This is a genomic window from Pseudomonas sp. NPDC077186 (genome assembly GCF_044543505.1).
GTDB lineage: Bacteria > Pseudomonadota > Gammaproteobacteria > Pseudomonadales > Pseudomonadaceae > Aquipseudomonas.
This window is the reverse complement of sequence record NZ_JBITWE010000007.1, coordinates 110,672-168,342: the sequence shown is the minus strand read 5'-3', so window position 1 is coordinate 168,342 and position 57,671 is coordinate 110,672. Positions and strand designations below refer to the sequence as shown.

General features: G+C 59.7%; 48 protein-coding genes and 8 pseudogenes (2 of these 56 running past the window's edge). 40 read left to right on the top strand and 16 right to left on the bottom strand.

Annotation, left to right across the window (positions count from 1 at the left end):
* From uppS to ispD, 19 genes are all read left to right on the top strand, one after another.
* Nucleotides 1–709, top strand: the 3' portion of a protein-coding gene (gene uppS, locus ACIGKL_RS22750) for a polyprenyl diphosphate synthase (protein WP_021444635.1). 38 nt of this gene lie to the left of the window's left edge; 709 of the gene's 747 nt are visible here — the last part of the coding sequence; the start codon falls outside the window, past its left edge; the stop codon is at nt 707–709.
* Nucleotides 709–1,524 (top strand): phosphatidate cytidylyltransferase, encoded by an 816-nt coding sequence (locus ACIGKL_RS22745; RefSeq protein ID WP_397488660.1) that lies wholly within the window; start codon nt 709–711, stop codon nt 1,522–1,524. The genes uppS and ACIGKL_RS22745 overlap by 1 nt, the downstream gene beginning before the upstream one ends.
* Nucleotides 1,521–2,705, top strand: a complete 1,185-nt coding sequence (gene ispC / locus ACIGKL_RS22740) for a 1-deoxy-D-xylulose-5-phosphate reductoisomerase (protein WP_397488659.1) — start codon at nt 1,521–1,523, stop codon at nt 2,703–2,705. Before ACIGKL_RS22745 ends, ispC begins: the two co-directional genes overlap by 4 nt.
* A gap of 17 nt (nt 2,706–2,722) precedes the next feature.
* A complete protein-coding gene (gene rseP / locus ACIGKL_RS22735; protein ID WP_397488658.1) occupies nt 2,723–4,075 on the top strand; it encodes a sigma E protease regulator RseP in 1,353 nt (450 codons plus the stop codon).
* 89 nt (nt 4,076–4,164) lie between these two features.
* On the top strand, nt 4,165–6,525 hold the full coding sequence (gene bamA, locus ACIGKL_RS22730; RefSeq protein WP_397488657.1) for an outer membrane protein assembly factor BamA: 2,361 nt from the start codon (nt 4,165–4,167) through the stop codon (nt 6,523–6,525).
* A 43-nt stretch (nt 6,526–6,568) separates the two neighbouring features.
* Complete coding sequence (locus ACIGKL_RS22725) at nt 6,569–7,072, top strand: OmpH family outer membrane protein (protein ID WP_397488656.1); 504 nt, start codon at nt 6,569–6,571, stop codon at nt 7,070–7,072.
* A 2-nt stretch (nt 7,073–7,074) separates the two neighbouring features.
* On the top strand, nt 7,075–8,133 hold the full coding sequence (gene lpxD / locus ACIGKL_RS22720; protein WP_397488655.1) for a UDP-3-O-(3-hydroxymyristoyl)glucosamine N-acyltransferase: 1,059 nt from the start codon (nt 7,075–7,077) through the stop codon (nt 8,131–8,133).
* 46 nt (nt 8,134–8,179) lie between these two features.
* The gene (gene fabZ / locus ACIGKL_RS22715) at nt 8,180–8,620 is read left to right on the top strand and encodes a 3-hydroxyacyl-ACP dehydratase FabZ (protein WP_021444642.1); all 441 of its coding nucleotides are present in this window, start codon (nt 8,180–8,182) and stop codon (nt 8,618–8,620) included.
* Nucleotides 8,617–9,393, top strand: coding sequence for an acyl-ACP--UDP-N-acetylglucosamine O-acyltransferase (gene lpxA / locus ACIGKL_RS22710; RefSeq protein ID WP_397488654.1), 777 nt, complete (start codon nt 8,617–8,619; stop codon nt 9,391–9,393). Before fabZ ends, lpxA begins: the two co-directional genes overlap by 4 nt.
* On the top strand, nt 9,393–10,523 hold the full coding sequence (gene lpxB / locus ACIGKL_RS22705; protein WP_397488653.1) for a lipid-A-disaccharide synthase: 1,131 nt from the start codon (nt 9,393–9,395) through the stop codon (nt 10,521–10,523). Before lpxA ends, lpxB begins: the two co-directional genes overlap by 1 nt.
* A complete protein-coding gene (gene rnhB, locus ACIGKL_RS22700; RefSeq protein WP_397488652.1) occupies nt 10,523–11,122 on the top strand; it encodes a ribonuclease HII in 600 nt (199 codons plus the stop codon). Before lpxB ends, rnhB begins: the two co-directional genes overlap by 1 nt.
* A 114-nt stretch (nt 11,123–11,236) precedes the next feature.
* Complete coding sequence (dnaE, locus tag ACIGKL_RS22695; protein WP_397488651.1) at nt 11,237–14,767, top strand: DNA polymerase III subunit alpha; 3,531 nt, start codon at nt 11,237–11,239, stop codon at nt 14,765–14,767.
* A gap of 294 nt (nt 14,768–15,061) precedes the next feature.
* On the top strand, nt 15,062–16,012 hold the full coding sequence (locus ACIGKL_RS22690; protein ID WP_397488650.1) for an acetyl-CoA carboxylase carboxyltransferase subunit alpha: 951 nt from the start codon (nt 15,062–15,064) through the stop codon (nt 16,010–16,012).
* Nucleotides 16,013–16,070: 58 nt separating this feature from the next.
* Nucleotides 16,071–17,393, top strand: a complete 1,323-nt coding sequence (tilS, locus tag ACIGKL_RS22685) for a tRNA lysidine(34) synthetase TilS (protein ID WP_397488649.1) — start codon at nt 16,071–16,073, stop codon at nt 17,391–17,393.
* 151 nt (nt 17,394–17,544) lie between these two features.
* Complete coding sequence (locus tag ACIGKL_RS22680; protein ID WP_397488648.1) at nt 17,545–19,176, top strand: CTP synthase; 1,632 nt, start codon at nt 17,545–17,547, stop codon at nt 19,174–19,176.
* 3 nt (nt 19,177–19,179) lie between these two features.
* The gene (gene kdsA / locus ACIGKL_RS22675; protein ID WP_397488647.1) at nt 19,180–20,025 is read left to right on the top strand and encodes a 3-deoxy-8-phosphooctulonate synthase; all 846 of its coding nucleotides are present in this window, start codon (nt 19,180–19,182) and stop codon (nt 20,023–20,025) included.
* Nucleotides 20,026–20,175: 150 nt separating this feature from the next.
* The gene (gene eno / locus ACIGKL_RS22670; RefSeq protein ID WP_397488646.1) at nt 20,176–21,465 is read left to right on the top strand and encodes a phosphopyruvate hydratase; all 1,290 of its coding nucleotides are present in this window, start codon (nt 20,176–20,178) and stop codon (nt 21,463–21,465) included.
* A 288-nt stretch (nt 21,466–21,753) separates the two neighbouring features.
* Complete coding sequence (ftsB, locus tag ACIGKL_RS22665) at nt 21,754–22,032, top strand: cell division protein FtsB (RefSeq protein WP_122109804.1); 279 nt, start codon at nt 21,754–21,756, stop codon at nt 22,030–22,032.
* Nucleotides 22,029–22,730, top strand: coding sequence for a 2-C-methyl-D-erythritol 4-phosphate cytidylyltransferase (ispD, locus tag ACIGKL_RS22660; protein ID WP_397488645.1), 702 nt, complete (start codon nt 22,029–22,031; stop codon nt 22,728–22,730). Before ftsB ends, ispD begins: the two co-directional genes overlap by 4 nt.
* A 9-nt stretch (nt 22,731–22,739) precedes the next feature.
* Here the strand turns inward: ispD and ACIGKL_RS22655 are convergent, their stop codons facing one another.
* Nucleotides 22,740–23,054: an HPF/RaiA family ribosome-associated protein gene (locus ACIGKL_RS22655; protein WP_397488644.1), complete on the bottom strand. Its 315-nt coding sequence runs from the start codon at nt 23,052–23,054 to the stop codon at nt 22,740–22,742.
* A gap of 113 nt (nt 23,055–23,167) precedes the next feature.
* Nucleotides 23,168–24,115, bottom strand: a complete 948-nt coding sequence (locus ACIGKL_RS22650) for a LysR substrate-binding domain-containing protein (RefSeq protein ID WP_397488643.1) — start codon at nt 24,113–24,115, stop codon at nt 23,168–23,170.
* A 205-nt stretch (nt 24,116–24,320) separates the two neighbouring features.
* On the opposite strand from ACIGKL_RS22650, the gene ACIGKL_RS22645 reads away from it, so the two are divergent.
* The 9 genes from ACIGKL_RS22645 to rpoS all read left to right on the top strand — a co-directional run bounded on the left by ACIGKL_RS22645 (nt 24,321) and on the right by rpoS (nt 32,405).
* A complete protein-coding gene (locus tag ACIGKL_RS22645; RefSeq protein WP_397488642.1) occupies nt 24,321–25,433 on the top strand; it encodes an S-(hydroxymethyl)glutathione dehydrogenase/class III alcohol dehydrogenase in 1,113 nt (370 codons plus the stop codon).
* Nucleotides 25,434–25,515: 82 nt separating this feature from the next.
* Nucleotides 25,516–26,358 carry an S-formylglutathione hydrolase gene (gene fghA / locus ACIGKL_RS22640; RefSeq protein ID WP_397488641.1) on the top strand — a complete coding sequence of 281 codons (843 nt, stop codon included), beginning with the start codon at nt 25,516–25,518 and terminating at the stop codon, nt 26,356–26,358.
* A gap of 110 nt (nt 26,359–26,468) precedes the next feature.
* A complete protein-coding gene (ispF, locus tag ACIGKL_RS22635; RefSeq protein WP_397488640.1) occupies nt 26,469–26,942 on the top strand; it encodes a 2-C-methyl-D-erythritol 2,4-cyclodiphosphate synthase in 474 nt (157 codons plus the stop codon).
* Entirely contained in the window at nt 26,939–27,997 is a 1,059-nt protein-coding gene (gene truD, locus ACIGKL_RS22630; protein WP_397488639.1) for a tRNA pseudouridine(13) synthase TruD, read from the top strand. The genes ispF and truD overlap by 4 nt, the downstream gene beginning before the upstream one ends.
* The gene (gene surE / locus ACIGKL_RS22625; protein ID WP_397488638.1) at nt 27,985–28,734 is read left to right on the top strand and encodes a 5'/3'-nucleotidase SurE; all 750 of its coding nucleotides are present in this window, start codon (nt 27,985–27,987) and stop codon (nt 28,732–28,734) included. The genes truD and surE overlap by 13 nt, the downstream gene beginning before the upstream one ends.
* Before the next feature lie 38 nt (nt 28,735–28,772).
* The gene (locus ACIGKL_RS22620) at nt 28,773–29,408 is read left to right on the top strand and encodes a protein-L-isoaspartate(D-aspartate) O-methyltransferase (protein WP_177342884.1); all 636 of its coding nucleotides are present in this window, start codon (nt 28,773–28,775) and stop codon (nt 29,406–29,408) included.
* A gap of 25 nt (nt 29,409–29,433) precedes the next feature.
* Nucleotides 29,434–30,375, top strand: coding sequence for a DUF368 domain-containing protein (locus ACIGKL_RS22615; protein ID WP_397488637.1), 942 nt, complete (start codon nt 29,434–29,436; stop codon nt 30,373–30,375).
* A gap of 47 nt (nt 30,376–30,422) precedes the next feature.
* A complete protein-coding gene (locus ACIGKL_RS22610) occupies nt 30,423–31,295 on the top strand; it encodes a peptidoglycan DD-metalloendopeptidase family protein (protein ID WP_397488636.1) in 873 nt (290 codons plus the stop codon).
* 102 nt (nt 31,296–31,397) lie between these two features.
* Nucleotides 31,398–32,405: an RNA polymerase sigma factor RpoS gene (gene rpoS, locus ACIGKL_RS22605; RefSeq protein ID WP_397488635.1), complete on the top strand. Its 1,008-nt coding sequence runs from the start codon at nt 31,398–31,400 to the stop codon at nt 32,403–32,405.
* A gap of 435 nt (nt 32,406–32,840) precedes the next feature.
* On the opposite strand, the gene fdxA is transcribed toward rpoS, so the two are convergent.
* Nucleotides 32,841–33,164, bottom strand: a complete 324-nt coding sequence (fdxA, locus tag ACIGKL_RS22600) for a ferredoxin FdxA (RefSeq protein ID WP_021441853.1) — start codon at nt 33,162–33,164, stop codon at nt 32,841–32,843.
* Nucleotides 33,165–33,448: 284 nt separating this feature from the next.
* A complete protein-coding gene (mutS, locus tag ACIGKL_RS22595; protein ID WP_397488634.1) occupies nt 33,449–36,016 on the bottom strand; it encodes a DNA mismatch repair protein MutS in 2,568 nt (855 codons plus the stop codon).
* 78 nt (nt 36,017–36,094) lie between these two features.
* On the opposite strand from mutS, the gene ACIGKL_RS22590 reads away from it, so the two are divergent.
* The 3 genes from ACIGKL_RS22590 (at nt 36,095) to recA (ending at nt 38,351) form a co-directional block, all read left to right on the top strand.
* Nucleotides 36,095–36,595 carry a CinA family protein gene (locus ACIGKL_RS22590; protein WP_397488633.1) on the top strand — a complete coding sequence of 167 codons (501 nt, stop codon included), beginning with the start codon at nt 36,095–36,097 and terminating at the stop codon, nt 36,593–36,595.
* An 87-nt stretch (nt 36,596–36,682) separates the two neighbouring features.
* The gene (locus tag ACIGKL_RS22585; RefSeq protein ID WP_397488632.1) at nt 36,683–37,207 is read left to right on the top strand and encodes an ATPase domain-containing protein; all 525 of its coding nucleotides are present in this window, start codon (nt 36,683–36,685) and stop codon (nt 37,205–37,207) included.
* Between the two features lie 97 nt (nt 37,208–37,304).
* Nucleotides 37,305–38,351: a recombinase RecA gene (gene recA / locus ACIGKL_RS22580; RefSeq protein ID WP_019395734.1), complete on the top strand. Its 1,047-nt coding sequence runs from the start codon at nt 37,305–37,307 to the stop codon at nt 38,349–38,351.
* 53 nt (nt 38,352–38,404) lie between these two features.
* Here recA and ACIGKL_RS22575 read toward each other — a convergent pair.
* Nucleotides 38,405–38,544 (bottom strand): annotated as a pseudogene (locus ACIGKL_RS22575) (IS5/IS1182 family transposase); the annotation flags it as partial.
* A gap of 176 nt (nt 38,545–38,720) precedes the next feature.
* Here ACIGKL_RS22575 and ACIGKL_RS22570 point away from each other — a divergent pair.
* The 6 genes and pseudogenes from ACIGKL_RS22570 to ACIGKL_RS22545 all read left to right on the top strand — a co-directional run.
* Nucleotides 38,721–39,317, top strand: a pseudogene (locus tag ACIGKL_RS22570) (IS1182 family transposase); the annotation flags it as partial.
* Nucleotides 39,318–39,700: 383 nt separating this feature from the next.
* Nucleotides 39,701–40,159: pseudogene (locus tag ACIGKL_RS22565) on the top strand (transposase); the annotation flags it as partial.
* Nucleotides 40,160–40,643: 484 nt separating this feature from the next.
* Nucleotides 40,644–43,067: a LuxR C-terminal-related transcriptional regulator gene (locus ACIGKL_RS22560; protein ID WP_239060849.1), complete on the top strand. Its 2,424-nt coding sequence runs from the start codon at nt 40,644–40,646 to the stop codon at nt 43,065–43,067.
* A 49-nt stretch (nt 43,068–43,116) separates the two neighbouring features.
* Nucleotides 43,117–44,274, top strand: coding sequence for an NAD(P)/FAD-dependent oxidoreductase (locus ACIGKL_RS22555; RefSeq protein WP_033864462.1), 1,158 nt, complete (start codon nt 43,117–43,119; stop codon nt 44,272–44,274).
* Between the two features lie 348 nt (nt 44,275–44,622).
* Complete coding sequence (gene tnpB, locus ACIGKL_RS22550) at nt 44,623–44,961, top strand: IS66 family insertion sequence element accessory protein TnpB (protein ID WP_011920682.1); 339 nt, start codon at nt 44,623–44,625, stop codon at nt 44,959–44,961.
* 112 nt (nt 44,962–45,073) lie between these two features.
* Nucleotides 45,074–45,337 (top strand): annotated as a pseudogene (locus ACIGKL_RS22545) (ATP-binding protein); the annotation flags it as partial.
* A gap of 241 nt (nt 45,338–45,578) precedes the next feature.
* Here ACIGKL_RS22545 and ACIGKL_RS22540 read toward each other — a convergent pair.
* The 10 genes and pseudogenes from ACIGKL_RS22540 to ACIGKL_RS22495 all read right to left on the bottom strand — a co-directional run bounded on the left by ACIGKL_RS22540 (nt 45,579) and on the right by ACIGKL_RS22495 (nt 56,132).
* A complete protein-coding gene (locus ACIGKL_RS22540; RefSeq protein WP_373558234.1) occupies nt 45,579–46,445 on the bottom strand; it encodes a methyl-accepting chemotaxis protein in 867 nt (288 codons plus the stop codon).
* A gap of 6 nt (nt 46,446–46,451) precedes the next feature.
* Nucleotides 46,452–46,574, bottom strand: a pseudogene (locus ACIGKL_RS22535) (HAMP domain-containing protein); the annotation flags it as partial.
* A gap of 1,195 nt (nt 46,575–47,769) precedes the next feature.
* Nucleotides 47,770–48,033, bottom strand: a pseudogene (locus ACIGKL_RS22530) (hypothetical protein); the annotation flags it as partial.
* A 3-nt stretch (nt 48,034–48,036) separates the two neighbouring features.
* On the bottom strand, nt 48,037–48,729 hold the full coding sequence (gene alkL, locus ACIGKL_RS22525) for an OmpW family protein AlkL (RefSeq protein ID WP_032489564.1): 693 nt from the start codon (nt 48,727–48,729) through the stop codon (nt 48,037–48,039).
* A 101-nt stretch (nt 48,730–48,830) separates the two neighbouring features.
* Nucleotides 48,831–50,471, bottom strand: coding sequence for a long-chain fatty acid--CoA ligase (locus ACIGKL_RS22520; protein WP_058134802.1), 1,641 nt, complete (start codon nt 50,469–50,471; stop codon nt 48,831–48,833).
* A 76-nt stretch (nt 50,472–50,547) separates the two neighbouring features.
* The gene (locus ACIGKL_RS22515) at nt 50,548–52,206 is read right to left on the bottom strand and encodes a GMC family oxidoreductase (protein WP_058134801.1); all 1,659 of its coding nucleotides are present in this window, start codon (nt 52,204–52,206) and stop codon (nt 50,548–50,550) included.
* A 38-nt stretch (nt 52,207–52,244) separates the two neighbouring features.
* Complete coding sequence (locus tag ACIGKL_RS22510; RefSeq protein WP_011920685.1) at nt 52,245–53,696, bottom strand: aldehyde dehydrogenase family protein; 1,452 nt, start codon at nt 53,694–53,696, stop codon at nt 52,245–52,247.
* 46 nt (nt 53,697–53,742) lie between these two features.
* Nucleotides 53,743–54,264 carry a rubredoxin gene (locus ACIGKL_RS22505; protein WP_032489561.1) on the bottom strand — a complete coding sequence of 174 codons (522 nt, stop codon included), beginning with the start codon at nt 54,262–54,264 and terminating at the stop codon, nt 53,743–53,745.
* 47 nt (nt 54,265–54,311) lie between these two features.
* Nucleotides 54,312–54,710 (bottom strand): rubredoxin, encoded by a 399-nt coding sequence (locus ACIGKL_RS22500; protein WP_011920687.1) that lies wholly within the window; start codon nt 54,708–54,710, stop codon nt 54,312–54,314.
* Between the two features lie 216 nt (nt 54,711–54,926).
* Nucleotides 54,927–56,132: an alkane 1-monooxygenase gene (locus tag ACIGKL_RS22495; RefSeq protein ID WP_011920688.1), complete on the bottom strand. Its 1,206-nt coding sequence runs from the start codon at nt 56,130–56,132 to the stop codon at nt 54,927–54,929.
* Nucleotides 56,133–56,291: 159 nt separating this feature from the next.
* Here ACIGKL_RS22495 and ACIGKL_RS22490 point away from each other — a divergent pair.
* Nucleotides 56,292–56,390 (top strand): annotated as a pseudogene (locus tag ACIGKL_RS22490) (IS5/IS1182 family transposase); the annotation flags it as partial.
* 162 nt (nt 56,391–56,552) lie between these two features.
* Nucleotides 56,553–57,131, top strand: a pseudogene (istA, locus tag ACIGKL_RS22485) (IS21 family transposase); the annotation flags it as partial.
* Nucleotides 57,132–57,240: 109 nt separating this feature from the next.
* Here istA and ACIGKL_RS22480 read toward each other — a convergent pair.
* A complete protein-coding gene (locus ACIGKL_RS22480) occupies nt 57,241–57,459 on the bottom strand; it encodes a hypothetical protein (RefSeq protein WP_071533810.1) in 219 nt (72 codons plus the stop codon).
* Between the two features lie 52 nt (nt 57,460–57,511).
* Between ACIGKL_RS22480 and ACIGKL_RS22475 the strand changes: the two genes are divergently transcribed.
* Nucleotides 57,512–57,671 carry the 5' portion of an integrase gene (locus ACIGKL_RS22475; protein WP_025986894.1) on the top strand. It continues 41 nt past the right edge of the window, so only the first 160 of its 201 coding nucleotides appear in the window; its start codon is at nt 57,512–57,514; the stop codon falls past the right edge of the window.

Sequence of the window (57,671 nt, the reverse complement as noted above, 5' to 3'; positions counted from 1 at the left end):
CGCCATCATCATGGATGGCAACAACCGTTGGGCCAAGAAGCGCCTGTTGCCGGGGGTGGCCGGGCACAAGGCCGGGGTCGACGCGGTGCGCGCAGTGATCGAGGTGTGTGCCGAGGCCGGGGTCGAGGTGCTGACCCTGTTCGCCTTCTCCAGCGAGAACTGGCAGCGCCCGGCCGAGGAGGTCGGCGCGCTGATGGAGCTGTTCCTCGGTGCGCTGCGCCGCGAGGCGAAGAAGCTGCTGGACAACGACATCGGCCTGCGCATCATCGGCGACCGTTCGCGCTTTCATCCCGAGCTGCAGGCTGCCATGCGCGAGGCCGAGGCGCTGACCGCCGGCAACCGGCGCTTCACCCTGCAGATCGCCGCCAACTACGGCGGCCAGTGGGACATCGCCCAGGCTGCCCAGCGCCTGGCGCGCGAGGTACAGGCCGGTCACCTGCAGCCGGAGGACATCACCCCCGGGCTGCTGCAGACCTGCCTGGCCACCGGCGACCTGCCGCTGCCGGACCTGTGCATCCGCACCGGCGGCGAGCACCGCATCAGCAACTTCCTGCTCTGGCAGTTGGCATACAGCGAACTGTACTTCTCCGACCTTTATTGGCCGGACTTCAAGCACGAGGCCATGCGCAAGGCGCTGGCCGATTTCGCTACCCGCCAGCGTCGCTTCGGCAAGACCAGCGAGCAGGTGGAAGCCGAGGCGCGTTCCTAATGTTGAAACAGCGAATCATCACCGCGTTGGTGCTGCTGCCCATCGCCCTGGGCGGGTTTTTCCTGCTCGACGGGGCGGCATTCGCGCTGTTTATCGGCGCGGTGGTCGTGCTTGGTGGCTGGGAGTGGGCGCGTCTGGCCGGGTTTGCCGCGCAACCCCTGCGCGTTGCCTATGCCACGCTGGTCGCCGCGCTGCTTTATGGTCTGCATCTCGTTCCGGCTCTGGCGCCTTGGTTGCTGGCTGCTGCCGTGTTGTGGTGGGCGCTGGCCACCCTGCTGGTGCTGGGCTACCCCGCCAGCAGCCGTTACTGGGGCGGTCTGCCCGGCAAACTGCTGATCGGCCTGCTGATCCTGCTGCCGGCCTGGCAGGGGTTGGTGCTGCTCAAGCAGTGGCCGCAGGCCAATGGCCTGATCGTCGCGGTGATGGTGCTGGTGTGGGGGGCGGATATCGGTGCCTATTTCGCCGGCAAGACCTTCGGCAAGCGCAAGCTGGCGCCCAGGGTGAGTCCTGGCAAGAGTTGGGAAGGGTTGTATGGCGGTCTCGCCGCCAGCTTGCTGATCACTCTGGCGGTGGGCTTGCAGCAGGGTTGGAGCGCAGGTGGCCTGCTGCTGGCGCTGGCCGGTGCGGCGCTGGTGGTGCTGATCTCGGTGGTCGGCGACCTGACCGAAAGCATGTTCAAGCGCCAGTCCGGGATCAAGGACAGCAGCAATCTGTTGCCCGGTCACGGCGGCGTGCTGGATCGCATCGACAGCCTGACCGCGGCCATTCCGCTGTTCGCCGCGCTGCTCTGGCTGGCGGGTTGGGGTTCGCTGTGAGTGCGCCGCAGCGGATCACCGTGCTGGGTGCGACCGGCTCCATCGGCCTGAGTACCCTGGATGTGATCGCCCGTCATCCCGAGCGTTACCGGGTATTCGCCCTGAGCGGCTTTTCCCGCCTGGCCGAGCTGCAGGCCCTGTGCCTGCTGCATCGCCCGGATTATGCGGTGGTGCCCGATGCCGGCGCGGCGCACGAGCTGCAGAGCGGCCTGCGCGGCGCCGGCCTGGCGACCGAGGTGCTGGTGGGCGAGGAGAGCTTGTGTGTCGTGGCCGCCGCTGCCGAGGTCGATTGCGTGATGGCGGCCATCGTCGGCGCCGCGGGGCTCAAGCCGACCCTGGCCGCGGTGCGCGCGGGCAAGAAGGTGCTGCTGGCCAACAAGGAGGCGCTGGTGATGTCCGGCGCCCTGTTTATGCAGGCGGTGCGCGAGAGCGGCGCCACCCTGCTGCCGATCGACAGCGAACACAACGCCATCTTCCAGTGCCTGCCCGGCGACTATGCGCGCGGGCTGCAGCCGGTCGGCGTGCGGCGCATCCTGCTCACCGCCTCCGGCGGGCCGTTTCGCGAAACGCCGCTGGCCGAGCTGGAGCGGGTCACCCCGGAACAGGCCTGCGCCCATCCCAACTGGTCGATGGGGCGCAAGATCTCGGTCGACTCGGCGAGCATGATGAACAAGGGCCTGGAGCTGATCGAGGCCTGCTGGCTGTTCGATGCGCGGCCCGAGCAGGTCGAGGTGGTGATCCACCGGCAGAGCGTGATCCATTCGCTGGTCGATTACGTCGACGGCTCGGTGCTGGCGCAGCTGGGCAACCCCGACATGCGCACGCCGATCGCCCATGCCTTGGCCTGGCCCGAGCGGATCGACTCGGGAGTGGCGCCGCTGGATCTGTTCGCCGTCGGCCGGATGGACTTTGAACGCCCCGATCTGCAGCGTTTCCCCTGCCTGCGCCTGGCTCGCGAGGCGGCGCAGGCCGGCGGCAGCGCGCCGGCCATGCTCAATGCGCTCAACGAAGTGGCGGTGGACGCCTTCCTGCAGCGACGCATTCGCTTCAGCGATATCGCGCGTATGATTGAAGCGGTGTTGAACGCGCAGCCGGTGCAGGCGGTCGAAGCGCTCGATGCGGTGTTCGAGGTCGATCGTCGCGCCCGCGCGCTGGCGGCCGAGTGGCTCGCCCGTCGTTGACGGGCCGGAGAGAATAGATGAGCGGGCTGTATATGTTGGTCGGCACCCTGATCGCCCTGGGTGTACTGGTGACCTTCCACGAGTACGGGCATTTCTGGGTCGCCCGGCGCTGTGGGGTCAAGGTGCTGCGCTTCTCCGTGGGCTTCGGCACGCCGCTGCTGCGCTGGCACGACCGCCAGGGCACCGAATTCGTCATCGCCGCCATTCCCCTGGGTGGCTACGTCAAGATGCTCGACGAGCGCGAGGGCGAGGTGCCGCCGACGCTGCTCGAGCAATCCTTCAATCGCAAGAGCGTGCGCCAGCGTATCGCCATAGTCGCGGCCGGCCCGCTGGCCAACTTCCTCCTGGCGCTGCTGTTCTTCTGGTTCGTCGCCATGCTCGGCAGCCAGCAGGTGCGCCCGGTGATCGGCGCGGTGCAGGAGGGCAGCCTGGCGGCGGCGGCCGGTCTGCAGACCGGCCAGGAAATCGTCGCGGTCAACGGCGAGCCCACCAGCGGCTGGGCGGCGGTGAATCTACAGCTGGTGCGTCGTCTGGGCGAAAGCGGCGCGCTGGAGGTGCGGGTGCTCGAACCCGGCTCCACCGCCGAATCGCCCAAGCAGCTGCAGCTGGACAACTGGCTGCGCGGCGTCGACGAGCCGGACCCGATCGGCTCGCTGGGCATTCGCCCCTGGCGCCCGGCGCTGGAGCCGGTGCTCGCCGAGCTCGATCCCAAGGGGCCGGCGCAGGCGGCCGGACTGCAGGCTGGCGACCGTCTGCTGGCGCTCGACGAGCAGCCCCTGGCCGATTGGCAGCAACTGGTTGACCGCGTGCGCGCCCTGCCGGGCGAGACGGTCAGGCTGCGCATCGAGCGTGCCGGGCAGGCCCTGGATGTCGAGCTGACCCTGGCCGCGCGCGGCGAGGGCGAGGCGCGCAGCGGTTATCTGGGCGCCGGTGTGGCGGGCGTCGAATGGCCGCCGGAGATGCTCCGCGAAGTGCGTTACGGGCCGCTCGAAGGGGTGGCCGAAGGGCTGCGGCAGACCTGGGCGATGAGCCTGTTGACCCTGGATTCGCTGAAGAAAATGCTGTTCGGGGAGCTCTCGGTAAAAAACTTGAGCGGGCCGATAACCATTGCTAAAGTGGCGGGCGCTTCGGCTGAGTCAGGGCTCGGGGATTTCCTGAAATTCCTTGCATATCTGAGCATTAGCCTGGGGGTTCTCAATCTGCTGCCCATCCCCGTGCTGGACGGTGGGCATCTGCTGTTTTACCTGGTCGAGTGGGTGCGTGGTCGTCCCTTGTCCGAGCGGGTTCAGGGGTGGGGGATGCAGATCGGCATCAGTCTGGTCATCGGCGTGATGCTGCTGGCCTTGGTCAACGACCTGAGCCGTCTGTAAACATCGTTGAATCACGCTCTCGGTACTTGCAAAAAAGTGTCGCCTTGGGCGACAGATTTTTATCGTCAGTTGGAATAAGAAAGGACTTCATGAAACGTCTGCTGCTACCTGCGGTACTGTCCGCATTGATGATCGCCGAAGTTCACGCCGAGTCCTTCACCATCTCCGATATCCGCGTCAATGGCCTGCAGCGGGTTTCCGCCGGCAGCGTGTTCGGCGCACTGCCGCTGAACGTCGGCGAGCAGGTCGACGACCGCCAACTGGTCGACGCCACCCGCTCGCTGTTCAAGACAGGTTTCTTCCAGGACATCCAGCTCGGTCGCGATGGCGACGTGCTGGTCATCACCGTGGTCGAGCGCCCCTCCATCTCCGGCATCGAGATCGAGGGCAACAAGGCCATCACCACCGAAGACCTGCTCAAGGGCCTGAACCAATCGGGTCTGGCCGAGGGCGAAATCTTCCAGCGCGCCACCCTCGAAGGCGTGCGTAACGAGCTGCAGCGCCAGTACGTGGCCCAGGGCCGCTACTCGGCCGAGATCGAAGCCGAAGTGATTCCCCAGCCGCGCAACCGCGTGGCGCTGAAGATCACCATCAACGAAGGCACGGTCGCCGCCATCCAGCACATCAACGTGGTCGGCAACACCGTGTTCTCCGACGAGGACCTAGTCGACCTGTTCGAGCTGAAGACCACCAACTGGCTGTCCTTCTTCAAGAACGACGACAAGTACGCCCGCGAGAAGCTGTCCGGCGACCTCGAACGCCTGCGCTCCTACTACCTGGACCGCGGCTACATCAACATGGACATCAGCTCCACCCAGGTGTCCATCACCCCGGACAAGAAGCACGTCTACATCACCGTCAACGTCGACGAGGGCGAGAAGTACAGCGTGCGCGAAGTGAAGCTGTCCGGCGACCTCAAGGTGCCGGAAGAGGACGTGCGTGCGCTGCTGCTGGTCAAGGAAGGGCAGGTCTTCTCGCGCAAGATCATGACCACCACCAGCGAGCTGATCACCCGCCGCCTGGGCAACGAGGGCTACACCTTCGCCAACGTCAACGGCGTGCCGGAAGCGCACGACGAGGACAACAGCGTCTCGATCACCTTCTTCGTCGACCCGGGCAAGCGCGCCTACGTCAACCGCATCAACTTCCGCGGCAACACCAAGTCCGAGGACGAGGTGCTGCGCCGCGAAATGCGCCAGATGGAAGGCGGCTGGGCCTCGACCTACCTGATCGACCAGTCCAAGACCCGCCTCGAGCGCCTGGGCTTCTTCAAGGAAGTCAACGTCGAGACCCCGCAGGTGCCGGGCACCGACGACCAGATCGACGTCAACTACAGCGTCGAGGAGCAGCCCTCCGGCTCCATCACTGCCAGCGTCGGCTTCGCCCAGAACGCCGGTCTGATCCTCGGCGGCTCGATCAGCCAGAACAACTTCCTCGGGACCGGCAACAAGGTCAGCGTCGGCCTGACCCGCAGCGAATACCAGACCCGCTACAGCTTCGGCTTCGTCGACCCCTACTGGACGGTGGACGGCGTCAGCCTGGGCTATAACGCCTTCTACCGTACCACCGACTACGACGAACTCGACGTCGACGTCTCCAGCTACTCGGTCGACAGCATGGGCGCCGGCCTGAGCATCGGCTACCCGATCAGCGAGACCTCGCGCCTGACCTACGGCCTGACCGTGCAGCAGGACAGCATCGACACCGGCCTCTATACCGTCGACGAGATCTTCGACTTCATCGACGCCGAAGGCGATGACTACCTGAACTTCAAGGGGTCCATCGGCTGGTCCGAGTCGACCCTGAACCGTGGCGTGCTGGCCAACCGTGGCCATTCGCAGAGTCTGGTGCTGGAAACCACCCTGCCGGGCAGCGACCTGTCGTTCTACAAGCTCGACTACCGCGGTCAGATCTTCACCCCGCTGACCGACAACTACACCATGCGCTTCCATACCCAGCTGGGCTATGGCGACAGCTACGGCTCCACCGCCGAGCTGCCGTTCTACGAGCACTACTACGCCGGTGGTTTCAACTCGGTGCGCGGCTTCGAGGACAGCAGCCTGGGCCCACGCAGTACGCCGAGTTCGGGTACCCGTCCCGGTACCGTGGCCGACCCTGATCAAGACCCGCTGCCGTTCGGCGGCAACGTGCTGGTGCAGGGCGGCGTCGAACTGCTGTTCCCCATGCCCTTCGTCAAGGATCAGCGCTCGCTGCGCACCGCACTATTCTGGGACGTGGGCAACGTCTTCGACACCAACTGCTCTTCCAGCCAGAAGAAGCTCAGCGATAGCTGCGATATCGACTTCGGCAATATGGCCAGCTCCGTCGGCGTCGGCCTGACCTGGATTACCGCGCTGGGTCCCTTGAGCTTCAGCCTGGCCATGCCGGTGATGAAACCCGATGATGCCGATACCCAGGTGTTCCAGTTCTCCCTGGGCCAGACTTTCTAAACCTATTCACCGAAAGCCAACAGTTTTGTTGCAGGAGTGCATTGTGCGTAAGTTGACTCAACTGGTTCTGTTCACCGCTGCCCTGATCGCCACTCCGGCGTTCGCCGAGATGAAGGTGGCCGTGCTGAACTATCAGATGGCCCTGCTCGAGTCCGACGCGGCCAAGCGCTACGCGGTCGATGCCGAGAAGAAGTTCGGTCCGCAGCTGAACAAGCTCAAGACCCTGGAAAGCGATGCCAAGCGCATTCAGGATCGTATGGTCAAGGAAGGCGACAAGATGCAGCAGGCCGAGCGCGAGCGTCTCGAACTCGAATTCAAGCAGAAGGCCCGCGACTTCCAGTTCCAGTCCAAGGAGCTGAACGAAGCCAAGGCCATCGCCGACCGCGAGATGCTGGCCAAGCTCAAGCCGAACCTGGACAAGGCGGTGGAAGAGGTGATCAAGAAGGGCAACTTCGACCTGGTGCTCGAGCGTGGCGCGGTGATCGATGTCAAACCCCAGTTCGACATCACTCGCCAGGTCATCGAGCGCATGAACCAGCTGCGCTGATCATGACGGTTGCAGTCTATACCCTCGGCCAGCTGGCCGAGCGCCTCGGCGCCACCCTGCGCGGCGCCGAAGGCAAGCTCATCGCGGGCCTGGCCACCTTGCAGGAGGCCGGGCCCGAGCAGTTGAGCTTCCTGGCCAATGCCCAGTACCGCAAGTACCTGGCGCAGACCCGCGCCGGCGCGCTGCTGCTCACTGCCGCCGATGCCGAGGGCTACGCCGGCGATGCGCTGATCGTCGCCAACCCCTATCTGGCCTATGCCCAGCTCTCGCACCTGTTCGACCGCAAGCCGCAGGCCGCGGCCGGCGTGCATGCGACGGCCGTGGTGGCGGCGGATGCCCAGGTCGATCCGACGGCCAGCGTCGGCGCCTATGCGGTGATCGAGGCTGGCGCGCAGATCGGTGCCGGCGTCAGTATCGGCGCGCACTGCGTGATCGGCGCCCGTTCGGTGATCGGTGAAGGCGGCTGGCTGGCGCCGCGGGTGACCCTGTACCACGACGTGCGCATCGGCAAGCGTGTGGTGATCCAGTCCGGGGCGGTGATCGGCGGCGAGGGCTTCGGTTTCGCCAACGACAAGGGCGTGTGGCAGAAGATCGCGCAGATCGGCGGGGTGAGCATCGGCGACGACGTCGAGATCGGCGCCAACACCACGGTCGACCGCGGTGCGCTGTCGGACACCCTGATCGGCAATGGGGTCAAGCTGGATAACCAGATCATGATCGCGCACAACGTGCAGATCGGCGACAACACCGCCATGGCCGGCTGCGTGGGGATTTCCGGCAGCACCAAGATCGGTCGCAACTGCATGATCGCCGGCGGCGTCGGCATGGTTGGCCATATCGAGGTGTGCGACAACGTGTTCGTCACCGGCATGACCATGGTCACCCGTTCCATTACCGAGCCGGGCGCCTATTCTTCAGGCACCGCCATGCAGCCGGCGGCGGAATGGAAGAAGAGTGCGGCGCGCATTCGCCAGCTGGACGACATGGCCAAGCGCCTGCGCGAGCTGGAAAAACAGCTGGCCGCCGTGACCCCGAGCGCGAACGCCTCATCTGATGCCTGAGCCGGCCAGGCCGCGCTCCTCTTTTTTCTTACAGGCTTATCCGGACATGATGGACATCAACGAAATTCGTGAATACTTGCCGCACCGCTATCCCTTCCTCCTGGTGGATCGCGTGGTGGACCTGGACGTCGAGGGCAAGTGCATTCGCGCCTATAAGAATGTCAGCATCAACGAGCCGTTCTTCAACGGTCACTTCCCCGAACACCCGATCATGCCGGGCGTGCTGATCATCGAGGCGATGGCCCAGGCCGCCGGTATCCTCGGCTTCAAGATGATGGGCGTGAAGCCGGCCGATGGCACCCTCTACTATTTCGTCGGCTCGGACAAACTGCGTTTCCGTTCGCCGGTGCTGCCGGGCGACCAACTGGTGCTGGAAGCCAAGTACCTGAGCGATCGCCGCAGCATCTGGAAGTTCGAGTGCCGCGCCAGCGTCGATGGCAAGGAAGTCTGCTCGGCCGAGATCATCTGTGCGGAACGCAAACTATGAGTTTGATTGACCCTCGCGCCATTATCGATCCGTCGGCGAAGCTGGCGGATGGCGTTCAGGTCGGCCCCTGGTCGATCGTTGGACCCGATGTGGAAATCGGCGAGGGTTCGGTGATCGGCCCCCATGTGATCCTCAAGGGGCCGACCGTGATCGGCAAGCACAATCGCATCTACCAGTTTTCCTCGGTAGGCGAGGACACCCCCGATCTGAAGTACAAGGGCGAACCGACCCGCCTGGTGATCGGCGACCACAACGTCATTCGCGAGGGCGTCACCATTCACCGCGGCACCGTGCAGGACCGTGGCGAGACCACCCTCGGCGATCACAACCTGATCATGGCCTACGCCCATATCGGCCACGACAGCGTGATCGGCAACCACTGCATCCTGGTCAACAACACCGCGTTGGCCGGGCATGTCTGGGTCGACGACTGGGCGATCCTCTCCGGTTACACCCTGGTGCATCAGTTCTGCCGCATCGGCGCGCACAGCTTCTCCGGCATGGGCACCGCCATCGGCAAGGACGTGCCGGCCTACGTCACCGTGTTCGGCAACCCGGCCGAGGCGCGCAGCATGAACTTCGAGGGCATGCGCCGCCGCGGCTTCTCCAGCGATGCCATCGCCGCCCTGCGCAAAGCCTACAAACTGGTCTATCGCCAGGGCATGACCGTCGAGCAGGCGCTGGTCGAGTTGGCCGAGCTGTCTGCGCAGTTCCCGGAAGTCGCGGTGTTTCGCGACTCCATCCAGGCGTCCACCCGCGGCATCACCCGCTGATGGACAGGCCGTTGCGTATTGCGCTGGTCGCTGGCGAGGCGTCCGGCGATATCCTCGGCGCCGGGCTGATACAGGCGCTCAAGGCCAGGCACCCGGATGCCGAGTTCATCGGCGTCGGCGGCGCGCGCATGGAGGCCGAGGGGCTGCGCTCCTCCTTCCCCATGGAGCGCCTGGCGGTGATGGGCCTGGTCGAGGTGCTCGGCCGCCTGTTCGAGCTGCTCGGCCGCCGTCGTCAGCTGGCGCGCGAGCTGATCGCCGCCAAGCCGGATCTGTTCATCGGCATCGATGCGCCGGATTTCAACCTCGGTCTGGAGCTCAAGCTGCGTCGCGCCGGGATCAAGACCGTGCACTATGTCAGCCCCTCGGTCTGGGCCTGGCGGCAGAAACGCGTGCTGAAGATTCGCGACGCCTGCGACCTGATGCTGACGTTGTTCCCCTTCGAGGCGCAGTTCTACGACGCCCATCAGGTGCCGGTGCGCTTCGTCGGTCACCCGCTGGCCGACGCCATCCCGCCGCAGGCCGACCGCGCCGCGGCGCGCGAGGCGCTGGACCTGCCGCAGGACGAGACGGTGGTGGCCTTGATGCCGGGTAGCCGCGGTGGGGAAGTCGCGCGCCTCGGCGAGCTGTTCCTCGATGCGGCGATTCGCCTGCGCGCGCTGCGCCCCGGCATTCGTTTCCTGCTGCCCTGCGCCACGCCGGAACGCCGCGCGCAACTGGAGCAGATGCTGGCCAGCCGCGACCTGCCGCTGACCCTGCTCGACGGCCGCTCGCACGAGGCCCTGGCCGCCTGCGACGCGGTGCTGATCGCCTCCGGCACCGCGACCCTGGAAGCGCTGCTGTACAAGCGGCCGATGGTGGTGGCCTATCGCGTGGCGCCGCTGACCTACCGTATTCTCAAGCGCCTGGTGAAGAGTCCGTATATTTCCCTGCCCAACCTGCTGGCCGAACGCCTGCTGGTGCCGGAGCTGATTCAGGACGCGGCCAGCGCCGATGCCCTGGCGCAATCGCTGGCGCCGCTGATCGACGGCGGCGAGGTGCAGACCGAGGGGTTCGACGTGATCCACCGTGCCCTGCGCCGCGACGCCTCGGCGCAGGCGGCCGAGGCCGTGCTCAAGCTGGTCGGTCGCTGATGCAGCTCGGGCTCGACTTTACCCTGGTCGAGGACCTGGTGGCCGGGGTCGACGAGGTCGGTCGCGGTCCGCTGTGCGGCGCGGTGGTCACCGCCGCGGTGATCCTCGATCCGGCGCGGCCGATCCAGGGCCTCAACGACTCCAAGAAGCTGTCCGAGGCGCGCCGCGACAAGCTGTTCGACGAGATTCGCGAGAAGGCCCTGGCCTGGTGCATCGCCCGCGCCGAGGTGGAGGAGATCGACCGCCTGAATATCCTCCACGCCACCATGCTGGCCATGCAGCGCGCGGTCGAGGGCTTGAGCGTGACGCCGAAGCTGGCGCTGATCGACGGCAACCGCTGCCCCAAGCTGGCGGTGCCCAGCGCGCCGGTGGTCGGCGGCGACGCCAAGGTGCCGGCCATCGCCGCCGCGTCCATCCTGGCCAAGGTCAGCCGCGACCGCGAGATGGCCGAGCTGGATCTGCTCTATCCCGGCTACGGCATCGCCGGGCACAAGGGCTATCCGACGCCCACCCACCTCGAAGCGCTGCGCCGCCTCGGGCCGACGCCGATCCATCGGCGCTCCTTCGCCCCGGTGCGTGCCTTGCTGGAAGGCGTGTAGCTGCGTAGCCCGGATGCAATCCGGGAAATGCCACACCTGTTGAACCTCTGGCCCTCAGCCAGACCCTCTTAGGCTACAATCCGCGCTTTGTCGTTTTCACCTGCAAGGCCGCCCATGACTCAAGCGTTCGTCCACCTGCGTCTGCACACCGAATACTCCCTGGTCGACGGCCTGGTGCGGGTCAAACCGCTGATCAAGGCGGTGGCCGGGGCCGGCATGCCGGCGGTGGCGGTCACCGACATGAGCAACATGTGCGCGCTGGTGAAGTTCTACAAGACCGCCATGGGCGCCGGCATCAAGCCGATCTGCGGCGCCGACATCTGGCTGGCCAGCGCCGACGAGGATGGCCCGCTGTCGCGCCTGACCCTGCTGGCGATGAACGCCAAGGGCTATCGCAACCTCACCGAGCTGGTCTCGCGCGGCTGGGCCGAAGGGCAGAGCAACGACCTGGTGATCATCCAGCGCGACTGGGTCAAGGACGCCGCCGAGGGCCTGATCGCCCTGTCCGGCGCGCGCGAGGGCGAAGTGGGCCAGGCCCTGCTGGCCGGCGACGAGGCCACCGCCGAAGCGCGCCTGCGCGAATGGATGGCGGTGTTTCCGGAGCGTTTCTACCTGGAGGTGCAGCGCACCAGCCGGGTCGGCGACGAGGAGTACCTGCACGCCGCGGTGGCCCTGGCCGACCGCGTCGAGGCGCCGCTGGTGGCGACCAACGACGTGCGCTTCATCAAGCAGGACGACTTCGAGGCCCACGAGACCCGCGTGTGCATCGGCGAGGGGCGCTCGCTGGACGACCCGCGCCGGCCGCGCAACTATTCCGACCAGCAGTACCTGAAAACCCCGGCGGAAATGTGCGAGCTGTTCGCCGACCTGCCCGAGGCGCTGGAGAACACGGTCGAGATCGCCAAGCGCTGCAATATCGAGGTGCAGCTGGGCAAGTACTTCCTCCCCGACTTCCCCACGCCCAACGGCATGGGCATCGACGACTACCTGCGCCACGCCTCCTTCGAGGGCCTGGAAGAGCGCCTGACCGTGTTGCTGCCGCCGGACACGCCCGACTACCAGGCGAAGAAGCAGGTCTATATCGACCGCCTCAATTTCGAGCTGGATATCATCATCCAGATGGGCTTCCCCGGTTACTTCCTGATCGTGATGGACTTCATCCAGTGGGCCAAGAGCAACGGCGTGCCGGTCGGCCCGGGCCGGGGCTCGGGTGCGGGTTCGCTGGTGGCCTACGTGCTGAAGATCACCGATCTCGACCCGTTGGCCTACGACCTGCTGTTCGAGCGTTTCCTCAACCCCGAGCGGGTATCGATGCCCGACTTCGACGTCGACTTCTGCATGGACGGTCGCGACCGGGTGATCGACTACGTGGCCGACAAGTACGGGCGCAACGCGGTGAGCCAGATCATCACCTTCGGCTCGATGGCGGCCAAGGCGGTGGTGCGCGACGTGGCACGCGCCCAGGGCAAGTCCTACGGCCTGGCCGACCGTCTGTCGAAGATGATTCCCTTCGAAGTGGGCATGACCCTGGAGAAGGCCTACGAGATGGAGGAACCGCTGCGCGACTTCCTCAAGAACGACGAGGACGCCCGGGAAATCTGGGACATGTCGCTCAAGCTCGAAGGCGTGGTGCGCGGCACCGGCAAGCACGCCGGCGGTGTGGTGATCGCGCCGACCAAGCTCACCGACTTCTCGCCGATCGCCTGCGACGAGGAGGGCGGCGGCCTGGTGACCCAGTTCGACAAGGACGACGTCGAGCAGGCCGGCCTGGTCAAGTTCGACTTCCTCGGCCTGCGCACCCTGACCATCATCAAGTGGGCGATGGAGACCATCCACCGCATCCAGAAGCGCGACGGCGCCGCGGACGAGGAGCTGGTCAATATCGACTTCATCCCGCTGGATGACAAGAAGACCTACGACATGCTGCAGAAGGCGGAGACCACCGCGGTCTTCCAGCTCGAATCGCGCGGCATGAAGGAGCTGATCAAGAAGCTCAAGCCCGACTGCCTGGAAGACATGATCGCCCTGGTGGCGCTGTTCCGCCCCGGGCCGCTGCAGTCGGGCATGGTGGACGACTTCATCAACCGCAAGCACGGCCGCGCCGAGCTGTCCTACCCGCACCCGGACTACCAGTACGCCGGCCTGGAGCCGGTGCTCAAGCCTACCTATGGCGTCATCCTGTACCAGGAACAGGTGATGCAGATCGCCCAGGTGATGGCCGGCTACACCCTCGGCGGTGCGGACATGCTGCGCCGCGCCATGGGCAAGAAGAAGCCCGAGGAGATGGCCAAGCAGCGCGGCGGCTTTATCGAAGGTTGCGCGGGCAATAACATCTCGGCGGATCTGGCCGGCAATATCTTCGACCTGGTGGAAAAGTTCGCCGGTTATGGCTTCAACAAGTCGCACTCGGCCGCCTACGGCCTGGTCTCCTACCAGACCGCCTGGCTCAAGGCGCATTACCCGGCGCCGTTCATGGCCGCGGTGCTGTCGGCGGATATGCACAACACCGACAAGGTGGTGATCCTGGTGGAAGAGTGCCGCAACATGAAGTTGCGCATCGATCCGCCGGACGTCAACGTCTCCGAGTTCAAGTTCACCGTCAACGACGACGGCCGTATCGTCTACGGTCTGGGCGCGGTCAAGGGCGTGGGCGAGGGGCCGGTGGAGGCCATCGTCGAATGCCGCGCCGAGGGTGGGCCATTCAAGGACCTGTTCGACTTCTGCAACCGCGTCGACCTCAAGCGCATCAACAAGCGCACCCTGGAAGCGCTGATCCGCAGCGGCGCGCTGGATCGCCTCGGCCCCTACTACCAGGACGAGCTCAAGGCTTACCAGGCCAGCGTGGACAAGAACCGCGCCGTGCTGCTGGCCTCGATGGAGGAGGCCGTGCAGTCCGCCGAGCAGACCGCGCGCAGCGCCGAGAGCGGCCATATGGACCTGTTCGGCGGCCTGTTCGCCGAGCCCGAGGCGGACGTCTACGCCAACCACCGCAAGGCCCGCGAGCTGCCGATCAAGGAGCGCCTGAAAGGCGAGAAGGACACCCTGGGCATCTACCTGTCCGGTCACCCCATCGACGAGTACGAAGGCGAGATCCGCCGCTTCGCCCGCCAGCGCATCGTCGAGCTGAAGCCGGCACGCGACACCCAGACCATCGCCGGGATGATCGTCAACCTGCGGGTGATGAAGAACAAGAAGGGCGACAAGATGGGCTTCATCACCCTCGACGACCGCTCCGGACGCATCGAGGCGTCCTTGTTCGCCGATGCCTTCGCCAGCAACCAGGCGCTGTTGCAGAACGATGCGCTGGTGGTGGTCGAGGGCGAAGTCAGCAACGACGACTTCTCCGGTGGTCTGCGTCTGCGCGCCAAGCGCGTGATGAGCCTGGAAGAGGCGCGTACTGGTCTCGCTGACAGCCTGCGGGTGAAGGTCGCCAGTGAGGCATTGAAGGGTGATCGACTGCGCTGGCTGGCCGAGTTGTGCAGCAAGCACAAGGGCGCCTGTCCGGTGACCCTGGACTACAGCAGCGAGGAGGCACGCGCCTTGCTTCAGTTTGGCGACGCCTGGCGTATCGACCCGGCCGACACATTGATTCAGGCATTGCGTGACCAGTTCGGGCGCGACAACGTCTTTTTGCACTACCGCTGACGCGAGAGGGGAAATACCCCTTTGCATTGGCATCGACACCTACAGGTGTCGACCCGTTGCGGCCTATCCCTTAAGGTAGGGCGCCTAGAAAACCGCTGAAAAACTACCTGCGTTGCCGCTGCTGCGTTAAAAACAGGCTCAGAATGCTCATTTACAGCTCGTAAAGTCGAGCGCGACTCCGACCGTTCTTCGCCTGTTTTTGCCTTGCATCGGCTGCCTCGCCTACGTTTTTAAGCGGTTCCCTTATGGATACAGCTCCCCGGCCACTTGGCCGTCGACGCAAGACGGATGACTATGAACCCGAATTTTCTCGATTTCGAACAGCCGATCGCCGACCTGCAAGCCAAGATCGAAGAGCTACGCCTGGTCGGTAACGACAACGCGCTGAACATCGGCGACGAGATTGCCCGCCTGCAGGACAAGAGCAGCGCGCTGACCGAAAGCATCTTCGGCAACCTCTCCAGCTGGCAGATCGCCCAGCTGGCGCGCCATCCGCGCCGCCCCTACACCCTGGACTACATCCAGCACATCTTCACCGAGTTCGACGAGCTGCACGGCGACCGCCACTTCTCCGACGACGCCGCCATAGTCGGTGGCGTAGCCCGCCTCGGCGAGCAGCCGGTGATGGTCATCGGTCACCAGAAGGGCCGCGAAGTGCGCGAGAAGGTGCGCCGCAACTTCGGCATGCCGCGTCCGGAGGGCTACCGCAAGGCCTGCCGCCTGATGGAAATGGCCGAGCGCTTCAAGATGCCGATCCTCACCTTTATCGACACCCCCGGTGCCTACCCGGGTATCGATGCCGAGGAACGCGGGCAGAGCGAGGCCATCGCCTGGAACCTGCGGGTGATGGCGCGGCTGAAGACCCCGATCATCGCCACCGTGATCGGCGAGGGCGGTTCCGGCGGTGCGCTGGCCATCGGCGTCTGCGACCAGCTGAACATGCTGCAGTACTCCACCTACTCGGTGATCTCGCCGGAAGGCTGCGCCTCGATTCTCTGGCGTACCGCCGAGAAGGCGCCGGATGCCGCCGAGGCCATGGGTATCACCGCCGAGCGCCTGAAGGATCTGGGCATCGTCGATCAGGTGATCGCCGAGCCGCTGGGCGGCGCCCACCGCGACCCGGCTGCGGCATCCGAGTCGATCCGCCAGGAGCTGACCAAACAACTGGCCAGTCTGCAGCAGCACGACACCGACGCCCTGCTCAAGCGTCGTTACGATCGCCTGATGAGCTACGGCATCGCCTGAGCTCGTTCTGCGCACATCTCAACGGGCCTTCGGGCCCGTTGTTGTTTAAGCTTGGCCGATGACTGCTCTCGATCTCCGTCTGCGCGCCGCGTTGCAGCCCTGGCGGCAGGCGCCGGCCTGGCGTATCGCCTTCTCCGGCGGCCTCGACTCCAGCGTGCTGCTGCACCTGCTGGCCGGTCTCGCCCGGCGCGAGGCGCTGCCGCCGCTGGCCGCCATCCATGTCCACCACGGCCTGCAGCCGGCGGCCGAGGCCTGGCCCGAGCATTGCGCGCGCATCTGCGCGCAGCTGGATATTCCCCTGGAAATCGTTGCGGTGCAGGTTGCGCCGGGGGCCAGCCTGGAGCAGGCGGCGCGCCAGGCGCGCTACGCCGCCTTCGCCGAACGCCTGGGGCTGGGCGAGGTGCTGCTCGGTGCCCAGCATCGCGACGATCAGGCCGAGACCTTGCTGTTTCGCCTGCTGCGCGGCGCCGGCGTGCGCGGCCTGGCGGCCATGCCGGCAAGCCGGCCGCTGGGTCGCGGCACTCTGGTTCGGCCGCTGCTGGACGTTCCGCGTGCCGAGCTGCAGGCCTATGCCGAGGCCCATGGCCTGAGCTGGGTGGAAGACCCGAGCAATGCCGACGAGCGCTTCAGTCGCAATTTCCTGCGCCGCCGTGTGCTGCCGTTGCTCGCCGAGCGTTGGCCGCAGGCGGCCGCCAGCCTGGCACGCAGCGCCGCCCATCTGGGCGAGGCGCAGCAGCTGCTGGGCGAGTTGGCCGAGCTGGATCTGCTCGCCGCGCGGGGCCAGGCGCCGTTGTCCTGGCTGGCGCTGCCGTCGCTGGACGTGCAGGCGGTGGCCGGGCTGAACGAGGCGCGTCAGCGCAATCTGCTGCGTCATTGGCTGGCGCCACTGACCCGCCTGCCGGACAGCGATCACTGGGCCGGCTGGTATGACCTGCGTGACGCCGGCGTGGCTGCCACGCCGATCTGGAAACTGGCCGATGGCGAGTTGCATAGGGCAGATGGGCGGCTGTGGTGGCTCAGCGGCGACTGGTTGCAGCCACTCACGGTTGTCGATCTGCCTTGCGGTGCGGCGCAAGGGGCCATCGCCTTGCCCGGCAACGGCGCTGTGCAAGTTATCGGCGAGCTGCCGGCGGGGCGTTGGCACCTGCGCTATCGCCGCGGCGGCGAGTCGCTGCAGCTGCCGGGACGAGGCCGGCGCGACCTCAAGCGCCTGCTCAACGAGCTGCGCGTGCCGGCGTTCGTGCGCCTGCGGCTGCCCTTGCTGTTCGACGGCGACGAGCTGGTAGCGGTGGCCAATTTGGCGCAGGCGCCGCGTCCGGGGCAGGGCGATCTGCGCTTGCGCTGGTCGCCGCCGATCGGTGATCAAGGTTTGAGCTGGTAAGGCCTTTCCGGTAGACTACGCTCCCGTCTTACTACAGCTTTTGCCGACTCCCTCAGGGTGCTTGGCGGGCTTGCCATTGTTGCTACCGATGGCGCTCCTTCGCTTTCCCCGGCGGCACTGACCGCTTAAACGCAGACTTCTAGGGTTTTTCATGACGCGCTACATCTTCGTCACGGGTGGTGTTGTTTCTTCTTTGGGGAAAGGCATCGCCTCGGCTTCACTGGCGGCCATCCTGGAGGCGCGGGGCCTGAAGGTCACCATGCTCAAGCTGGACCCTTACATCAACGTCGATCCGGGCACCATGAGCCCGTTCCAGCACGGCGAGGTGTTCGTCACCCACGACGGCGCCGAGACCGACCTCGACCTGGGTCACTACGAGCGGTTCATCCGCACCACCATGACCAAGAGCAACAACTTCACCACCGGTCGCGTGTACGAAGACGTGCTGCGCAAGGAGCGCCGTGGTGACTACCTGGGTGCGACCATCCAGGTCATTCCGCACATCACCGACGAGATCAAGCGGCGCATCATCAAGGGCGCCGGCGATGCCGACGTGGCCCTGGTGGAAATCGGCGGCACCGTCGGCGACATCGAGTCGCAGCCGTTCCTCGAAGCCATTCGCCAGCTGCGCGTGGAAGTGGGCGCCAAGCGCGCCATGCTGATGCACCTGACCCTGGTGCCGTATATCGCCACCGCCGGCGAGACCAAGACCAAGCCGACCCAGCACTCGGTCAAGGAGCTGCGCTCCATCGGCCTGCAGCCGGACGTGCTGGTATGCCGTTCCGACCACCCGATCGACGTGTCCTCGCGGCGCAAGATCGCCCTGTTCACCAACGTCGAAGAACGTGCGGTGATCAGCCTGGAAGACGTCGACACCATCTACAAGATTCCGGGCGTGCTGCATGCCCAGGGTCTGGACGACTTCGTCGTCGAGCGTTTCGGCCTGGAGTGCGGCGGCGCCGACCTGTCCGAGTGGGATCGCGTGGTCGATGCCAAGCTCAACCCGGAACAGGAAGTCACCATCGCCATGGTCGGCAAGTACATGGAGCTGCTCGATGCGTACAAGTCGCTGATCGAGGCGATGAGCCACGCCGGCATCCAGAACCGCACCAAGGTCAACCTGCGCTATATCGACTCCGAAGACATCGAGAATCAGGGCACCGCGCTGCTCGAGGGCGTCGATGCCATCCTGGTACCGGGCGGCTTCGGTCTGCGTGGCGTGGAAGGCAAGATCAAGACCGTGCAGTACGCGCGCGAGAACAAGATTCCCTACCTGGGCATCTGCCTCGGCATGCAGGTGGCAGTGATCGAATACGCACGCAATGTGGTGGGCTGGAGCGATGCCAACTCCACCGAGTTCGACCTGGCCAGCCAGCATCCGGTGGTCGGCCTGATCACCGAGTGGCAGGACGCCGCAGGCAGCGTCGAACAGCGCAGCGAGAGCTCCGACCTGGGCGGCACCATGCGCCTGGGCGCGCAGGACTGCCAGCTGCAGGCCGGCTCCAAGGTGCACGACTGCTACGGCAAGGACGTCATCGTCGAGCGCCACCGTCACCGTTACGAGGTGAACAACAACCTGCTGCCGCAGCTGACCGAGGCTGGTCTGAAAGTCACCGGCCGCTCCGGCGACGGCGCCCTGGTCGAAGTGGTCGAGGCGCCGGATCATCCGTGGTTCGTCGCCTGCCAGTTCCACCCGGAATTCACCTCCACGCCGCGTGACGGTCATCCGCTGTTCAGCGGTTTCGTCAACGCCGCGCTGGCGCAGCAAGCGAAGAAGGCCTAAGGCATGGCGCAGAAGATCATCAAGGTCGGCAACATCGAGATCGCCAACGACAAGCCCTTCGTGCTGTTCGGCGGCATCAACGTGCTCGAGTCGCGCGACCTGGCCATGCAGGCCTGCGAGGAGTACGTGCGGGTGACCGAGAAACTCGGCATCCCCTACGTGTTCAAGGCCAGCTTCGACAAGGCCAACCGTTCCTCCGTCACCTCCTTCCGCGGCCCGGGCCTGGAAGAGGGCATGAAGATCTTCGAGGAAGTGAAGCAGACCTTCGGCGTGCCGGTGATCACCGACGTTCACGAGCCGCACCAGGCGGCCCCGGTGGCCGCGGTGTGCGACATCATCCAGCTGCCGGCCTTCCTCTCGCGGCAGACCGACCTGGTGGTGGCCATGGCCAAGACCGGCGCGGTGATCAACATCAAGAAGGCGCAATTCCTCGCCCCGCAGGAGATGAAGCACATCCTGCGCAAGTGCGAGGAGGCCGGCAACGATCAGCTGATCCTCTGCGAGCGCGGCTCTTCCTTCGGTTACAACAACCTGGTGGTGGACATGCTCGGCTTCGGCATCATGAAGCAGTTCGACTACCCGGTGTTCTTCGACGTGACCCACGCCCTGCAGATGCCGGGCGGTCGCGCTGATTCCGCCGGCGGCCGCCGCGCCCAGGTCACCGACCTGGCCAAGGCCGGCATGAGCCAGGGCCTGGCAGGCCTGTTCCTCGAAGCCCATCCGGATCCGGAAAACGCCAAGTGCGACGGCCCCTGCGCCTTGCGCCTGGACAAGCTGGAACCCTTCCTCGCCCAGCTCAAGCAGCTCGACGACCTGATCAAGAGTTTTCCGCCGATCGAGACTGCCTGAACCGCACGCAATCCGGTAAAGTGCCGCCCCAGAAAAGATCCCCCTGACCCGTGAGTCAGACTGTGTCGCCGGCCCGCCCCTCGGGGCGACGGCGGCCCCGCGCAGCCCGCTGCTGCAGTCTTATCGTCAAACCTTGGAGTGCAAACAACAATGGCAAAGATCGTCGACATCAAGGGTCGTGAGGTTCTCGACTCCCGCGGCAACCCCACCGTGGAAGCCGATGTAATTCTGGAAGGCGGCATCAAAGGCAGCGCCTGCGCGCCGTCCGGTGCCTCCACCGGCTCGCGCGAAGCGCTGGAGCTGCGTGACGGCGACAAGAGCCGTTATCTGGGTAAGGGCGTGCTCAAGGCCGTCGCCAACATCAACGGCCCGATCCGCGAGCTGCTGCTGGGCAAGGACGCTACCGATCAGCAGGCCCTGGACCGCGCGATGATCGAACTCGACGGCACCGAGAACAAGGCCAAGCTGGGCGCCAACGCCATCCTCGCCGTGTCCCTGGCTGCCGCCAAGGCCGCCGCCCAGGCCAAGGGCGTGCCGCTGTACGCGCACATCGCCGACCTCAACGGCACCCCGGGCGTCTACTCCATGCCGGTGCCGATGATGAACATCATCAACGGCGGCGAGCACGCCGATAACAACGTCGACATCCAGGAGTTCATGGTCCAGCCGGTCGGCGCCAAGACCTTCTCCGATGCCCTGCGCATGGGTACCGAGATCTTCCATCACCTCAAGGCCGTACTGAAGGCCCGTGGCCTGAACACCGCCGTGGGCGACGAAGGCGGCTTCGCGCCGAACCTGGCCTCCAACGAAGACGCCCTGGCCGCCATCGCCGAAGCCGTGGCCAATGCCGGCTACAAGCTGGGCGAGGACGTCACCCTGGCCCTGGACTGCGCCTCCAGCGAGTTCTACAAGGACGGTCAGTACGACCTGGCCGGCGAAGGCAAGGTATTCAGCGGTGAAGGTTTCGCCGATTACCTGGCCGGCCTGACCCAGCGCTACCCGATCATCTCCATCGAAGACGGCATGGACGAGTCCGACTGGGCCAGCTGGAAAGTGCTGACCGACAAGATCGGCGCCAAGGTGCAGTTGGTCGGCGACGACTTGTTCGTCACCAATACCAAGATCCTCAAGCGCGGTATCGACGAGAAGATCGGCAACTCGATCCTGATCAAGTTCAACCAGATCGGCTCGCTGACCGAGACCCTGGAAGCCATCCAGATGGCCAAGGCCGCCGGCTTCACCGCGGTGATCTCGCACCGCAGCGGCGAAACCGAGGACAGCACCATCGCCGACCTGGCCGTGGGTACTGCCGCCGGTCAGATCAAGACCGGTTCGCTGTGCCGCTCCGACCGCGTGTCCAAGTACAACCAGCTGCTGCGCATCGAAGAGCAGCTGGGTGGCAAGGCTCCCTATAAGGGCCGTGCCGAGTTCCGCGGCTAAGCACTGCGTGGTAGAAAAGGGCGACGCAAGTCGCCCTTTTTCGTGGTTATCCCGGCGTCGGCGCTGCATGCTGTAGGAGCGGATTTATCCGCGAATTTTCGCGGCTGAAGCCGCTCCTACAACGGCTGCGTCATTGCGGGCATGGCCTTTTTCGTGGACGCTTCGTCGATCTCTTGGAACCAATGCACGGATGCAGGTACCGAAACCCCATGTCACTCATCAGTCGGCTTCTTTTCAAGCATGCACGCAGCCCCTACCATGCCGATGACTCAATCTGCGAGCCGCTCCATGCGTAGTCCGTATTGGCTGTTCATCGTGCTGATCCTGTTGCTGGCCGGTCTGCAGTATCGCCTGTGGATCGGCGAGGGCAGCCTGGCCCAGGTCAGTCGCCTGCAGCAGCAGATCGCCGAGCAGCAGGGCGAGAACGAACGCCTGCTGGAGCGCAACCGCATCCTCGAGGCCGAGGTGATGGAGCTCAAGCGCGGCATGGAAACCGTGGAAGAGCGCGCGCGGCAGGAACTGGGCATGCTCAAAGAGGGCGAGACCCTCTACCTGCTAACCGAATGACCACGAATTTCTGGCTGGTGATCCCGGCCGCCGGCGTCGGCGCGCGGATGGCCGCCGACCGTCCCAAGCAGTACCTGCAGGTGGCCGGGCGCTGCATTCTCGAACATAGCCTGCACTGCTTCCTCGACCACCCCGGCCTGCTCGGCGCCGTGGTCTGTCTGGCCGCGGACGATCCCTACTGGGCGCAACTGGCCGTGGCCGGCGATCCACGGGTGCGCCGCGCCGCGGGCGGGCGCGAGCGCGCCGACTCGGTGCTGGCCGGCCTCGATCTGCTGCTGGCCGGCGGCGCCGGGGCGGACGACTGGGTGTTGGTGCACGATGCGGCGCGGCCCAATCTGGCGCGGGAAGATCTCGACCGCCTGCTGAACACCCTGACCGAGGATCCAGTCGGCGGCCTGCTGGCGGTGCCGGCGCGCGACACCCTCAAGCGTGTCGGCGCCGATGGCCGGGTGCTGGAAACCCTGGACCGCAGCCTGATCTGGCAGGCCTATACGCCGCAGATGTTCCGTCTGGCGGCGTTGCGTGGCGCCCTGGCCGGTGCGCTGGCGGCGGGCGCGCAGATCACCGACGAGGCCTCGGCGCTGGAATGGGCCGGGCAGGCGCCGCGCCTGGTGGAGGGGCGGGCGGATAACCTGAAGATCACCCGCCCCGAGGATCTGCAGTGGTTGCGGCAGGCCTGGGCCGAGCGCAACCGGTAGCGCCGCGTCTCAGCTCAGGCGCTGTTTCTCGATATTGCGTTCCAGCACCGTGCCGAGTTTGTCGATGGCGCCGTCCAGCGCCTGCTCCAGGCTGTCGGCGTTATGGCTCACCGATACCGGGTCGCGGCCCTTGAGTCGCGCTTCGGCCTGGCAGCGCTTGTCCAGCCCGCCGCCCTTGTGGCTGTTCTCGTCGTTGAAGTGCAGCTCGACCCGGGTCAGGTGATCCTCGAAGCGCTTGAGCTTGAGTTCCACCCGGCCACGTACCTTGTCCGCCAGGGCGGCGGAACCGTGGATATGGTTGTCGCTGTTGACCATGACTTGCATAGCGCTGTCCTCCGGTTGCAGTGAGACGCGAGTAGGTTGCGGAAAAACTTCCTCGGCTTTGGCTTCCTGCATTGCTGCAGTCGTCGCCTAAGTTTTTCAACGGCCACTGGGCGTCAGTTACTCTGGCCGTGCCCGTCGCGTGGGGTTCCCTCCTGCGCTGTGACATTCTGTTGCGCGCGATATTCGGCGCGTTCGCTCAGCCCCTGCTTGAGGTGATCGACCAGCTGGCGGACCTTGGGCGACAGGTGACGCTGCTGCGGGTACAGCGCCCAGACCGCGGTGTTCGGCGGCTGGTGCTGCTGCAGCAGAGACACCAGTGCGCCGCTGCTCAGGTGTTCGAGCACGTAATAGTCCGGCAGCTGGCACAGGCCGAAGCCGCGCAGCGCGGCGTCGAGCACCGCCTGGCCGCTGTTGCAGCGCCAGTTGCCCTGCACGCGAACCTGGGTTTCCCGCCCGCCGTCGACGAAGCTCCAGTGCTCGCTGCTGCCCACCAGGCAGTTGTGCCGCACCAGTTCCGACAGCGAGTGCGGCCGGCCGTAGTGCTGCAGGTAGGCGGGCGCCGCGCACAGGTACATCCGCCGCGGCGCCAGGCGCGTGGCCACCAGCCGCGAGTCCTGCAGGCGGCCGAGACGGATGGCCAGGTCCAGGCCCTCGTGGAGCAGGTCGAGCTGGCGGTTGGACAGCTCGATCTCCACCCGCAGCTGCGGATGGAGGGCCATGAAGTCGTTGACCAGCGGCACGATGAAGCGCTCGCCGTAGGCCACCGCGCAGGTCATGCGCAGCAGTCCCTTGGGCTCGGCGGCCAGGTCGCTGACCGCGCGCAGGGCCTCCTCGCGCGCGTCCTGCAGGCGCTGGCAGTGCTGCAGGAAGGTCTGCCCGGCTTCGGTCAGCGCTACGCGCCGGGTGCTGCGGTAGAACAGGCGGCTCTGCAGGCGCTCCTCCAGGCGCGCGACCTGGCGGCTGACCTGCGAGGTGGACAGGCCCAGGCGCTCGGCGGCGGCGCTGAACTGGCCGCACTCGGCCACGGCGACGAATTCGTCCAGCCCTTCCCAGCGGTTCATGGGTTCTCCTTCTCGTGTAGCCCGGATGCAATCCGGGAATGCCTGGTGCGGTAGTTCCCGGATTGCAGCCGGGCTATGTCTCTGTTGCAGAAGAAGACCTGGATTATCCCTGGATAGCAATAATGTTTTGCCTGATCGCCAATTATTTCCGGATGGCCCTGGACTAGACTGCTGGCCATCGCTCAACACGCTCAGGAGAGCCCAGATGATCAAGTCCCGCGCCGCCGTCGCCTTCGCCCCGAATCAGCCGCTGCAGATCGTCGAGGTGGACGTGGCGCCGCCTCAGGCCGGCGAGGTGCTGGTGCGCATCGTCGCCACCGGCGTCTGCCACACCGACGCCTACACCCTGTCCGGCCAGGACAGCGAAGGCGTGTTTCCCTGCATCCTCGGTCACGAAGGCGGCGGCATCGTCGAGGCGGTGGGCGAGGGCGTCACCTCGCTGGCGGTCGGCGATCACGTGATTCCGCTGTATACCGCCGAATGCGGCGAGTGCAAGTTCTGCAAATCCAACAAGACCAACCTGTGCAGCTCGGTGCGCGCTACCCAGGGCAAGGGCCTGATGCCCGACGGCACCAGCCGCTTCTCCTACAACGGCGAGCCGATCTACCACTACATGGGCTGCTCGACCTTCTCCGAGTACACCGTGCTGCCGGAAGTCTCCCTGGCCAAGATTCCCAAGCAGGCGCCGCTGGAGAAGGTCTGCCTGCTCGGCTGCGGTGTGACCACCGGTATCGGCGCGGTGCTCAACACCGCCAAGGTCACCGAGGGTTCCAGCGTGGCCATCTTCGGCCTGGGCGGCATCGGCCTGGCGGCCATCATCGGCGCCAAGATGGCCAAGGCTTCGCGCATCATCGGCATCGATATCAACCCGGCCAAGGAGGCCGTGGCGCGCGAGCTGGGCATCACCGACTTCGTCAATCCGAAGGATCACAGCAAGCCGATCCAGGAGGTCATAGTCGAGATGACCGACGGTGGCGTGGACTACAGCTTCGAGTGCATCGGCAATGTGCAGCTGATGCGCGCGGCGCTGGAGTGCTGCCACAAGGGCTGGGGCGAGTCGACCATCATCGGCGTGGCGCCGGCCGGTGCCGAGATCAGCACCCGGCCGTTCCAGCTGGTTACCGGGCGGGTCTGGCGCGGCAGCGCCTTCGGCGGGGTCAAGGGCCGTACCGAGCTGCCCGGCTACGTGGAAAAGGCGCAGAAGGGCGAGATTCCGCTGGACACCTTTATCACCCACAACCTGCCGCTGGACGAGATCAACCAGGCCTTCGACCTGATGCACGAAGGCAAGAGCATTCGTACCGTTATTCATTTCTGATAGCTGCAAACGCGCAGTTCGTAGGGTGCGCCGTGCGCACCGCAAACCACTGGTGCGCATGGCGCACCCTACGGAGCGGCTCATGACCCTCGAAATCGTTTCCAGCAACAAGAGCTTCGGCGGCTGGCACAAGCGCTACCGGCACCGGTCCGAGGTGCTCGGCTGCGACATGCAGTTCGCCGTCTACCTGCCGCCGCAGGCCGAGCAGGGCGCCCGCCTGCCGGTGCTGTACTGGCTCAGCGGGCTGACCTGCACCGACGAGAACTTCATGCAGAAGGCCGGCGCGCACAGGCTGGCGGCCGAACTGGGGCTGATCCTGGTCGCGCCGGACACCAGCCCGCGCGGCGAGGGCGTGCCGGACGATGCGAACGGCGCCTACGACTTCGGTCTCGGCGCCGGCTTCTACCTCAACGCCACCGCCGAACCCTGGGCGCGGCACTACCGCATGTACGACTACGTGGTGCAGGAGCTGCCGGCGCTGGTCGAGGCCAATTTTCCGGTGACGGACCAGCGCGGCATCGCCGGTCATTCCATGGGCGGCCACGGCGCCTTGATCTGCGCGCTGAAGAACCCCGGGCGTTATCGCTCGGTGTCGGCCTTCGCGCCGATCGCCAACCCGATGAACTGCCCCTGGGGCGAGAAGGCGTTGTCCCTCTATCTGGGCGAGGATCGCTCGCGCTGGCGCGAATGGGACGCCAGCGTGCTGATTGCCGAGGCCAGTGAGAAGCTGCCGATCCTGGTCGATCAGGGCGACCGCGACGATTTCCTCGAAACCCAGCTCAAGCCGCAGGCGCTGCAGGCGGCGGCCAAGGCGGCCGGCCATCCGCTGACCCTGCGCCTGCAGCCGGGTTACGACCACAGCTACTACTTCATCGCCAGTTTTATCGACGATCATCTGCGCCATCACGCGGCAGCACTCGCCTAGGGTGCGCTGCGCGCACCAAGGCAATCCTGGGCTCCCGGTGCGCACGGCGCACCCTACAGCCGCCCGTGCATGTAGAATCACGCCCTGACTTTTTCAGGGCGTTGTTCTTTATGCGTATCGGCCATGGCTACGACGTACACCGCTTCGGCGAGGGCGATTTCATCACCCTCGGCGGCGTACGCATTCCCCACAAGTTCGGGCTGATCGCCCATTCCGACGGCGACGTGCTGCTGCATGCGCTCGCCGATGCGCTGCTCGGCGCCGTGGCCCTGGGCGATATCGGCAAGCACTTCCCCGACACCGATCCCACCTTCAAGGGCGCCGACAGCCGCGTGCTGCTGCGCCATGTGATGGGGCTGGTGCGGGCCAAGGGCTATGCGGTGGGCAACGTCGACGCCACCATCGTCGCCCAGGCGCCGAAGATGGCGCCGCATCTCCAGAGCATGCGCGAGCGCATCGCCGAAGACCTCGGCGTGGAGCTGGACCAGGTCAACGTCAAGGCCACCACCACCGAGAAGCTCGGCTTCGCCGGTCGCGAGGAAGGCATCGCGGTGCATGCCGTGGCGCTGCTGGTCAAGGCATGAACGAAGCGCAGCTGCTGGGCCCGCGCGCCCATGGTGAGCCTTGCGGGCGCGCCGTGCTCAAGGCCTCGGCCGAGGACTTTCAGGTCGACGAGGTGCTGGATATCCCGCTCACCGGCCAGGGCGAGCACCTCTGGCTGTGGGTGGAAAAACGCGGCCTGAACACCGAGGACGCCGCCCGGCGCATCGCCCGCGCCGCCGGCCTGCCGCTCAAGGCGGTCAGCTACGCCGGGCTCAAGGATCGCCAGGCGCTGACCCGGCAGTGGTTCAGCCTGCACCTGCCGGGCAAGGCCGATCCCGATCTGGCCGCGGCCGAGAGTCCGGCCCTGGCCATCCTCAAGCGTGAACGACACAACCGCAAGCTGCAGCGCGGCGCCCATGCCGCCAACGGCTTCACCCTGCGCCTGACCGCCCTGGAGGCCGACCGCGAGGCGCTGCAGCAGCGCCTGCAGCGCATCGCCGCGCAAGGGGTGCCCAACTACTTCGGCCTACAGCGCTTCGGCTTCGCCGGCGGCAATGTCGAGGAGGCCAGGCAGTATGCGACGCGCCAGGAACTGCCGGTGCAGCGCAACCTGCGCTCGCGCCTGCTGTCGGCGGCGCGCAGCTACCTGTTCAACCGCGTGCTGGCCGAGCGGGTCGCCGCCGGCAGCTGGAACCAGGCGCGGGTCGGCGACCTGCTGGCCTTCACCGGCAGCCGCAGTTTCTTTATGGCCGGCGCGGCGGAGACCTCCGACCCACGCCTGGCGCTTCTCGACCTGCACCCCACCGGCCCGCTGTGGGGCGAGGGCGCACTGCCCACGGCGGACGCGGTGCAGCTCGTCGAACAGGGCGTCGGCGCGGACGAGCCGGCGCTGCTCGAGTGGCTGGCAAAGGCGGGCATGGCGCACGAACGGCGCATTCTGCGCCTCCCCATCGGCGGCCTGACGTGGCATTATCCGGAGCCCGATATTCTGCAACTTGCATTCGTCCTGCCGGCCGGGTGTTTCGCCACCGTCGTGGTGCGCGAACTCGTCGATCTGGTGCCAGCAGGGCAGACGGATACTCCATGCGAATTCTGATTTCCAACGACGACGGGGTGAACGCACCCGGGATCGCCGCGTTGCACCAGGCGCTGGCCGACTATGCCGAGTGCGTGGTGATCGCACCCGCCGAGGACAAGAGCGGCGCCAGCAGCGCACTGACCCTCGACCGTCCGCTGCACCCGACGGCGTTGCCCAACGGTTATATCAGCCTCAACGGCACGCCCACCGACTGCGTGCACCTGGGCCTCAACGGTCTGCTTGAGCAGGTGCCGGAGATGGTCGTCTCGGGCATCAACCTGGGCGCTAACCTGGGCGACGACGTGCTCTATTCCGGCACCGTCGCCGCTGCGCTGGAGGGGCGCTTCCTGGCCAAGCCGGCGTTCGCCTTCTCGCTGCTGTCGCGTCAGGCCGACAACCTGCCGACCGCCGCCTATTTCGCCCGCAAGCTGGTCGAGGCCCATGAGCGCCTCGACCTGCCGCCGCGCACCGTGCTCAACGTCAACGTGCCCAACCTGCCGCTGGAGCATATCCGCGGCGTCCAGCTGACCCGCCTGGGCCACCGTGCTCGCGCCGCGGCGCCGGTCAAGGTGGTCAACCCGCGCGGCAAGGAGGGCTACTGGATCTCGGTGGCCGGCGATGCCGAGGACGGCGGTCCGGGCACCGATTTCCATGCGGTGATGCAGGGCTATGTGTCGATCACCCCGCTGCAGCTCGACCGTACCTTCGCCGAGGCCTTCGACAGCATGCACGGCTGGCTGGAGGGCATCTGCTGATGCGCGGGCAGGACGATATGCACCGCCGCGGGATCGGCATGACTTCCCAGCGTACCCGCGAGCGCCTGATTCAGCGCCTCTACGACGAGGGGTTGAGCAACCCGCGGGTGCTCGAGGTGATCCGCCGCACGCCGCGCCACCTGTTCGTCGACGAGGCGCTGGCGCACCGCGCCTACGAGGACACCGCGCTGCCCATCGGGCACAACCAGACCATCTCCCAGCCCTATATGGTCGGGCGCATGACCGAGCTGCTGCTGGCCGCCGGGCCGCTGGACAAGGTGCTGGAGATCGGCACCGGTTCCGGTTACCAGACCGCCGTGCTGGCGCAGCTGGTGGAGCGGGTGTTCTCGGTCGAACGCATCCAGGTGCTGCAGGATCGGGCCAAGGAGCGCCTGGCCGAACTCAGCCTGCGCAACGTGGTCTTTCGCTGGGGCGATGGCTGGGAGGGCTGGAATGCCCTGGGTCCGTACAACGGCATCATCGTCACCGCCGCCGCCGCGGAAGTGCCGCAGGCGCTGCTCGATCAGCTGGCGCCCGGCGGGCGCCTGGTGATTCCGGTGGGCGCCGGCGACGTGCAGCAGCTGCTGCTGATCGTGCGCGAGGAAAACGGCTTCTCCCGCCACGTGCTGGACGCGGTGCGCTTCGTGCCGCTACTCAACGGGCCGCTGGCCTGACCGCTGCACCATCCTGGAAGGATCCATGAAGAAACATTTTCTGCTCTACGCCAAGGGCATGGCCATGGGCGCTGCCGACGTGGTGCCAGGCGTCTCCGGCGGCACCATCGCCTTTATCAGCGGCATCTACGACGAACTGCTGCGCTCCATCGCCAGCGTCCCCGAGGCCGCCTTGCTGCTGCTGCTGCGCGGACGGATCAAGGACGCCTGGCGCATGGCCAACGCGACCTTTCTGCTGGTGCTGCTCGGCGGCATCCTGACCAGCGTGCTGAGCTTCGCGCGGTTGATCACCTACCTGCTGGAGCATCAGCCGATCCCGGTCTGGTCGTTCTTCTTCGGCCTGATCCTGGTCTCGGCCTATATGGTCGGTCGCGACATTCATCGCTGGAACTGGAGCCGGGCGCTGAGCTTTCTGCTCGGTCTGGCCTTCGCCTACTGGATCACCGTGGCTGCGCCGGTGCAGTGGGGCAGCGACCCGCTGAGCCTGTTCTGCGCCGGCGCCATCGCCATCTGCGCGATGATCCTGCCGGGTATCTCCGGCAGCTTCATCCTGCTGCTGCTGGGCCTGTATCCGGTGGTGCTGGGGGCGGTGAAGGACCTGGAGATCGGCGTGCTGGCGGTGTTCGCCGGCGGCTGCCTGGTCGGCATTCTCAGCTTCGCCCGCTTGCTCAGCTGGTTGCTGGCGCGCTGGCGCGACCTCAGCCTGGCCTTTCTCACCGGGTTGATGCTCGGTTCGCTGAACAAGGTCTGGCCATGGAAGGAAACCCTGAGCTGGCGCGTCGACAGCAAGGGCGAGCAGATACCGCTGCTGCAGAACAACCTGCTGCCGGGCCATTTCGCCGAACTCAGCGGTCAGGACCCGCAGCTGTTGCTGGCCCTGGTGCTGGCGCTGGCCGGCATCGTCCTGGTGCTGGGGCTGGAATGGTTGGCCGGGCGTCAGCCAAGAGATACTGGTTGCGCCAAATAAATCCGGCACAATAGCCGCCGTATTCGGGATCGTTCAGGGAGCAGATGGTGAGTCGCACCGCCGTTCACGCGCTAATTCGCAGAGCCGCCGGCCTTCGCCTGCCCTTCGCTTTGCTCGCCGCCAGTGCGCTGGCCGGTTGCGCCAGTCCGCCGCCGGGCGGCGTGCAGGTGGTCGAGCGCGGGCAGCATCAGGGCAACGCCCCGCTGGTGCAGCGCCAGCCGGTACGTAGCGGCCACTACGTGGTGCAGCGTGGCGACACGCTGTATTCCATCGCCTTTCGCTTCGGCTGGGATTGGAAGGCGCTGGCCGCCCATAATGGCCTGCGCGATCCCTATCTGATTCGCGTCGGCCAGGTCATACGTTTCGACAATCGCACCACGCCAGCCCAGCCGGTGGCCGCGACGTCGCCGCGGGCGACCGCGCCGCTGGTCAGCCAGCCGGCGCCGAGCCGCCCGCCGGTGGTTGCTGCCCCGGTTCCGCAGGCGAGCAAGCCGGTACCGGTCAAAGCCGCACCGGCGACCACGCCGGTCACCCCGGTGACCCGTTCCGCCAGCGGTTGGGCCTGGCCCGCGCAGGGTACGGTGATCGGGCGTTTCTCCTCAAACGGCAGTTTGAATAAAGGCATTGATATCGCCGGGGAATTAGGACAGCCTGTTTTAGCTGCGTCTGATGGTTCAGTGGTGTACGCCGGGAGTGGTTTGCGGGGCTACGGCGAGTTGATCATCATCAAGCACAGCGATACCTACGTAAGTGCTTACGGTCATAACCGCAGGTTGTTGGTACGGGAGGGGCAGCAGGTCAAGGCCGGGCAAAACATTGCCGAGATGGGGTCCACAGGGGCCGACCGGGTGAAGCTGCATTTCGAGATTCGCCGCCAAGGTAAACCTGTCGATCCGCTGCAATATCTGCCACGTCGTTGATCCGCCAGCCGGCTCGGCCCATCACGTAGGAGGGACGGGCTCGGGTGTGGCCAGGATGGTTCCGCCAGAGTCTGTTGTCGAACTCAGCTAGGGACAACAACAATGGCTCTCATCAAAAAAGAAGCGCCGGAGTTTGACGTCGACGATGAACTGCTCCTGATGGAGCCGGGCATCGTTTTGGGCGAGGTTCAGAGCGACGAGGCGGAAACGCCGGCCGCACGTGCCAAGACCAAGCACGCCACCCCCTCCAAGCAGCACAAGTACATCGATTACACCCGGGCGCTCGACGCCACTCAGCTTTACCTCAACGAAATCGGCTTCTCCCCCCTGCTTACTCCCGAAGAGGAAGTGCACTTCGCGCGCCTGGCGCAGAAGGGCGATCCGGCCGGGCGCAAGCGCATGATCGAGAGCAACCTGCGCCTGGTGGTGAAGATTGCTCGGCGTTACGTCAATCGCGGCCTGTCGCTGCTCGATCTGATCGAGGAGGGCAACCTGGGGTTGATCCGCGCGGTGGAAAAATTCGATCCGGAGCGGGGGTTCCGTTTCTCGACCTATGCGACCTGGTGGATCCGCCAGACCATCGAACGGGCCATCATGAACCAGACGCGCACCATCCGTTTGCCGATTCATGTGGTCAAGGAGCTCAACGTCTACCTGCGTGCGGCTCGCGAACTGACCCAGAAGCTCGACCACGAGCCCTCTGCGGAAGAAATTGCCAACCTGCTGGAAAAACCGGTAGGCGAGGTCAAGCGCATGCTCGGCCTCAACGAGCGGGTGTCCTCGGTGGACGTCTCGCTCGGTCCGGACTCGGACAAAACCCTGCTCGATACCCTGACCGACGACCGGCCGACCGACCCCTGCGAGCTGTTGCAGGACGACGACCTGTCGCAGAGCATCGATCAGTGGCTGTCGGACCTGACCGACAAGCAGCGTGAAGTGGTGGTGCGCCGGTTCGGCCTGCGTGGCCACGAGAGCTGCACGCTGGAGGAAGTGGGCCAGGAGATCGGCCTGACCCGCGAGCGGGTGCGGCAGATCCAGGTCGAGGCGCTCAAGCGTCTGCGCGAAATCCTCGAGAAGAATGGCCTGTCCAGCGACGCCCTGTTCCAGTAAGGCATCGCGCTCATCAAGAACCCGGCTGCGGCCGGGTTTTTTCTGCCTGGTCATGTAAGCCATCGCTTACAGATGCTGTCAGCCTTTGTGCGGAAAGGTCGCGAGCTTCTCGCCGTTATGCCTTTCTATTTTTATTAAGTTGTTGTTTTTTAATGATTTATCCTTGCGGATGAAAGGCTGTGGCGTGCTCCGTCGTGCCCCGGGCCGGGGTTGTGAGGGCTGCTGCAGCGACTAATATCACTCTCGTGCTCAGGGACAAGCACGGGTCATCAGGACGATGATCGGGAACATCGCAAGAAGCGATTCATCAGGACGATGGGTTGGGAAACAAAGGGACTAGGGACAAAAGAGTGGGCGGCGCAAGCCGCCCCTTTTTTTATCTCTGAAAAACAGAAGACCCGCACTTGGCGGGTCTTGGTGTTTTCAGCCTGGCGCTTAGCGCTCCAGGTGCTGCAGTTTGTCCTTCACGCCATCCCATTCCTCGGCGTCCGCCAGGGCGTCCTTCTTCTCGGTGATGTTCGGCCAGACTTCGGCCAGGTCAGCGTTCAGCTCGATAAATTCCTGCATGTCCTCCGGCACCTCGTCTTCGGAGAAGATCGCCTGGGCCGGGCACTCGGGCTCGCACAGGGCGCAGTCGATGCACTCGTCCGGGTGGATCACCAGGAAGTTCGGGCCTTCGTAAAAGCAATCCACCGGGCAGACTTCCACGCAGTCGGTGTATTTGCACTTGATGCAGTTGTCGGTAACGACGAAGGTCATGTCTGATTCTCTCCTCGGGCGGCGGCCTGGGCTCTTTCTGCGAAGGGCTGCCAGGCGCTCTGTTCAGTGGCCGCGGCTCAGGCTGTAAACCGGGCAAGTCGTAAAATTGCGCGCGATTCTAGCAGCTTGCGCGCGGCTGCGTTAGAACCTGTTTACGATCTCGCGAGCTAGAGCCATGCAAGGCTAAAACAGGCGAGGACGCGGAGTTTACGAGTTGTAAATGAGCAGTCCGAGCCTGTTTTTAACGCGGCAGGGCCGACGCGCAGCAGATCGTAGGCAGGTTCTTAGATGCGTGTCTTCCATATGTATAACAGCTCCAGCGCCTTGCGCGGGCTCAGATCATCCGGATTGATCTTGTGCAATTCCTCCAGCAGCGGGTGCGGCACGCTGGCGAACAGGTCGCTCTGCATCGGCGCCTGCGCTTTGCCGGGCTCCTGGCGCGGCAGATCGTGCGGCAGGCTGGTGGTTTCCAGTCGCGCCAGGTGCTCGCGCGCGCGGGCGATCACCGTGCCGGGCACGCCGGCCAGTTGCGCCACCGCCAGGCCGTAGCTCTGGCTGGCGGGTCCGGGCTGGACGTGGTGGAGGAAGACGATGCGTTCGTTGTGCTCGGTGGCCGAGAGGTGCACGTTGGCCACCACCGGCTCGCTTTCCGGCAGCACGGTCAGCTCGAAGTAGTGGGTGGCGAACAGGGTGAAGGCACGCAGCCGCGCCAGGTGCTCGGCCGCCGACCAGGCCAGCGACAGGCCGTCGAAGGTGCTGGTGCCGCGGCCGACTTCGTCCATCAGCACCAGGCTGCGCTCGCTGGCGTTGTGCAGGATGTTGGCGGTCTCGCTCATTTCCACCATGAAGGTGGAGCGGCCGCCGGCCAGGTCGTCCGAGGAACCGATACGGGTGAAGATGCGGTCGACCAGCGACAGCTCGCAGGCCGCCGCCGGGACGAAGCTGCCGATATGGGCCAGCAGCACGATCAGCGCGGTCTGGCGCATGTAGGTGGACTTACCGCCCATGTTCGGCCCGGTGATGATCAGCATGCGACGGCTGTCGTCGAGGTTCAGGTCGTTGGCCACGAAGGGCGTGGTCAGCACCTGCTCGACCACCGGGTGACGACCCTGGTCGATGCGCATGCAGGGCTCCTCGACGAAGCGCGGGCGATTGAGGTCGAGATTCAGCGCGCGTTCGGCCAGGTTGCTCAGTACGTCCAGTTCGGCCAACGCCGCGGCGCTGCCGAGCAGCGGCGCCAGGTGGCCGATGAGGTGCTCCAGCAGTTCGTCGTAGAGCATCTTTTCGCGGGCCAGGGCGCGGCTCTTGGCCGACAGCGCCTTGTCCTCGAACTCCTTGAGCTCCGGAGTGATGAAACGCTCGGCGCCCTTGAGCGTCTGTCGGCGAATATAGTCGGCCGGTGCCGATTCGGCCTGCTTGGTCGGCAGCTCGATGAAGTAGCCGTGCACGCGGTTGTAGCCGACCTTGAGGTTGGCCAGGCCAGTGCGGGCTTTCTCGCGCGCTTCCAGGTCCATGAGGAACTGGCCGGCGTTCTCGCTCATCGCCTGCAGCTCGTCCAGCTCGGCGTCAAAGCCGGTCTTCAGCACGCCGCCGTCGCGGATCACCGCCGGCGGGTTGTCGATGATGGCGCGGGCCAGCAGATCGGCCAGTTCCGGGTAGGTGGCGATGCTCAAGGCCAGCTGCTGCAGGTGCGGGGTGTCCAGGTCGGTCATCGCCTGCTGCAGTTCGGGTAGCGCTGCCAGGGCGTCGCGCAGGCGCGCCAGATCGCGTGGACGGGCGTTGCGCAGGCCGATACGGGCGAGGATGCGCTCCAGGTCGCCGATCTCCTTGAGCTGCGGTTGCAGCGTTTCGAAGCGGTAACCGTCGAGCAGGCAGGCAATGGCGTCCTGGCGTGCCTCCAGTACCGCGCGATCACGCAGCGGGCGGTTCAGCCAGCGCCCCAGCAGGCGGCTGGCCATGGCGGTCTGGCAGCGGTCCATGACCGACTGCAGGGTGTTGTCGCGGCCGCCAGCGAGGTTGACGTCCAGCTCCAGGTTGCGCCGGCTGGCGCCGTCGAGGATCACCGTGTCGTCCAGGCGCTCGTGACGCAGGCTGCGCAGGTGGGGCAGGGCGGTGCGCTGGGTTTCCTTGGCGTAGGCCAGCAGGCAGCCGGCGGCGCCGACGGCCAGGGTCAGGTTCTCGCAGCCGAAGCCTTTCAGGTCCTGGGTGCCGAACTGCTGGCACAGGCTCTTGAACGCCGTGTCGCGCTCGAAGTCCCAGGGCGCGCGGCGGCGCGAGCCCTTGCGCTTTTCCGCCGGCAGGCCCTGCGGCCAATCGTCGGGGATCAGCAGCTCGGCGGGGTTCAAGCGTTCCAGCTCGGCCAGCAGATTTTCCCAGCCTTGGATCTCCTGCACGCTGAAGCGGCCGCTGGTGATATCCAGCACGGCCAGGCCGAACAGGCGCTCGTCGCCGAGCACGGCGGCCAGCAGGTTGTCGCGGTGCTCGTCGAGCAGGGCCTCGTCGCTGATGGTGCCGGGGGTGATGATGCGTACCACCTGGCGTTCCACCGGGCCCTTGCTGGTGGCCGGGTCGCCGATCTGCTCGCAGATCACCACCGACTCGCCGAGCTTGACCAGCTTGGCCAGGTAGCCTTCCAGCGAATGGAAGGGGATGCCGCACATGGGGATCGACTGGCCGGCGGACTGGCCGCGGGCGGTGAGGGTGATATCCAGCAGTTTCGCGGCTTTCTTCGCGTCTTCGTAGAAGATCTCGTAGAAATCCCCCATGCGGTAGAACATCAGCTGGTCCGGGTGCTGGTTCTTCAGCTTCCAGTATTGCTGCATCATCGGGGTGTGCTGGGAGAGGTCCGTCATGGTCTCGACTGTCCGGCTTAAATCGCAAAAGCGCCTAGTGTAGGGTATCGGCCTGGCCCGTTTCACCCCGGAGAGCATATGGATTCCATCAGTCACCTGGCCGCGCAGCTCGGCCGGCAGTTGCAAGCCGCCGGTGCCCAGGTCAGCACCGCCGAGTCCTGCACCGGCGGCGGCATCGCCGAGGCAATCACCCGTATCCCCGGCAGTTCGGCCTGGTTCGAGGCCGGCTACGTCACCTACTCCAATGCACAGAAGAGCAAGCAGCTGGGCGTGCCGGCCGAGTTGTTCGGCACCGTCGGCGCAGTCAGCCGCGAGGTGGTCGAGGCCATGGTGCGCGGCGCCCAGGCCCACAGCGGGGCGCGCTACGCGGTGGCGGTCAGCGGCGTGGCGGGGCCCGACGGCGGTTCGGCGGAGAAGCCGGTGGGCACCGTATGGTTGGCCTGGGGCGATGGCGAGCGCCTGTACAGCCTGTGCAAGCACTTCCCCGGTGACCGCGGCGAAGTGCGCCGACAAACGGTCGAGGTCGCATTGGCGGGGCTTTCGCGCCTGTTGGCGCAGGAAAATCCACTGGCGGGGTAGGCGGGCGACTTGCCCTGTGGAATAATACTGGCTACTTATACAGTTGTCGGCGGCCGGTGAGGCCCTTCTGAATACGCGAGGATGGTAATGGACGAGAACAAGAAGCGCGCCTTGGCGGCTGCCCTGGGTCAGATCGAGAAGCAGTTCGGCAAGGGCGCGGTAATGCGCATGGGCGATCACGAGCGCCAGGCCATCCCGGCCATCTCCACCGGCTCGCTGGGCCTGGACATCGCCCTGGGCATCGGCGGCCTGCCGAAGGGGCGGATCGTCGAGATCTACGGACCGGAATCCTCCGGTAAGACCACCCTGACCCTGTCGGTGATTGCCGAAGCGCAAAAACACGGCGCCACCTGTGCCTTCGTCGATGCCGAGCACGCCCTCGACCCCGACTATGCCGGCAAGCTCGGCGTGAATGTCGACGACCTGTTGGTGTCGCAGCCGGACACCGGCGAGCAGGCGCTGGAAATCACCGACATGCTGGTGCGTTCCAATGCCGTCGACGTGATCATCGTCGACTCCGTGGCAGCCCTGGTGCCCAAGGCGGAAATCGAGGGCGAGATGGGCGACATGCATGTCGGCCTGCAGGATGCAGTATTAGCCACTGCGGCATAGTTTAGGTTCACTTAGGAGGTATCCCTTTCTCATTAGGGAAACGCCCTAAGCTAATCAGTAAGACCCGATTAATTATTAATTTAAATGGTCATCAAGAATGGATCAGGCAAAAAGCAAAGCGTTAGAAGCGGCTCTTTCTCAAATTGAGAAGCAGTTTGGTAAGGGTTCCATCATGCGGCTGGGCTCCGACCGCACTATGGATATAGATGTTATATCGACTGGCTCACTCGGCTTGGACATCGCCTTGGGGGTGGGTGGGTTGCCGCGCGGCCGTATCGTTGAAATCTATGGGCCGGAGTCTTCTGGTAAAACCACGCTTACGCTGTCGGTGATTGCTGAAGCGCAGCGTCAAGGTTTGACTTGTGCATTTGTCGATGCTGAGCACGCGCTTGATCCGATCTACGCAGCCAAGCTCGGCGTTAATATTGACGAACTCCTGTGCTCACAGCCTGACACTGGTGAGCAGGCACTTGAAATCGTAGACATCTTGACGCGTTCTGGGGCAGTCAATCTTATTGTCGTTGACTCTGTTGCTGCTCTTGTTCCGAAGGCTGAGATTGAAGGCGAAATCGGGGATTCCCATGTAGGTCTTGCCGCCCGAATGATGTCGCAGGCGATGAGGAAGATCACTGGTAACCTGAAGAACTCCAATACTATGTGTATCTTCATTAACCAGATTCGTATGAAGATCGGTGTAATGTTTGGCAACCCGGAAACCACCACCGGCGGTAACGCCCTGAAGTTCTACGCCTCGGTGCGCCTGGACATCCGTCGTACCGGCGCGGTCAAGGAAGGCGAGGAAGTGGTGGGCAGCGAAACCCGTGTGAAAGTGGTCAAGAACAAAGTTGCTGCTCCATTCAGGCAAGCAGAGTTCCAGATCGTTTACGGTCAGGGTATTAGCAAGGCGGGTGAGATCGTTGACCTCGCTGTTGCTAACAACTTTGTTGAAAAGTCAGGCGCTTGGTACTCCTTCGAAGGTAACAAGATCGGCCAAGGTAAGGCCAATACCATGAAATGGCTGTTGGAAAACAAACCTACTATGGACAAGCTGGAAGGTATGATTCGCGAAAAGTTGATGTCTAAGCCTCAGGCTGAAACCTCTGCACGTCTCGCAACCCAAGAAGAACTGGCTGACGACTATTGATATCTCGTGGCGGTCTAAGGTCGATGCTGACAATCGATAGTTAAGTTTCTACCCCATATAAAGCCTAGGGATGGTCTGAAGTAGAGCATGCCCTCAACCGTCATCCGTAGATCTGGCTTGTGGTAAACGCTTGTTGAAGCAGAATTTTTTCCATCTTCGACCAAAGCTCGTCACTGAGCATCGATCGGGGCATTGCAAACCCGCAGGGTTACTGGTGTAGGAACCTCGATTCTGCGGGTTTGCTCTTCTTCCTCAATGCCCCCGCCGCAAAACGTCAACAGCCCCTAGGAGCCTGTCGGACTTTCTGACTCTTCCTTGCGTTGAAAGTATTCGTGACAATCGGGGCCCTGCCACTGAGAGTCCTTGCCGATGAGCCGTTTCGTCCCCGCTGACCGAGACACTGCGTACCTGCTGTCGCCCTCGGTGGACGAATGGCTGCCGGCTGATCACCTGGCACGGTTCGTGGTCGAGGTCATCGAGCAACTCGATCTGAGCGAGCTGACCGGCCAGTACGCCGGCCGGGGTTCGGCCGTGCTCCTGGGGCTGCTGATCTACGGCTACGCCAACGGCATGCACTCCAGCCGCAAGATCGAACGCGCGACCTATGACTCGGTGGCGTTTCGCTATGTGGCGGCCAACACGCATCCTGATCACGACACCCTGGCCACGTTCCGCCGGCGCTTCCTGAAAGAGGTCGAGTCGCTGTTCGTCCAGGTGCTGATGCTGGCGCGCGAGATGAAGCTGCTCAAGCTGGGTCATATTGCGCTCGACGGCACAAAGATCCAGGCCAACGCCAGTAAGCACAAAGCCTTGTCCTGGGCGCACGCCAACAAGATCGAGGCGCAGTTACGCCAGGAAGTCCAGCAGTTGCTGGCGCTGACCGAGAGCAGCGACCGTAGCGCCATCCCCGATGGCATGGAGGTGCCGGCGGAGAACATCAAGCGCTTGCATGTGCTGCGCGCGATGTGACACGGCCAAAAAGTACGCCCCGGCGGTTGCCCAAGCAGTCGCTCGGGTGTGCTGACACACCGTCCCAGGGCCGTGCCAACCAACTCGGATGCCTGAACGGAACAGCCTCGCACCCAAAAACTCCCTGATCCCGCCCTAGCGGTCCTTGCCGAGTTAAGTCCTACAGGCTCCTAGGTTCAGTTGCATCATGGCTCTCCTGTTCCGTCTGGCGCAGCAACCCGTTTGATCCGGCATGGACGTTTTACCTTGAGCGCCGAAGAGCGCGTCGTCTGGTAGCCCGGTCGTATTCAGGCTGTTGGAAGGCTCGAGCCGTATGAGGGGAGACTCTCAAGTACGGTTCTCAGGGGAGGCAGGAGTGGTAACACCCCTGCTTTACCCGACTGAAGGTCCACATCGGTGCCGATGCCGAGTCCGTCTTGGTGCATAGCGTGGTGGGTACGGCGGCCAACATGGCCGATGTCACCCACGTCGACCAACTGCTGCACGGCGAGGAGAACGTGGTCTGTGCCGACGCCGGTTATACCGGAGTGGAGTAGCGGCCCGAGCATGATGGACGTGCGGTCATCTGGCAGATCGCGGCGCGGCGTAGCACCTACAAGAAGCTGAGCAAGCGCAGCGCCCTGTACAAGGCCAGGCGCAAGATCGAGAAGGCCAAGGCTCAGGTGCGTGCCAAGGTTGAGCACCCGTTCCGCGTGATCAAGCGGCAGTTTGGCTACACCAAGATGCGTTTCCGGGGGCTGGTGAAGAACACCGCACAACTGGTGACGCTGATCGCCCTGTCCAACCTGTGGATGGCCCGCCGACATTTGCTGACGAATGCAGGAGAGGTGCGGCTGTAATGCAGGAAATGGCTGCCGCGAGCTACTCGCGACGGCTGAAAGCACCGAAATGAGCGAGCTATCTGGTCGATTTTGACCCGGTGCCCGTCTTCAAAATCGGCGAAGGCCGAAGTCGGCCAGAAATAGCGGCCTACTTCAGACCTTCCCTAGTAAATATTTTGCACCACCGATCATGCCGACTACACTTAAGTGTAGTTTTAATATTTAACACCGTAACCTATGGTGAAAATTTCCAGTCAGCTGGCGCGAGAATAGCATAATGAAAATAATAATAAATAATGATTTCCCGGTCGCTAAGGTCGGAGCGGATCAAATTACGACTCTAGTAAGTGCCAAAGTTCATAGTTGCATATATCGGCCAAGATTGAGTATCGCGGATGGAGCCGCTCCCAGAGTATGCCTTTACAGAGCCCCACCTGGATATGGGAAAACCGTTGCTCTTGCGTTCGAGTGGCTACGCCACAGAACAGCCGGACGTCCTGCAGTGTGGCTTTCTTTAAGAGCCAGTTCTTACAGTGAATTTGATATCTGCGCAGAGATTATTGAGCAGCTTGAAACTTTCGAAATGGTAAAATTCAGCCGTGTGAGAGAGGGTGTGAGCAAGCCTGCGCTCTTGCGAGACCTTGCATCTAGTCTTTGGCAGAGCACCTCGAATAACGAGATAGAAACGCTAGTTTGTTTGGATAATATTAATCATGACTTAGACTTGCCGTTGTTGCACGCACTTATGGAGTTTATGTTAAATACACCAAAAAATATCAGGTTTGCAGTTGCAGGCAATACAATAAAAGGGTTCTCGCAGCTTAAACTTGCAGGCGCTATGCGGGAGTACACCGAGAAAGACTTGGCCTTTAGCGCAGAAGAGGCGGTGGCGTTAGCGGAGGCAGAGTCTGTTCTTGGAGTTCCTGAAGAACAGATAGAGACCTTGGTGCAAGAAGTTGAGGGGTGGCCTGCTCTTGTAGTTTTTTTGTTAAAGCGTGAGTTGCCGGCCAAGCATATTTCAGCAGTAGTTGAAGTAGACAATTACTTTAGGGATGAAATATTTGAGGCGATTCCCGAGCGCTATCGTGTTTTTCTTGCAAATTCTTCATTGCTCGATTTCGTGACGCCTGATCAATACAATTATGTATTCAAATGCGTCAATGGGGTCTCATGTATTAAGTATTTAAGCACTAATTACATGTTGCTTCGCCATGTGAGCGGTGAGCCAGCGCAGTTTACACTGCATCCAGTACTGCGTAATTTTCTACGAGAAATTACTTGGACTGAAAATCCTGCTAAAAGATCCTACCTGCTTAAGCGTGCAGCTTTCTGGCATTGGCGTAGAGGTGAATACCAGTATGCAATACGAATATCCCTACGGGCGAATGACTGTCGCTGGGCAGTCAGCATGTCTGAGAGAATAATTTTAGATTTGTCATTTCGTCAGGGCGAAATAGATGCGCTGAGACAGTGGCTGTCAGAGCTGCCGAAGCAGGCCTGGCACAAAAAACCCATAGTGCTTATTAGTTACGCGTGGGTATTGTATTTCAGTCAGCAAGGCGCGCGAGCAGAGAAGTTAATTAAAGACCTATCTTCACAATCCGATAAAAAAAATAAATGGCAAGAAAAGGAATGGCTGCAGCTTGTGCTTGCAATAGGTAAAGCAACGAAAGATGAAATGCTTTCGAGTGAGGAGCTCTGTAATAAGTGGATTAGTTTATTTGGGGATTCAAACGCAGTTGGAAAAGGGGCCGCGCTAACCTGTTTGGCTTTTATTTTTGCCAGTGAGTATAGATTTGCAGAGTTGGAGAAGGTGCTGGCTCAGGCCCAAGCCGTGAATAAATTTGCAAAACAAAATTTTGCTTTTGGTTGGCTGTATGTCGCGAGGTTTCAACAAGCCCTAGCAAGCGGAAAAATGGGCTGGGCGAGGCAGATTATAACTCAAGCACGCACAGACAGTCGCGCGCAGATGATGGAATCCGAGTTTACTTCGAAAATGTTTGACGCTCTAGAGCTTGAGTTACATTATGAATTGCGCTGCTTGGACACCTCAGAAGAAAAGCTCTCCAAAATTTTAGAGTTCATTTCCAATCACGGGGTGACAGACGTGTTTTTTTCCGTATGCCGTGCTGTGTCAGCTTGGCGGCTTGGAAGGAGTGACCTAAATGGCTCCATTGAGATATTGGAGTGGGCGAAGGCGCATGCGGTTGAAAAAAATCTACCAAGATTGGAAGTTATGAGCCAAATTGAGATCTATCAGCGCTTAGTCTGTCAAGGCATAACGGGCATAAATAATTTAAAAACTCTTGAAGATCATAAGATTTTCTCCGGACAGCACTCAGCCCCCCTAAAAGCACGCCTGCTGCTTGTTCAATCACTAGTGCTTTCCCGAGATCAGAACTTTCATAGTGCCGCGCACAGAGCGTTATTGGCTATTCAGCAAGCCCGTAAAATTAACGCGGGCCAGCTGGAAGTCCGTGGATTATTGTGTTTGGCCGGAGCGCAGGCAGGTGCCGGTGATTTAAAAAAGGCTCAGCTTAACATTGTTTATGCAGTGGAGATAGCAAAACAGCTTCAATGCTTTCAAACAGTTCTTGATGAAGTATGTTTAATTGAGCGAATAATACCGGCTTCATGTGAAGCCTTCACAGCAGTTAATTTAGATCAAGCGATTGGGGCTTTTAGTCTTCCGCGAATAGTTGAGATTGGAAAGTCCGCAGAGAATAAAGCTGACGCTTTATTGACACGGAAGCAGATTGCTGTCTTGAGGCTTGTAAAAGAGGGGTGCTCAAACAAACAAATAGCAACAAATATGCATGTCACCGAAGATGCTATAAAGTGGCATATGAGGAAAATATTTGCCACCTTGAATGTAGTGAATCGCACGCAAGCAACAATTGAAGCTGAGCGTCAAGGAATTATCTAAAATAATCGGCATTAAGTGATATAGTGAAAAGTATACCGGAGAGAGAATTATGGCAATCGTTGTTGTTGGCGCTGGTACAGCTGGAGTAAATGCTGCGTTCTGGCTTCGTCAATATGGTTATAAAGGGGAAATTAGGATTTTTAGCAGGGAGTCTGTGGCGCCTTATCAGCGGCCTCCTCTATCCAAGGCTTTTCTGACAAGTGAGATTGCAGAATCCGCAGTGCCATTAAAGCCAGAAGGTTTTTATACGAATAACAATATTACCATTTCGTTAAATACACCGATTGTATCAATCGACGTGGGGCGTAAGATAGTTTCTTCTAAAGATGGAAAAGAATACGCGTATGAAAAATTGATTCTTGCAACAGGTGCTAGCGCACGTAGGTTAACCTGCGAGGGGTCTGAACTGTCTGGGGTCTGCTATTTACGCAGTATGGAAGACGCCAAAAATTTACGTAGGAAACTTGTGGAGAGTGCGTCTGTTGTTGTGTTGGGCGGCGGAGTAATCGGGCTTGAAGTCGCCTCAGCTGCGGTGGGCTTAGGGAAGAGGGTCACAGTGATAGAAGCCGCCCCGCGTGTAATGGCGCGCGTGGTTACGCCGGCAGCAGCAAACTTAGTCAGAGCCCGCCTGGAGGCTGAAGGAATTGAGTTCAAGCTGAATGCGAAATTAACGTCTATAAAGGGCAGGAATGGCCATGTTGAACAATGCGTACTTGAAAGTGGAGAAGAAATTCAGGCGGATCTGATTGTAGTTGGAATCGGTGCTATCCCAGAGCTAGAGCTGGCAACTGAGGCGGCCCTTGAAGTGAGTAATGGTGTTGTGGTCGATGATCAGATGTGTACATCGGATACAAGTATATATGCAATCGGCGACTGCGCAATGGCTAGAAATCCTTTTTGGGGAACGATGGTACGTTTAGAGACAATTCATAATGCGGTTACACACGCTCAAATTGTCGCAAGTAGCATCTGTGGCACATCAACACCAGCACCAACCCCACCACGGTTCTGGTCTGATCTTAAAGGGATGGCGCTGCAAGGACTTGGTGCTCTAAAGGACTACGATAAACTCGTTGTTGCAATTAATAACGAAACTCTTGAACTAGAAGTCCTTGCGTACAAGCAGGAGCGACTGATTGCAACTGAGACAATAAATTTGCCTAAACGTCAAGGTGCGCTTGCAGGGAGTATAAAATTACCTGATTAGCAATGATGCTCAGCCACTCGAACCAACGGTCGCGATAGGGACGGCAGTTACCTGCCGCCCCCCGCACTCCGTACGTGCGGAACTACCGCGTAAAATGTGGCCCAGGCTGTTATGTGGCGCTTGGGCGGGGAAGTATTGCCATATTTGGTGATGACCGTTTTCTACGCCACATAAATCGGTGGTGGCTATGGTGGGATTTCCCTTGCTGAAATGGGAGATCCGATCATGTTCGAGCTCTTATTCAAATACACTGCTGTGTTGGCGGTAAGCGTTCCATAAGCTCCACCTTCAACTGAGCTATCCGTTTCTGGACGCTGGGCGCCCTGTTTTCCCCAGTGGGGCCCCGCCATGATGCGTCCCGACACCAAGGTGCAGAAGGTCTGCCTGTATCCAAAGCCCGTCGACTTCCGCAAATCCATCAACGGCCTGCCGTTGCTGTTCGTGTTCCTCAATCGCACCCGTAGCCAGGACAAGATCCTCTACTGGGAGCGAAAAGGTTTCTGCCTCTGGCTCAAGCGCTTGGAAGCCGAGCGCTTCAAGACCAAGCACAATGCCGGCGATACGCGCGCCGATCTGGACCTGAAGCGCCAGGTGCACGCCCAGGTTTTTCCGGAAGCCTTGTCACCGCTGGCCGCAGGCGGTACCCGGGCTGGTGTCGATGTGGTCGAATGGCTGCGGCGGTTGTGACGAAGTTATGTGGAGTTGCCGAGACTGAAGCTGGCGTCACATCAGAGGTCGAACTGCATTTACTCCACATAACTGGCCGCTACACATAAATCGAGTAATGTTGAGCTCAACATTACTCGATGACTGGGGCCTGGCCCCGTTCAACGCCGAACAACGGCGCGACATGCTTGAACTGTTGGACGACCGCTACGGCCAGCGCTCAACCATCGTGACCAGCCAGATGCCGGTGGACAGTTGGCACGAATTGATCGGCGATCCGACCTTGGCCGATGCCATCCTCGACCGCCTGGTTCACAACGCTTACCGGATCAATCTCAAGGGCGAATCAATGCGCAAGCGGGCGAAGAAATTGATGACGCTGGGCACCTCAGACTAACAATGCCAACTCTGCGTCGCTGCGCTCCGACTGCCTGTCCGAATGATCGTGGAACAGGTGTCCGGATCAGCGTGGGCTGAATGTCCGAATGGCGTGGAATCCACAGGAGAGGTGCGCCTGTAATGGGGGAAATGGGCGCTGCGAGGTTATCGCGGCGGTTAAAAACTCTCTGTTTCACATAAACTAACTTTCCGGACAGCCAACTAGTCACCCCCCAAAACGAGCGCGGACAGAGCCAGAATTAATACAACTTAAATACCTTTGCTGCTCTTCCCAAATCACCAGCCAACTTAACTAAATACTGATTTACCTCCGAAATTCTCCTGCTACCCAACTCAACTCCTGCCGCAATTTCTCTAATAATATTTGCATTATCCAGCATGTCTTTTACAACAGCACTCTGCTCCTCTGAAGCAGTTGCAACTTGTGCAATCTGCAACATAACTTGGGATACTGAATCTACAATCTTCTCAATTGATCTACTAGCTTCGCTTGCTGCATTAACACTATTTTTTGATTCAACGACACAGTCTCCCATGACACCAAGAGCAAAAAATATACCTTTATTTAAAGAAGCAATCATCGCCTGAATTTCATAAGTGGAATTATTTGTACGTTGAGCTAAGCTTCGAACTTCATCAGCAACAACAGCAAAGCCCTTCCCGGCCTCGCCTGCATGTGCAGCCTCAATCGCGGCATTCAAAGCCAGCAGATTTGTTTGATCAGTGATTTGATCAATAATTTCAATGATTTTACCTATTTTTGCAATATCAGCTTCAATGCATTTAATAGCCACATGTGAATCATTAACTCGTTGTGACAAGGCATTTATAGATGATACGGCTGTTTCAATAGCTTTTTGACCATGAACCGCCAACTGCCGCCCCTCAGATGATAGTGCTGAGGACTTATTTGCCGCATTTGAAGTTTCAGTTATAGCGAAAGAAATCTGTGATAGCGCACTGACAAATTCGTCGATCTTACCTGCTTGGTCACATATATCGTTTGACGTGCTTTGTGAAATATTTAAAGCCTCGCCCGCTGAATTAAACAGATCACCTTGTATGTGTTTTATTGATTCAATCAAGGCGCTTACCCCAGCCCCCATCGCAATGATTGAAGACTGCATTTTACCCACTTCGTCATTGCTCGGTATAGTGCGATATGTAAGATCACCTCTTGACATATCATTCATGACATGAACTATTTCATCTATTGAACTGCGAGTCTTTTTCATAAGAAGAAAAATAACAACAAAAAAGAGACAATTAATTGATACAACAAGAAAATACACGTAAGCTTTAACGCGTTTGGAAATATCTGCAATTTCAATCCCGAAGCGATTAGAGTTCGTGTAGGGCCAACTTACAAGTCGTTTCATTTCCTCAATATGCCCAGGGTTTAATCCATCTTTATAAATGCTACTTGCATACCTCTCGAGCAGCCCAAGTTTTATTTCTGAAGCTTCAGACAGCTCAAGAATCAAGCCCTTTCCCAGTAATCTTAAAAGAGCTTTATCACCCTTCCACAAACTGTTTACAGCTGTAGTTTGTCTACGAGCCCTCTGCACCTGCCCTACTATAAAACTTATATTTATTTCTTTTTTATGCAGCTCGTAGTACACCTTGCTCAAGGCAACAACATGCTCCCTTTCAAAATAAGCAAATTCAGCCATCTTATGCATTAATCGCATCCCGAATAGCGCAACAAAAAAAGAAAATCCTGCCATAACAAGAATCAAAAAAAATCGACACCGCAGCGAACAGTTCATATTAACCCCTCTAAGCGCTATGGCAAGTTGAAAGCATTCAAAAATATTTATTTTTATCCACGTATTCTGGAGCATAATACAGAAGGCGGTTTTTGCCAATCATCTTGTTGTTCTCCCACTGTTCAAGAAGTCTCTGCAAAGTATCACGCAACCTAATTTCTCTCCACATAGGAAAATCAGGCCATTTACTCTCACATCTAACATGGTACGGCTGGACTCATCTTTAGTCTGCCTTCAACTACTCCTTGGTGTAGTTATCTAAATAATATTATTGCTGCGGCAATCAACCCGGGCACTTGCTCGTGCACATGGAATTCAAGCGCTTGTGAATCTTGCAGGGTAGTTGCGGATTATGGAGGGCTTAGTGCGCCAGTTAAAGCTGGCGGAGGGTAGTCGATGACAGTTCGATACTGGTAATAAATGGCGAATCAACCAGACCCCGAGTCATGCATGTTGCGCCGTGAGGTTCAGGGTAAAGCGTTGACAGGGGAAACCGATGGGCCAGCCATGGAGCCGCGTAATCACAAATTCGGGATGCCGATGCTGTTAAGCGAAGCAGAAGGCTATACGGAGCATGACGATACCCGAGGCAGGAGCCGTATGCGGTAGTTCCGCACGTACGGATCCGTGCGGGGGGCGGCAGGTAACCGCCGTCCCTACCGCGACCAGTTTTCTGCTGCATCACGATGGCTCGCGGCGACACGTGTTCTCCATGGGCTATGTCGCGCACACGAAGTTTGGTTAAGTCGCAGGCTCGCAGCTTGCTGTCGATGGACGAGTCGAATAGAGCAAGATCCCAGGATCTCTCCGCAATCTGGAGCCTTACACGGATGGCCCATATATCGCTGATCCGGAGCGGGGCTTTCAAGAAAAAAGCACCCTCTCTAATGGATCGAAAGAGTGCTGCGACAGTGACAGACCTGATTACTTAGAAAACATATGACGCACCAAGACTGAGAATGAAAGGATCAACCTCAATTTTAGTAGAAACAGGAACCGGGCCAAGAGTACCTGTGACGTCCGTTTTGAAAGGAATATAACGCACATCTGAATTTAGCATCCATGAGTTACCAAGGTCATATCTAAGGCCAACCTGAAAAGCAGGCGCCCATTTATCCTTAATATCAAACGAACTCAAAGCACCGTCGGTTTTATCAAAAAATAGCACCCGACCAACACCAACCCCAACATATGGATAAAGTCGCTCAAAGCTATCGTAATGATATTGAAGCGAAAGAATTGCAGGGCCGTAATCAACTTCACTGACTCTTCCCAGCGAGGAGATTGATTTCTCACCTTGAAATTTAGCCCTAGCTGGCACCCCAACAAAAAAATCCACCGCTATATTTGAGCTAACAAAATAGGCGATATCAAACGTAAGTGTTGTATCATTACCAATACTTACATCAGCATTTGGCAAAGCCCCCCCTCCAACATTTAGATCGCCAAGCTCCTCACCCACATAGACCTTAGAAAAATTGAAGCTAGCGACCCAGTCACCCTGATTATAGCCAGCAGATTTCGCCGGATAATTTTCATTCGCCCATGCAGTGGCCGCCCCCAAAACAAAATTAGCAACCAACACCGGCATCGCGATTACTTTATAATTAGAAAAACTCATTGTGCTACCCTCGTTTTGTTGTCGACATATTCTTAAATAGAACTGCTAACATGTCACAGAGACTGATATCTAAAAAATCAGTCAAAGCCCATACAGAAAGCTTATTCACAGACAGAAGAACTACTGCGCAATAAAATATCACCATATTTCTCGCGCAAACGATTCTTCAAAATCTTGCCAGTACCATTGCGTGGCAGTTCTTCAACAAAGATAGCGGCATCTGGAATTTGCCATCTAGCCACCTTATCTGCGAAATAATTACATACCTCACCACTTGTTAATTCCGAATTAGGGGATTTAACTGCGATGAGGAGAGGTCGCTCGTCCCATTTTTCGTGCCTTGCAGCTATAACAGCAGCATCAACAATATGAGGGTGCGCAATCGCAATACTCTCCAGCTCTACCGTACTGATCCACTCACCGCCAGACTTTATAATGTCCTTTGCACGATCACAGATTGTCATGAAACCGTCCGAATCTATGGTAGCCACGTCTCCAGTTGAAAACCAACCATCTGAGAGTGTCGAACCAGGATCGCTATGAAAGTAATCTTTAATAACCCAGTGCCCACGCGCCATTAGGTTGCCTTTACTTCGACCATCTTCAGGTAGTCTAATCCCCTCATCATTAACGATTTTTAACTCGACACCGTAAGGCGGGCGCCCTTGGCTTTTGCGCAGTGAAAGCTTTTCATCTGGAGATAAATCTACGTGGTGCGCGAGTGGAGTGTTTGCCGTGCCAAATGGCGAAAGCTCAGTCATACCCCAAGCATGAATAACTTCAACACCATATATATCGTTAAATTCTCTAATCATAGACGCAGGACAGGCCGAACCTCCTACAACAACCCGCGTGAGGCTTTGGCTTTTAGAACCATTACCGGCTTGTGCCGCTAACAACCCCTGCCAAACAACCGGCACCCCAAGAGCAATGCTAACTCCTTCGCTAGCAATCAACTTCGATAAACTAGCGCCATCAAGAGCCGGACCAGGAAGAACTAGCTTCGCACCAACCATTGCAGCGGAATATGGAGTCCCCCATGCATTTACATGAAACATTGGAACTACGGGCAAAATGGTATCTCGCGCAGACAAATTTAGTGTGTCTGGCATTGCGGTGGTCATTGAATGCAAAACTGTCGAGCGGTGTGAATAAAGTACACCCTTCGGGTTGCCCGTAGTACCTGATGTGTAACATAGACTAGACGCCTCATTTTCATCTACATCAGGCCATATATAGTTATCATCACCCTGACCAATTAGATCCTCGTATGCAATCAATCCTGGCATTTGAGCAGATGCATTTGAATTATTATGAGCCATCAAGACAAACGCCTTGACTTTTGGTAACGAACCGCGAATCTCAGCAATGATTGGCAAGAACGTATCATCAAGAAATACTACCTTATCCTCCGCATGGTTTATCACATATGTGATCTGCTCAATGAAAAGCCTCGGATTGATTGTATGGCATACCATTCCTGCGCCAGAGACAGCGTAGTAAACCTCAAGATGACGAATATTGTTCCATGCAATCGTTGCACAACGATCACTAGGCGTAAGACCCATCTTGCCCAATGCAGAAGCGAGCTTACGAGCACGAAGCTCCACTTCTTTCCAACAACTTCTTGTTACTTCTCCAGAGGTTTCGACTGAAACCACCTCTCTCGCACCATGATATCGTGCAGCATGCTCAACAAGCGAACCAATGACCAACTGATTACGCATCATCTGACCTAACATCACGTCGCCTCACATTGATGATTTATGTTCATTAAAAAACCATCTATTGACCATGTTTTTTACATGCAGACAGCTATCATGCCAACTCTAGCTCTGCACCCTCGCGAGCAAACTCAGCGCTAGCCTCTAATGCTTCCACATCAAGATTCCGCATAATTATTTCTGCCGCATTTTCTGCAATCATAATAGTTGGAGCGTTTGTGTTACCCGCGACCAAGTGCGGCATAATTGACGCATCAACGACTCTAATATTTGCCAACCCACGGATCTTCAGGCACGGATCAACAACTGACGCTGGATCTTTACCCATCCTACAAGTACCTACCGGATGGTATATAGTCTCAGCTCGCCTACGAATATCTTCGATTATTTCATCATCAGTTTTAACAGCCTGGCCCGGTACTACTTCATGCTTAAAATGCTTCGCCATCGATGGGGCCTGCAAAATAGCGCGCCCTATCTTAATACCCGCAATCATGGTTTTAATATCTTCATGATCGCTAAGATAGTTCGGGTCAATTAAAGGCGGCTGTAATGGATTGGCGCTTTTTAGGCCAATTCTGCCTCGGCTCTTAGGCAAAAGATCACATATATGTAGCGTATAACCATAACCACCCGCTATTTTTCGACCGTGATCTTTAAGATAAGTTGGAAGGAAATGAAACTGCAAATTGGGCCGATCACGATCAGGAGAACTTTTTACAAAACCACCCGACTCTGCCACGTTACTAGTGAGAAACCCCTCGCGCTTAAACACATATGAAAACAAACCCGAGACACCACGAGGGATGAAAGAAAGAGCAACACCTATCGGCTCTCTCGAATTTGCTGCGCACATCAATGTGATGTCCAAATGATCTTGAAGATTTTTCCCCACCTCAGGAAGATCATGGACTAGAGAAACACCATGTTCCTTAAGCTCGGCTGCAGCCCCAACACCAGAAAGCATTAGAAGGTGAGGCGTGCCGACTGCGCCAAGACTAAGAAGTACTTCACCACCACTCGTTGTCTTGACTTGATGGTGCATATTTTTCTTTATATAAGAAACACCAACCGCCTTACGGTCTTCAAAAAGAATTTTTGATGCATGCGCATCAGTAATGATGTCTAGATTTGGTCTGGAAAGTACACCGTGCAAGAATGCACGCGCCGAGCTCCAGCGTTGTCCATTTTTTTGGGTTACTTGATAGAACCCTACGCCGTCCTGGTACTCGCCGTTGAAATCTCCGTTGAAATTAATATTGGCCTCCATGCCGGCTTGCACGAATGCTTTGCTAAGCGGATTGATATATTTTAAATCACTAACAGCTAATTCTCCGTCAACCCCATGGTGCTCGGACTTATCGAATCGCTGGTTGCATTCAAGCCTTTTGAACAACTCAAGAGCCCGGTACCAACCCCAGTAGCGGCCGGCCGCCTGCTCCCATGCGTGGTAATCGTCTTCATGCCCTCGGATATAGACCATTGCGTTGATTGAGCTTGAACCACCTAACGTTTTTCCTCGTGGCCAGAAAAGGCTCCGGCCGTTGAGATTTTGCTGTGGCGCAGTTTGAAAAGCCCAATTCAACTTTTTACTATTTGAAAGCAAAGCAATACCTAACGGCATATGAATTAGCGGATTCGTATCTCGCGGCCCAGCTTCAAGTAAACAAACTCTTTTAGAGGGGTCGGCCGAAAGACGATTAGCAAGCACACATCCTGCAGATCCAGCACCAACGATTATATAGTCGTACATTTTATCTTCTCGAGGTAATGATTTATCGAAAAAATTACTCAGCTCAAATACTTAACTGTGATACCAATCAACTGCTTCACCTTCTTGGTATAAGGCGGAAACAACCAATGCGTGATTGAGAACTTATCTATAAGAACTGGTTTTTCGTGAGAAAACGCCCTGAACCCGTAAACTCCATGAGCACTGCCGATACCACTATTATTGACACCGCCAAATGGGAGATTAGGGTGCAAAAAGTGCACGACACTCAGATTAACTCCGACCGAACCAGAGCTTGTACGAGCCACGATGTTATTTACAAATTGTTTATCTTCAGAAAAGACATACAGCGCCAGGGGCTTGTCACCGTCATTCACACGCTTAATTACAGAATCTATATCATCGTATTCAATTATAGGAAGTAGCGGCCCGAATATTTCCTCATGGTTAATATCCATAGCAGCAGTGACGTTAGATAAAACCGTTGGCACCACAAGCCTCTCAGTCGCGTCAACTTGACCCCCTTGCAGAATTTTTGCACCTTTAGCTTTCGCGTCAGTCAGGAGTTTATTAATTCGATTGAAATGTTGATCATTGACGATCCTGCAATAGTCTGCCGATCTACGCTGCGCAGCAAAATCCTTCCCATAAACTCGCACAATCTCTTTCACAAGAATTTCATTGAATTTCTGGGCTATACACCGATGAACAAATACGTGATCAGGCGCTATGCACGTCTGGCCGTTGTTTGAAAACTTTCCCCACACTATGTTGCGCGCAGCTTTCGGCAAATTTGCTGTTGGTCCAATAATGGTTGGAGATTTTCCGCCTAACTCCAAAGTAACCGAAGCGAGTGTTTTTGACGCCGCTTCCATCACTAACTTGCCGACCCTAGGACTACCAGTAAAAAAAATATGGTCAAATGGCAGAGCCAACAGCTCCTGGGAAACTGCGGCATCACCCTCCACCACAGCGACTAGGTCGACAGAGAATGCCTCCCTGACTATAGATCCGATCAGTGTTGCAGTGTGTGGTGTCAATTCAGACGGCTTTATAACAACGCTATTTCCTGCCGCTAACGCAGATACAAGAGGACCGAAACTAAGGTTGAATGGATAGTTCCACGGCGCAATTATCAAACAGACACCCTTAGGCTCGTAACGAAGTCCTGCCCGCGTGCCCGCTACACTAAGTGCCGCCCTCACTCGCCGTGGCTTCATCCAATCTTTAAGGTTCCGTTTGGCATGATTAATTTCTTGCAATACCGGAAAGATTTCTGTTAGCTTCACCTCGCTTGCCGGCTTGCGAAAGTCCGCTGCAAGTGCAGCAATAATTTCAGGCTCACGACGCTGAATAGTTTCCTTAAGTAAATTAAGAGCAGCGATGCGCTCTGCTATGCCAAATTTACCACGACGCGCACTACTTGCAACTTTCTGCAAATTAAATACTTCAAGCGCTGAATGGGTATCGGCACTAGAGTTTAACTTGGCTAGGCTAATTGGTATGGTCATTTTTATTTTGTCCTGAATTACCTAGAATGACTTGAAGTTTTAATCTTCACTTTTCCTCGTAGAGCACATAGTCTTCTTTCGTAGCCCCGCAATCCGGACAGCACCAGTCATCAGGAATATCCTCAAAGCGAGTACCTGGAGTAAAACCCTCGGCCTCATCGCCCAACGCCTCATCATATATATGGCCACAAGTAATACATATCCACTTCAAGTATGCTTTCCCGCCTTGGGCATCAGACCTTGGAGGTTGAGTTTTATATAGATCTTGGCCTTTAACGTCGGCACTAGGCAATTTCTCTAAGCTTGTCGGCGCAACCACTGCTTCAGCAGTTAAACTTGTGCCACTAACCTCGGATAAATTTGGCGAAGTATGGGTTGAGGTGACGCCCTTTTCACCTACGCCGCTCTCAATTAACATGAAGTCAAGCTTGTCTCGAACGGCGCAATCGGGGCAGCACCAATCCTCAGGAATAAGGTGCCAAGGCGTACCTGGAGAAAACCCCTCATGCACATTACCCGCACTCTCATCATAAACATAATTACAATCCGGGCATTTATAGCTAGCCATACTCATCACCATGTCAAATTGTTATTTTGCGTTGCGGCAAATTTGCGTTATTTATTTCTCATCTTCTTCCTTGTGGAAGATTTTCTTACAACCTGTGGGGTGCTCGCCTGATCAAGAACTTCAGTCTTAGCCGCACAGCCCTCATTTTTATTTTCTTGATTAAGTGGGATCACTAATTCTGCGGCCAAAACTGCCATTCCAGTTGGAGTAGCATCTGAAATACCACTTTCCGAGTTGGCAAGCTGACTATTCACCCCTAGCTGTGTTTCTTTCGAGGGAGAATCCGCGAGAAAGATAAAGTCCACCTTGTCTCGAACTGCGCAGTCCGGGCATGCCCAATCTTTGGGGATATCATTCCAGCTGGTGTTCGGGTGGAAACCTTCGTGCGGCTCCCCCTTATTTTCATCATAGATATACTGACAATCTGGACACTGGTACCTTGACATTCTCCCACTCTCCTATTAACTCAGCGTTAGTCGCTGCTCCGACAACTTCATCAGAGTGAAACTATCGGAGCAGGTCGCCTTCAAAGCAATTACAGAGAGGCAATCAACCCTCAGCACTTTAGCGAAGTGCACTCTTTGTGAGAGCTTTCAACGCCGCACATAAAATTGAAGCACTTATTGTAAATATCGACCGCCGGGCTCTGCGTGCTCACATAACTACGATGCTACCGCAGAGGTACTCGAACTATGACCAGCACTACTAGTGCCAAATTTTTTCAAATAGGTTTCTCGCATCGAATCATCAATTTGGATCTTATTAAGGTCACCACCAGCCCAATCTACTACCTTGGGATCCATAACTGATCTAAACCACTGAGGAATCATCGCCATCAAAAATGCACCAGGGTAACCCGTCGGAAGAGCCGGCAGGCCGGGAAAATCCCGAAGTGACTGATAAGAACGTGTTGGATGCGCGTGGTGATCCGAGTGCCGCTGAAGGTGGAACAGCACTAGATTAGAGACGATGTGATTACTATTCCAAGAATGGTGCGGCTTTTGATGCTCATATCGACCGTCCTCCATTTTTTGACGGAGCAAGCCGTAATGTTCAATATAGTTCGCACTGGTCAGCTGCCACCAACCGAAAGCCATTTGAATCGGCAGGAACACCAGCATCTTAGGTCCAAACAAGGCAAGGAGAACGGCGTAAAGAATAACTGTGATGATCATTGGTTGGAGGATTTCATTATCGAAACTCCAAACGCTTTGGCCACGGCGCGAAAGGCGTTGTTCCTCAAGCCCCCAAGCACGAATAAATGCTCCTGGGATCTCACGGATTGAAAACTTATAAATGCTTTCTCCCATCCGGGATGTTGCAGGATCCATCGGTGTAGCGACATCACGGTGATGACCCTTATTATGCTCAATAAAGAAGTGACCGTACCCTACGACAGCCAACACAATTTTGGCCATCCAACGATCAAAAGTCTCCTTCTTGTGACCGAGTTCGTGTCCTGTATTGAGCGCTAGTCCGTTCACGATACCCAGTGACAAGGCAAGCGCACCAATTTCAAGCCAAGACATTGGCTGAGTTCCGACCCACCATGCTGACACAATTAATGCAGCGTAATGCATAGGAACTGTTAGATATGTCAAAACTCGATAGTACCGCTCCTTCTCTAGTTTCGGCACCACTTCTTCAGGCGGATTATTAAAGTCCTCACCAAACATCGCATCAAGCAATGGAAGTGCGCCGTACCATACGAGCAATACCAGCCCATAAAAAATCCCCCAACCAGTTTCATTTGCAAGCCAGATTCCGATCATCGGAGTAGCCGGCCACAAAGTTGATAGTATCCAGAGATATTTCTTTTTATCTACGTACTCTGGAGCGGAATCCAGAACTCTGTGTTTCTCAAGCATTTGGTGTTCTCCAATTTTTATTAAATTAGTCGCTACGAGATTTAAGACGTAATTTTATGCCTAACTGAGAAAGTTAAGCCGCCCACTCTCACTCTCGACATCATAAACCTGAGCTAATCGGACGCTTGCGCCAACTACACCTACGGGTAGTTTTTGCTCCGTCGTCTGCTGGAAAAACACGAGCTGGCCGCAAGCATGCTGGCGGTGATCAATGGCTATCTGGGGGACCGAGGGCTGTCGCTGCGCCAAGGCACGATTGGAAACCTCCAAAACCCGGGCTTCCGGGTAACATTGGCGTCCCCTTGTGTTGCCGCTGACCGAAAACTGACCCAGTAGAGGCTGTTCTGCCGACTGAAAACTGACCCAGGTGTTCAACTGCTTCTGCTCAATTTTTGAGCAGGAGAACACAGGGTGATCAGTATGGAAATGATGGGCAAAATTCGCCGGATGTATTTCCGCGACAAGCTGTCGCTGCATGAGATAGCCAAGCGCACCGGGTTGGCGCGCAACACGATTCGCAAGTGGGTCAGAGCACCCGAGGCGAAGCAGCCGGTTTACCAACGCCGCGCGATCTTCAACAAACTCAGCCCTTATCACGCCACGCTGGAGCAGGCGCTGCAGGCCGATTCGCTGCGCCCCAAGCAACAGCGGCGCAGTGCCAAGGCGCTGTTGGCGCAGATCAAGGCCGAGGGGTACGACGGTGGCTACAGCCAGCTCACCGCGTTTATCCGCGTCTGGCGCGGGGAACAGGGTAAGGCGTTGCAGGCCTTTGTGCCGCTGAGCTTTGCGCTGGGTGAGGCGTTTCAGTTTGACTGGAGCGAGGAAGGCCTGCTTATCGGCGGCATTTACCGGCGCATGCAGGTGGCGCACCTGAAGCTCTGCGCCAGCCGTGCGTTCTGGCTGGTGGCGTATCCGAGCCAGGGCCACGAGATGTTGTTCGACGCCCATACGCGCGCGTTCAGCGCCTTGGGCGGGGTGCCGCGTCGAGGCATGCCGGATTATGTGGCGCGCCACATAATCCGGCTTATGTTCCCTTCGCCATTATGTGGCATCGGCTCGGCGGCCCCACGAGTGACGGGGGCGTTCGAGCCGAGGGGGCACATAAGAATCACAGGGAATCGAGCCATTTCAGCAAGTCGACGTCCCGGTGCCAAGCGCCTGATTGGGAGGATGCCGCCGAGGATTGATCGGGTGGAACGCACAGGGCGACGGCAGCCTCCTTGGTTCGGATATTGATCTCGGCATAACGGTGCGTCGTTTCCAGTCCGACGTGACCGAGCCAAGCCCGGATGACGTTGATTTCGACTCCGGCCTCCAGCAGGTGCATCGCCGCGGTATGGCGCCTATCTCTTCAGCGACATAGGCGCCATGCGACTGCCATGCACCTGCTGCAGGCCGGAGTCGACCTCACCGTTATCGCCCTGTGGCTTGGACACGAGAGCCCAGTGACGACCCACGGCTATGTCGAAGCCGATCTGGCCTTGAAGGAACGGGCCCTCGCCGCAATCGCGCCGCCCGAACTTCGGCGCACGCGCTACC

Coding starts and splice junctions, on each gene's coding strand:
- ACIGKL_RS22745 (WP_397488660.1), top strand. CDS start 709: ATGTTGAAACAGCGAATCATCACCGCGTTGGTGCTGCTGCCCATCGCC.
- rseP (WP_397488658.1), top strand. CDS start 2,723: ATGAGCGGGCTGTATATGTTGGTCGGCACCCTGATCGCCCTGGGTGTA.
- bamA (WP_397488657.1), top strand. CDS start 4,165: ATGAAACGTCTGCTGCTACCTGCGGTACTGTCCGCATTGATGATCGCC.
- lpxD (WP_397488655.1), top strand. CDS start 7,075: ATGACGGTTGCAGTCTATACCCTCGGCCAGCTGGCCGAGCGCCTCGGC.
- fabZ (WP_021444642.1), top strand. CDS start 8,180: ATGATGGACATCAACGAAATTCGTGAATACTTGCCGCACCGCTATCCC.
- lpxA (WP_397488654.1), top strand. CDS start 8,617: ATGAGTTTGATTGACCCTCGCGCCATTATCGATCCGTCGGCGAAGCTG.
- lpxB (WP_397488653.1), top strand. CDS start 9,393: ATGGACAGGCCGTTGCGTATTGCGCTGGTCGCTGGCGAGGCGTCCGGC.
- rnhB (WP_397488652.1), top strand. CDS start 10,523: ATGCAGCTCGGGCTCGACTTTACCCTGGTCGAGGACCTGGTGGCCGGG.
- dnaE (WP_397488651.1), top strand. CDS start 11,237: ATGACTCAAGCGTTCGTCCACCTGCGTCTGCACACCGAATACTCCCTG.
- ACIGKL_RS22690 (WP_397488650.1), top strand. CDS start 15,062: ATGAACCCGAATTTTCTCGATTTCGAACAGCCGATCGCCGACCTGCAA.
- tilS (WP_397488649.1), top strand. CDS start 16,071: ATGACTGCTCTCGATCTCCGTCTGCGCGCCGCGTTGCAGCCCTGGCGG.
- ACIGKL_RS22680 (WP_397488648.1), top strand. CDS start 17,545: ATGACGCGCTACATCTTCGTCACGGGTGGTGTTGTTTCTTCTTTGGGG.
- kdsA (WP_397488647.1), top strand. CDS start 19,180: ATGGCGCAGAAGATCATCAAGGTCGGCAACATCGAGATCGCCAACGAC.
- eno (WP_397488646.1), top strand. CDS start 20,176: ATGGCAAAGATCGTCGACATCAAGGGTCGTGAGGTTCTCGACTCCCGC.
- ftsB (WP_122109804.1), top strand. CDS start 21,754: ATGCGTAGTCCGTATTGGCTGTTCATCGTGCTGATCCTGTTGCTGGCC.
- ispD (WP_397488645.1), top strand. CDS start 22,029: ATGACCACGAATTTCTGGCTGGTGATCCCGGCCGCCGGCGTCGGCGCG.
- ACIGKL_RS22655 (WP_397488644.1), bottom strand. CDS start 23,054: ATGCAAGTCATGGTCAACAGCGACAACCATATCCACGGTTCCGCCGCC.
- ACIGKL_RS22650 (WP_397488643.1), bottom strand. CDS start 24,115: ATGAACCGCTGGGAAGGGCTGGACGAATTCGTCGCCGTGGCCGAGTGC.
- ACIGKL_RS22645 (WP_397488642.1), top strand. CDS start 24,321: ATGATCAAGTCCCGCGCCGCCGTCGCCTTCGCCCCGAATCAGCCGCTG.
- fghA (WP_397488641.1), top strand. CDS start 25,516: ATGACCCTCGAAATCGTTTCCAGCAACAAGAGCTTCGGCGGCTGGCAC.
- ispF (WP_397488640.1), top strand. CDS start 26,469: ATGCGTATCGGCCATGGCTACGACGTACACCGCTTCGGCGAGGGCGAT.
- truD (WP_397488639.1), top strand. CDS start 26,939: ATGAACGAAGCGCAGCTGCTGGGCCCGCGCGCCCATGGTGAGCCTTGC.
- surE (WP_397488638.1), top strand. CDS start 27,985: ATGCGAATTCTGATTTCCAACGACGACGGGGTGAACGCACCCGGGATC.
- ACIGKL_RS22620 (WP_177342884.1), top strand. CDS start 28,773: ATGACTTCCCAGCGTACCCGCGAGCGCCTGATTCAGCGCCTCTACGAC.
- ACIGKL_RS22615 (WP_397488637.1), top strand. CDS start 29,434: ATGAAGAAACATTTTCTGCTCTACGCCAAGGGCATGGCCATGGGCGCT.
- rpoS (WP_397488635.1), top strand. CDS start 31,398: ATGGCTCTCATCAAAAAAGAAGCGCCGGAGTTTGACGTCGACGATGAA.
- fdxA (WP_021441853.1), bottom strand. CDS start 33,164: ATGACCTTCGTCGTTACCGACAACTGCATCAAGTGCAAATACACCGAC.
- mutS (WP_397488634.1), bottom strand. CDS start 36,016: ATGACGGACCTCTCCCAGCACACCCCGATGATGCAGCAATACTGGAAG.
- ACIGKL_RS22590 (WP_397488633.1), top strand. CDS start 36,095: ATGGATTCCATCAGTCACCTGGCCGCGCAGCTCGGCCGGCAGTTGCAA.
- ACIGKL_RS22585 (WP_397488632.1), top strand. CDS start 36,683: ATGGACGAGAACAAGAAGCGCGCCTTGGCGGCTGCCCTGGGTCAGATC.
- recA (WP_019395734.1), top strand. CDS start 37,305: ATGGATCAGGCAAAAAGCAAAGCGTTAGAAGCGGCTCTTTCTCAAATT.
- ACIGKL_RS22555 (WP_033864462.1), top strand. CDS start 43,117: ATGGCAATCGTTGTTGTTGGCGCTGGTACAGCTGGAGTAAATGCTGCG.
- tnpB (WP_011920682.1), top strand. CDS start 44,623: ATGATGCGTCCCGACACCAAGGTGCAGAAGGTCTGCCTGTATCCAAAG.
- ACIGKL_RS22540 (WP_373558234.1), bottom strand. CDS start 46,445: ATGGGGGCTGGGGTAAGCGCCTTGATTGAATCAATAAAACACATACAA.
- alkL (WP_032489564.1), bottom strand. CDS start 48,729: ATGAGTTTTTCTAATTATAAAGTAATCGCGATGCCGGTGTTGGTTGCT.
- ACIGKL_RS22520 (WP_058134802.1), bottom strand. CDS start 50,471: ATGTTAGGTCAGATGATGCGTAATCAGTTGGTCATTGGTTCGCTTGTT.
- ACIGKL_RS22515 (WP_058134801.1), bottom strand. CDS start 52,206: ATGTACGACTATATAATCGTTGGTGCTGGATCTGCAGGATGTGTGCTT.
- ACIGKL_RS22510 (WP_011920685.1), bottom strand. CDS start 53,696: ATGACCATACCAATTAGCCTAGCCAAGTTAAACTCTAGTGCCGATACC.
- ACIGKL_RS22505 (WP_032489561.1), bottom strand. CDS start 54,264: ATGGCTAGCTATAAATGCCCGGATTGTAATTATGTTTATGATGAGAGT.
- ACIGKL_RS22500 (WP_011920687.1), bottom strand. CDS start 54,710: ATGTCAAGGTACCAGTGTCCAGATTGTCAGTATATCTATGATGAAAAT.
- ACIGKL_RS22495 (WP_011920688.1), bottom strand. CDS start 56,132: ATGCTTGAGAAACACAGAGTTCTGGATTCCGCTCCAGAGTACGTAGAT.
- ACIGKL_RS22480 (WP_071533810.1), bottom strand. CDS start 57,459: ATGCACCTGCTGGAGGCCGGAGTCGAAATCAACGTCATCCGGGCTTGG.